Below are 52,962 nucleotides of genomic sequence, written 5' to 3' on the forward strand. Positions count from 1 at the left end.
TCCGGCAGCGGCGCGGTCAGCGCGCGGGCGAGGGCGCCTTGGCACTCCTCAAGCGCAGCCCGGTGCCGGGCACGCGTCAGGGCGGGGGCGCCGCTGCCCGCCAGGCGGTCGGCGCTAAACGCCGCCAAACGCTCTTCCAACTGGTGCAGGCCCGCCCCAGTGCGGGCGGACACCGGCAGGGCTGCCTTGCCATCCACATCCGTGACAGCCGGGGCAAGGTCTGTCTTGTTCAGCACCACCACCGTGTCGGCGTCGATCAGCGCACGGGTCGCGGCGTCGAGGGGGGCCGTCGCGTCGAACACCGCGATCTTGACGTCGGCCTTGGCGGCGCGATCGAGGGCGCGGCGAATGCCTTCCTCTTCGATCTCGTCACCGGCCTCGCGCAGGCCGGCGGTGTCGGCGAGCACCACCGGGAAGCCGCCGACGTCGAGATGCACTTCGATCACGTCGCGGGTGGTGCCGGCGCGGGCCGAGACGATGGCGGCGTCGCGACGGGCGAGCGCGTTCAGCAGGCTCGACTTGCCGGCGTTCGGCGCGCCGACGATGGCGATGTGCAGCCCCTCGCGCAGGCGCTCGCCGCGGCGGCCATCGGCGAGGTGGGCGTCGATCTCGGTGACCAGGGTCTCCAGCACCGGGCGCACGGCGTCGGCCACGCCGCTCGGCAGGTCCTCGTCGGGGAAATCGATGTCGGCCTCGATGTGGGCCAGCGACCGGGTGAGGCGGTCCCGCCAGCCCTCGTAGAGCCGGCCGAGCGCGCCTTCCATCTGGCGGAGCGCTTGGCGGCGCTGCGCGCTGGTCTCGGCGTCCACCAGATCGGCAAGGCCCTCGGCCGCGGTGAGGTCGAGCTTGCCGTTCTCGAAGGCGCGGCGGGTGAACTCGCCGGGTTCGGCGACGCGCAGGCCGGGCAGGGCACCCAGCGCCTCGATTACCCCGGCCACAACGGCGCGGCCGCCGTGCAGGTGCAGCTCCCCGACGTCCTCGCCGGTGAAGCTGCGCGGGGCGGGGAACCACAGCACCAGGGCGTCGTCCAGCGCCTCCCCGGTGCACGGGTCGCGCAGGGTGCGCAGGCCCGCAAAGCGCGGCCGGGGGAGATCGTTTCCGGCCAGCGCCTTGAGCGCCGACGCCGTTTCCGGCCCCGAAACGCGAACCACCGCCACACCGGCGCGGCCGGGGGCGGTGGCGAGAGCGAAGATCGTCGTGGACACCTCAGCCCCGCTGCTCGGGCCGCAGCTCCTTCTGGTCCGGCTGGAGCATCAGGCGCTCGACCCGGCGGCCTTCCACGAGGTGGGTCTGCAGGATCTCGTCGATGTCGGCCGGGGAGTGGATCGTGTACCACACGCCCTCGGGGTAGATGACCAGGGTCGGTCCCAACTCGCAGCGGTCCAGGCAGCCGGCGGAGTTGATGCGGATGCGCGGCTCCAGCCCCAGCTCCTTGGAGCGGGCCTTCATGTACTCGCGGAGTTTTTCGGATCCCCGCTCGGCGCAGCTGCCGCGCTTGTGACCGTCGGGGCGGCGGTTGGTGCAGGCGAAAACGTGGGCTTCGAAATAGGGCCCAGGATCCTTTACGACTTGATCGGTCACTTCTTTCCGTCTCCTCCGGCGCCCATGGCCGAAGCCATCTGCGTCCAGAAAATCTTCTGCATCTGCTCGAAGCCCTGGATGCCCGCGGGCAGCCACGTCTTCAGCGCGGTTTCCGGGTCCATGGCGTTCAGCCCGGCGAGCGTGCGGTCCTGCACCTCGCGCATCAGCACTTCCTGCATGGGCTTCACGTCCGGCAGGCCCAGGAAGGTCCGCGCCTCCTCGGGCGTGCAGTCCACATCGATGGTGATCTTCATCGACTCCGTCCTCTTTCCTGGGTCATGTCCCACTATACAGATAGGAAGCCCTGGCGCAACGCCACGCCCGTGCCATCCTTAGTGCTGGAACAAGACCGGAAGACGCACGATGTCCGCCAATCTGCTGGGCCGCGAGACCAGCCCGTACCTGCTGCAGCACAAGGACAACCCCGTCCACTGGATGGCGTGGGGGCCGGACGCCTTCGCCCGCGCGCACGCGGAGGACAAGCCGATCCTGCTGTCGGTCGGCTACGCCGCCTGCCACTGGTGCCACGTGATGGCGCACGAGAGCTTCGAGAACCCGGCCATCGCCGCGGTGATGAACGAGCTGTTCGTCAACGTGAAGGTCGACCGGGAGGAGCGGCCGGACGTCGACCACATCTACCAGAACGCGCTGGCGCTGCTGGGCCAGCAGGGCGGCTGGCCGCTGACCATGTTCCTGACGCCCGGCGGCGAGCCGTTCTGGGGCGGCACCTACTTCCCGCCCACCGCGCGCTACGGCCGGCCGGGGTTCGAGGAGGTGCTGCGCGGGGTGGAAAACGTCTACCGCCGCGACCCGGCGAAGGTGCAGGGCAACGTCGCGGCGCTGAAGGACGCGCTCGCCCAGCTCGGCCAGAACCGGCCGGGGGAGGGGATCGAGCCGGCGCTCCTCGACCAGATCGCCGAGCGGCTGGTGCGCGAGATCGACCCGGCGCATGGCGGCTTCGGCGGCGCGCCGAAGTTCCCGCAGGTGTCGATCTTCGAGCTGCTGTGGCGCGCCTGGAAGCGCACCGGCCGCCCGCCCTACCGCGAGGCGGTGATGACCACGCTGGCGCACATGAGCCAGGGCGGCATCTACGACCATCTGGGCGGCGGCTTCGCCCGCTACTCGGTGGACGAAGCGTGGCTGGTGCCGCACTTCGAAAAGATGCTCTACGACAACGCCCAGCTGATCGACCTGCTGACGCTGGCCTGGCAGGAGACGCGCGAGCCGCTGTTCGCCGCCCGGGTGCGCGAGACCGTTGCCTGGGTGCTGCGGGAGATGGTGGCGGAGGGCGGCGGCTTCGCCAGCACGCTCGACGCCGACAGCGAGGGCGAGGAGGGCAAGTTCTACGTCTGGCACGCGGCGGAGATCGACGACCTGCTGGGCGCCGACGCCGCGCTGTTCAAGAACTGGTACGGCGTGACGGCGCGCGGCAACTTCGAGGGCGCAACGATCCTCAACCGCCTGCACGCGATCGAGGCCGCCGACCTGGAGACCGAGACCGAGCTGGCGCGGCTGCGCCATGTGCTGTTCGAGGCCCGCAAGGGCCGGGTGCGGCCGGGCTGGGACGACAAGGTCCTGGCGGACTGGAATGGCTTGATGATCGCGGCGCTGGCCAACGCCGGCAGCGTGTTCGAGGAGCCGGCCTGGATCGCCGCCGCGCAGCGCGCCTTTGCCTTCGTGCGCGAGCGCATGAGCGTGGATGGGAGGCTGGGGCACAGCTTCCGCGCCGGCCGGCTGAAGCACGCCGCCACGCTGGACGACTACGCCAACATGGCGCGGGCCGCCCTGGCGCTGCACGAGGCGACCGGCGATGCCGAGGCCCTGGCGCAGGCGCGGGCCTGGGTGGAGGTGGTGGACAAGCACCATTGGGACCGCGCGGCCGACGGCTATTTCTTCACTGCGGACGACGCCGACGACCTGATCCTGCGCAGCAAGACCGCCTACGATTCCGCCACGCCCAGCGGCAACGGCACGCTGGTCGGCGTGCTGGCGCGGCTGCACCTGGCGACGGGGGAGGAGGCGTACCGGGAGCGCGCCCAGACGCTGGTCACCGCCTTCTCCGGCGAGGTGGCGCGCAACTTCTTCCCGCTCGCCACCTTGCTCAACAACACCGAGCTGTTGCACGATCCCCTGCAGGTGGTGCTGGTCGGCGACCCGGCGGAGACCCACGCGCTGCGGCGCGTGGTGTTGGAGCGCTCGCTGCCGAACCGGGTGCTGACGGTGGTGCCGCCGGGGGCGGAACTGCCGGCCGGGCACCCGGCGCACGGCAAGGGCGCGGTCGGGGATCGCGGCACCGCCTATGTCTGCGCCGGCATGACCTGCTCGCCGCCGGTCACCGAGCCGCAGGCGCTGGCCCAGCTTCTGGAGCGCTGATCCCATGCCCAGCCTGACCGTTCCCAGCCCGCTCGGGCCGTTGACCATCACCAGCGCCGACGGCGCGCTGACCGCGCTGGACTGGCGCGACGGGCCGAGGGAGGGCGGCGATGCGGTGCTGGAAGAGGCCGCCCGGCAGCTTGCCGACTACTTCGCTGGAAAGCGCGCCGACTTCGACCTGCCGATGCGGCCGGCCGGCACCGCGTTCCAGCAGCGGGTGTGGGAGCTGATGTGCCGCATCCCGTACGGCCAGACCATGACCTACGGCGCCATGGCGCGCGAGCTGGGCTCGGCGGCGCGGGCGGTCGGCGGGGCGTGCGGGCGCAACCCGCTGCCGATCCTGATCCCCTGCCACCGCGTGGTCGGCGGGGGCGGAGCGTCGGGCGGCTACTCCGGCTTTGGCGGGGTGGAGACCAAGGCGTGGCTGCTCGGCCACGAGCGCCGCATGAGCCTGGTGCATCCGTAACACCAAACAACGACCGAGAGAGAAGGGGGAATCCGCATGGTCCATGCCATCCGCATCCACGAGTACGGCGGGCCGGAGGCGCTGCGTTGGGACGAGGTGGAGGTCGGCGACCCGGGTCCGGGCGAAGTCCGGCTGCGCCAGACCGCGGTCGGGCTGAACTACATCGACACCTACCACCGCACCGGCGCCTACAAGATGCCGCAGCTGCCGGCCATCATCGGCGCCGCGGCGGCCGGCGTGGTCGAGGCGGTGGGGCCGAACGTCACCGCGCTGAAGGCGGGCGACCGCGTCGCCTACGCTCCGACGGCCGGCGGCGCCTACACCCAGGCGCGCGTCATATCGGCCGAGCGGCTGGTGCCGCTGCCCAGCTGGATCGGCGAGGAGCAGGCCGCCGGCATGATGCTGCAGGGGATGACGGCGCAGTACCTGCTGCGCTCCACCTACCGGGTGCAGCCGGGCGACACCATCCTGGTGCAGGCCGCGGCCGGCGCGGTCGGGCTGATCCTGTGCCAGTGGGCGAAGCATCTGGGCGCCACGGTGATCGGCACCGTCAGCACCGACGAGAAGGCTGAGCTGGCCCGCGCGCACGGCTGCGACCACCCCATCGTCTACAGCCGCGAGGACTTCCCGGTGCGGGTCAAGGAGATCACCGGCGGGCAGGGGGTTCCGGTGGTCTACGACGGCGTCGGCAAGACGACGTTCATGGGCAGTCTGGACTGCCTGCGGCCGCGTGGGCTGATGGTTCTGTTCGGGGCCGCCTCGGGACCGCCGGCGCCACTGGACCTGGGGGTGCTGGCGGCCAAGGGCTCGCTGTACGTGACGCGGCCGACGCTGTTCACCTACGTTAACAAGCGCGACGACCTGATGTCGAGCGCCGCCGACCTGTTCGAGGTGGTGCACGCCGGTGGGGTGAAGATCGAGGTACGGCAGACCTACCCGCTGCGGGATGCCGAGCAGGCCCACCGCGCGCTGGAAGGACGGCAGACGACGGGATCGACGGTGCTGATCCCGTAAACCCTTTGATCCCTCCCCCAGCGGAGCTGGGGGAGGGCTATGAACCCCTACTCCTCCGCCCAGATCGCGTTCTTGATCTTGCCGACCATCTCGGCATGCGCCGCCAGTTCCGCCTCGCTGGGCTGGAACACGCGGGGCTCGCGGTAGGGTCGCTCGATGCGGATCACCGGGGCGCCGCTCTTCGACGCCGGGCCGGCGGCCAGCGCCAAGCCGGCCTGACGGCCGCCCATCAGCTCCAGATAGACCTCGCCCAACAGCTGGGCGTCGAGCAGCGCGCCGTGGAAGGTGCGGCTGGAGTTGTCGATGTTGAAGCGCTTGCAGAGCGCGTCCAGCGTCGCCGGCGAACCGGGAAAGCGCTGGCGCACCATCATCAGCGTGTCGATCGCCGTGTTCTTCAGCCCCGGGAAGCCAGCCCATTTCAGCTCGGCGTTCAGGAAGGCCATGTCGAACGCCGCATTGTGGATGACCAGCGGCGCCTCGCCGATGAACTCCAGGAACTCGCCGACCACCTCGGTGAACAGCGGCTTGTCGGCCAGGAACTCGTCGGTCAGGCCGTGCACGGCGCTGGCCTCGGGCGGGACCGGGCGCATCGGGTTGATGTAGACGTGGAACTTGCCGCCGGTGGCCACGTGGTTGATCAACTCGACGCAGCCGATTTCCACGAGGCGGTGACCCTCCTCGGGCTTGAAGCCGGTGGTCTCGGTGTCGAGGACGATCTCGCGCACGCTCTCAGCCATGAATGCTGTCTCCGGGATAGAAGCCGCGGGGCGGCCAGTGCCGCCCGGGAATCCGTTTCGCTTTGGTAATTATTTCTCGCAGGGCCCTTCGCGTCGCTAGGCGGCCGTCGCCGGTGTTCACGACGAAATCGGCGCGCCGGCGCTTCTCCGCGTCGGGCGTCTGGCGGGCGAGGATACCCGCGAACTTCTCCGGCGTCATGCCCGGCCGCGCCAGCACGCGCGCTTTCTGCACGGCAAAAGGCGCGGTGACGACGATGGTGCGGTCGACCCGCCGCTCGCCGTGCGTCTCGAAGAGGAGAGGAATGTCCAGGCAGGCGACGCGGACGCCGCGCATGGCCGCTTGACGGAGAAAGGCGCGCTGTGCGGCCTGGACGCGCGGGTGGAGGATGGACTCCAGCGTCTTGAGGGCAGGGGGGTTGCCGAACACCGCGGCGCCGAGGGCGCGACGGTCGACCGCACCGTCCTTGATCACACCGGGGAAGGCGGCGTCGATGGCGGGCACCGCCGCACCACCCCGACCGGTCAGACGATGGACGAGGGCGTCGGAGTCGCAGACCGGGACGCCCATGGACTTGAGCATCTTCGCGGCGGTGCTCTTGCCCATGCCGATAGAGCCGGTGAGGCCGAGGATCAGCATACCCTTATCCCAACACGAACCGCCGCAGCTCCTCGGTCACCTCCGGCTCCGTACCGAACCACGCGGCGAAGCCCGGCCGCGCCTGGTGCAGCAGCATGCCGAGGCCGTCCACCACCCGGTTGCCGCGGGCATGCGCCGCCGCCAGCAGCGGGGTGATCAGCGGCGTGTAGACGATGTCGGTGACCACCGCGGCCGGCGCAAGGGCCTCCAGCGAGAGGTCCAGCGGCGGCTGGCCGTGCATGCCCTGCGTGGTGGTGTTCACCACGAGGGCGGCGTCGGCCAGCAATGTTTCACGTGAAACCCAGTCGAAGACGCGCACGCCGTCGCCGATATCGGCGGCGAGCGCCTCCGCGCGGGCTCTGGTGCGGTTGAGCAGCCGGACCTCCGGCGCGCCGTCGTCGATCAGCGACGCCACCACGGCGCGCGCCGCACCACCGGCGCCGAGCACCACCGCCGGCCCGGCGGTCGCCGTCCAGCCGGGGGCGCCGGCCTTTAGGTTCTCCAGGAAGCCGAAGCCGTCGGTGTTGCGGCCCTCCAGGCTGCCATCCTCACGCACCACGATGGTGTTCACCGCGCCGGCCCGTCGGGCGGTCTCGTCCAGGTGGTCGACGGCGGCGGCGGCGATCTCCTTGTGTGGGACGGTGACGTTGCAGCCGCGGAAACCAAGAGCGGGGAGGACGCGGATCGCCTCGGCCGCGCGCTCCGGCGGGACGGCCAGGGGAACGTAGGCGCCGTCGATGCCGTACGCCTCCAGCCAAAAGCCGTGCAGGCGCGGCGAGCGCGAGTGCCCGACCGGCCAGCCCATGACGCCGGCCAGCTTGGCCTTGCCGCTGATGATCATGCCCTGAGAATTCCTTGTTGGCGCAGAAAGCCGAGCACCGGCAGCAGCGGCAGGCCGAGCACGGTGAAGAAGTCGCCCTCCACCCGCTCGAACAGCTGCGCGCCCAATCCTTCCAGATGGTAGACGCCGACCGAGTGCAGCACGTCGTCGCCGGCGGTGTCGAGGTAATGGGCGAGGAAGTCGTCGCCGAACGGGCGCATGGCCAGGGTGGCGGTGTCGACCGTCTCCCACAGGCGCACGCCGTCGCGCACCACCACCGCGGCGCTGACCAGCCGGTGCGTGCGGCCGCGCAGGATGGCGAGGTGGGCGGCGGCCCGCGCGCGGTCCTCGGGCTTGTCGAAGCAGACGCCCTCGCACTCCAGCATCTGGTCGGCGCCGAGCACCAGCGCGCCGGGGTGGCGCAGCGACACGGCGTGCGCCTTGCGCTCGGCCAGGATGTCGGCCGTCGCCTCGACGGTGGCGCCGGCGGCGCGGCACTGGTGCTTGACGGCGTCCTCGTCGATGCCGGCCGGGTCGCACGTCACCGGCACGCCGGCACGCTCCAGCATCGCGGCGCGGGCGCGGGAGGCGGAGGCGAGGATCAGCGCGCTCATGTGACCGGACCGCCGCCCTGCCGCCGCGCCAGCAGCATCATGATCTCCGCCGCGGTCTCCTCGATGGAGCGGCGGGAGACGTCGATCACCGGCCAGCCGTTGCGACTGAACATACGCCGTGCGTCGGTCACCTCGGCGCGCACCACCTCGGGGTCGACGTAGGTGGAGGTCTCGCCCTGGTTCAGCAGCTTCAGCCGGTTGCGGCGGATCTGGATCAGCCGGTCGGGATCCTTGGTCAGGCCGACGATCAGCGGGCGAGTCAGCTTGGCCAGCTCCGGCGGCAGGGGGCAGCCGGGGACGATCGGGATGTTCGCCGCCTTGACGCCGCGGTTCGCCAGATAGATGCAGGTCGGCGTCTTCGAGGTGCGCGACACGCCGAGCAGCACCACGTCGGCCTCGTGCAGGTCCCAGCCGGACTGGCCGTCGTCGTGCGACAGCGCGAAGTCCATGGCGTCCATGCGGCCGAAATACTCGGCGTCCAGCGCGTGCTGGCGGCCGGGCTGGCGCTGCGACTCCAGGCCGAGATAGGCGGCCAGCGCGTTGATCAGCGGGTCGAGCACCGGGATGCAGGGCACCTGCACCTCGCGGCAGAAGTCCTGCAGCTTGCGGCGCAGCCCCTCGTCCACCAGCGTGAACATCACGAGGCCGGGGTGCGCGCGGATGGCGTCGAGCACAAGCTCCAGCTGGCGCTCGGTGCGCACGAGGTTCCAGAAGTGCTCGATCGGGCGGACCTGGTCGAACTGGATCACGCAGGCGCGCGCCACGCTGTTGATCGTCTCGCCGGTCGCGTCGGAGACCAGGTGTAGGTGAAACTCTCTCATCATCCCCAACATTCTGTGGAGAACTGGTCATCGGTCTGTGGATGGACGGCTTCGAGCCGATTCCATCCCCGCTGCGGGACTCTCCGCCCCCGCGTCGGCACCCACCGGGACAACCCGGCCGACCGCTTCGGAAGGCGTGGAAAGCGGTCCTCTGGCGCACAGTTTATCCCCAGGACTCCCACGGTTCCAGTGCCAGAGATTCCGCGGTGCAGCGCGGAGTCGTTCCCGAGTCTTCCACACCAAAACCCCCAGGCCCGAATCCCGTGCACCGGACCTGTGGATGAATCCGGGGCGAGCCGGGATCACCGTTATCCACAGGCATCCACTATCCCCCTCCATTTCTTCCAATAAGAGTCATAATGAGATAGAGGAGAGGTGTGACGAACCCTCTCGCGTGAAGGGACAGATACCGGTGCCGGACGTTCGTAAGCCCATGCTCGCCACCCTCAAGGGTGAGGCCTGCCAATCGCCGCCGTTCTGGCTGATGCGCCAGGCCGGCCGGTACCTGCCCGAGTACCGGGAACTGCGGGCCAAGGCCGGGTCGTTCCTCGACCTCTGCTACAATCCGGAATTCGCCACCGAGGTCACGCTGCAGCCGATCCGCCGCTACGGCATGGACGCGGCGATCCTGTTCTCCGACATCCTGGTGGTGCCGCACGCGCTCGGCCAGCCGCTCGACTACCTGGAGGGCGAGGGGCCGAAGCTCGATCCGGTGCGCAACGCCGGGGAGCTGAAACGGCTGTCGACCGGCAACTTCCACGACCGGCTGGGGCCGGTGTACGAGACGGTGCGCCGCCTGTCCAAGGCGCTGCCGCCGGAGGTGACGCTTATCGGCTTTGCCGGTTCGCCGTGGACGGTCGCGACCTACATGGTGGAGGGCGGCGGCTCCAAGGAGTTCGCGCACATCAAGAAGTGGGCCTACTCCGATCCCGTGGGCTTCGCGGCGCTGATCGATCTGCTGGTCGATGTGACGGCCGACTACCTCATCGCCCAGATCGACGCGGGCGCGGAGACGGTGCAGCTGTTCGACAGCTGGGCCGGCGTGCTGCCGGTGGGCGCCTTCCGCCGCTACGTCATCGAGCCGACGCGGCGCATCGTCGCCAAGATCAAGGCGAAGCACCCGAACACCCCGGTGATCGGCTTCCCGCGCGGCGCCGGGCTGATGTACGAGGACTACGCGGCCGAGACCGGGGTCGACGCCATCGGCCTCGACACCACGGTGCCGCCGGCGTGGGCGGCGCGCAATCTCCAGACGCGGCTGCCGGTGCAGGGCAACCTCGACCCGATCCTGCTGGTGGCGGGCGGTGAGGCGCAGCGCAAGGCGGTGGACGAGATCCTCGAGGCGCTGGCTGGCCGGCCGTTCGTCTTCAACCTCGGCCACGGCATCACCCAGCAGACGCCGCCGGAGCATGTCGCCGCGCTTTCCAAGCAGATCAAGGCGTGGCCGGAGAGGGCGTAATAGCCCCTCTCCCGGGACGGGAGAGGGTCTGTTAAGCTGCCGCGATGCCGACCATGCCGCACCCTAAGAAAACCGCCGTCGTCCTGTTCAACCTCGGCGGGCCCGACGCGCCGGACGCCATCCGGCCGTTCCTGTTCAACCTGTTCTACGACCCGTCGATCATCGGCGCGCCGACGCCGATCCGCTTCCTGCTGGCGAATTTCATCGCCCGCCGGCGTGAGAAGCCGGCGCGCGAGATCTACGGGCTGATCGGCGGCAAGTCGCCGCTGCTGGAGAACACCCAGGCGCAGGCGGCGGCACTCGACGCGGTGCTGAACGCGGACGGGCAGGGGGAGGTGCGCAGCTTCATCGCCATGCGCTACTGGCACCCGATGAGCACCGAGACCGCCGCGGCGGTGAAGGAGTTCGCTCCGGACCTCGTGGTGCTGCTGCCGCTCTACCCGCAATGGTCGACCACCACCTCGGCGTCCAGCATCCGCGTCTGGCGCGAGGCGGCGGAGACGGTGGGGCTGACCGCCGAGACGCGGGTGGTCTGCTGCTATCCGACCGAGCCGGGGTTCATCGCCGCGTCGGCCGACCTGATCCGGCCGGCCTACGAGGAGGCGTCGAAGCACGGCACGCCGCGCGTGCTGTTCTCGGCGCACGGGCTGCCGAAGCGCGTGGTGGCGGCCGGCGACCCGTACCAGTGGCAGTGCGAGCGCACCGCCCAGGCCATAGCCGACGCGCTCGACATTCCGGGGTTGGACTGGTTGAACTGCTACCAGAGCCGGGTTGGCCCGCTGGAATGGATCGGCCCGTCGACCGACGCCGAGATCCGCCGCGCCGGGCAGGACAAGGTGCCGATCCTGATCGTCCCCATCGCCTTCGTGTCGGAGCATTCCGAGACGCTGGTCGAGATCGAGATCGAATACCGCCATCTGGCGCAGCACGAGGGCGTGCCGCACTTCGCCCGGGTGCCGACGGTGGGCACCGAGCCGGCCTTCATCGGCGGGCTGGCCCGGCTGGTGCGGCAGAGCATGGAGTGCGATCGCTTCATGTGCTCGCAGACCAAGGGGCGGCTGTGCCCGACGGGCTTTTCCGGATGCCCGCAACGCGCTAACTAAAGCGTGAACTCGGCAGGGAAGGGGAGAGGCCCGTGACGTATCTCTGGGTCAAGGCGCTGCACGTCATCAGCATCATCGCCTGGATGGCGGGGCTGCTGTACCTGCCGCGGCTGTTCGTCTACCACACCCAGGCGGCGCCGGGGTCGGAGGCGTCGGAGACCTTCAAGGTGATGGAGCGCCGGCTGCTGCGCGCCATCATGAACCCGGCGATGATCGCGGCCTGGGTGTTCGGCATCAGCATGATCGCCATCGACCCGACGCTGTTCAAACAGGGCGGCTGGCTGCACGCCAAGCTGTTGTTCGTCGTCGGCCTGACCGCGACGCACATGATGATGGCGCGCTGGCGCAAGGACTTCGAGGCCGACCGCAACACCCGGCCGCAGCGCTTCTTCCGAATCTGGAACGAGGTGCCGACGCTGCTGATGATCGGCATCGTGATCTTCGTGATCGTGAAGCCGTTTTAAGTCCCTCTCCCGCCCCGGGAGAGGGTGGCCGCCGTAGGCGGCCGGGTGAGGGCCATCGCAAGGATCCTTGCAGGTACCCTCACCCTCCCGCGCTGCGCGCGGGCCCCTCCCTCTCCCGGGACGGGAGAGGGTTTTTGCGCCGCGTCCACGCCTTCTCGGCCTCGACCACCAGGAAGATCGCCAAGCCGGCGGCGGCCATCATCGCCCAGTCGGTCCAGCCGACGGCCGCCGTGCCGAACAGCGCCTGCATCGGTGGCGCATAGGTGAAGGCCAACTGCAGCAGCACCATCAGGGCGATGGAGATCCACACCGGTCGGCTGCCGAACAGCGCGTGCACGCTCAGCACCGGGGCCAGGATGGCGCGGGCGTTCAGCAGGAAGAAGATCTCGCCGACCACCAGCGCGTTGACCGCCATGGTGCGCGCGACCTCGACGGCGTCGCCGTGCGCGAGGTGCAGGTGGAAGAAGCCGAAGCTCGCCGCGACCAGCAGCGCCATCACGATCAGCATGCGCCGCACCAGGAACCCGGCCAGGATCGGCTCGTCCTGCGGGCGGGGCGGGCGGGCCATGACGCCCGGCTCCGGCGGCTCGAAGGCCAGGGCGAGGCCGAGGGTGACGGCCGTCACCATGTTGACCCACAGGATCTGCACCGCGGTGATCGGCAGCGTCGTGCCGGTCAGCACCGCCAGCAGGATGACCAGCGCCTGCCCGCCGTTGGTCGGCAGCAGGAACAGGATGGTCTTGCGCAGATTGTCGTAGACGGTGCGCCCCTCCTCGACCGCGTGGACGATGGAGGCGAAGTTGTCGTCGGCCAGCACCATGCTGGCCGCCTCCTTGGCGGCCTCGGTGCCGTTGCGCCCCATCGCCACGCCGACGTCGGCGCGCTTGAGGGCGGGCGCGTCGTTGACGCCGTCGCCGGTCATCGCCACCGAGCGGCCGGCCGCCTGCAGCGCCGTGACGAGGCGCAGCTTGTGCTCCGGCGTGGTGCGGGCGAAGACGCCGTTGGCGTGGGCGGCGTCCGCGAAGGCTGCGTCGTCCATGCGGTCCAGCTCGGGACCGGTGGTTACGCCGCCGGCCAGCCCGAAGCGCCGGCCGATGGCACCGGCGGTGGCGGCGTGGTCGCCGGTGATCATCTTCACCGTGATGCCGGCGGCTTGGCAGGCCTGCACGGCGCGCAGCGCCTCCTCGCGCGGCGGGTCGATCAGGCCGCACAGGCCGAGCAGGGTCAAACCCTCCTCCAGGTCGCCGAGATTCAGCTCGCCCAGGCAGAGCGGCGCGCGGCGGATCGCCAGCGCGATGACCCGCTGGCCCTGGGAGCCCAACTCGGCGGCGCGGGCGGTCCAGCGGGCGCGGTCCAGCGGGGCGGGGGCGCCGTCGTGCAGCTCCGCCTCGCAGCGGGCGATCACCCGCTCCGGCGCGCCCTTGAGGACGATCAGGCCGTGGCCGGCGTGGTCGTGGTGCAGGGTGGCCATGAACTGCTGCTCGGACTCGAAGGGCACGGCGTCGCGGCGCGGGCAGCGACCGGCTTCCTCCGTCGGGTCGACGCCGGCCTTCATGGCGAAGGCGAGCAGCGCGCCGTCAGTGGGGTCGCCGGTCAGCGTCCAGTCGCCGCCCCCATGGTCGCTGTCCTCGCGGTGCAGGGCAGCGTCGTTGCACAGCAGCGCGGCGCGGGCGAGGACGGTCAGGTCGACCTCGGCGGCGGGGTCGACCAGGGTGCCGTCACGGCGGATCTCCCCCTCCGGGCGGTAGCCGCTGCCGCCGACGGCGTAGGTGGCCGCCGCGGTCACGACGGTCTGCACGGTCAGCTCGTTGCGGGTCAGCGTGCCGGTCTTGTCGGAGCAGATGACGCCGACCGAGCCCAGCGTCTCCACCGCCGGCAGGTGGCGGATGATGGCGTTGCGCCGGGCCATGCGGGTGACGCCGATGGCCAGCGTGATGGTCATCACCGCCGGCAGCCCCTCGGGGATGGCGGCGACGGCGAGGCCGACGGCGGCCAGCACCATGTCCTGCCAGGGCTCGTGCATGACGAGGCTGCCGTAGGCGAAGGTGACGACGGCCAGCACCAGGATCAGCACCGTCAGCCAGCGCCCGAACGCCGCCATCTTCGCCAGCAGCGGCGTGGTCAGCGGCTGCACCGAGGCGAGCAGGTGGCCGATGCGGCCGATCTCCGTGGCGTCGCCGGTGGCCACCACGATGCCGGTGCCCTGGCCCTGCGCCACCAGCGTGCCGGCGTAGGCCATGCCGGCGCGGTCGCCGAGGGCGGCGTCCTGCGCCACCGCGGCCGGGTCCTTGGCGACGGGCATGGACTCGCCGGTCAGCGCCGCCTCCTGCACGCGCAGCCCCTTGGCGCGCTCGATGCGCAGGTCGGCGGGCACCCGGTCGCCGGAGGCGAGCAGCACCCGGTCGCCGGGCACCAGGTCCTCGGCCGCCACGGTGACCGCCTCGCCGCCGCGCAGTGCGATGGCCTGCGGCGACAGCATGCCGCGGATGGCGGCCAGCGCCTGCTCCGCCTTGCCCTCCTGGAGGAAGCCGATCAGCGCGTTGACCACCACCACGCCGAAGATGACGCCGGCGTCGGTCCAGTGCCGCAGCAGCAGCGCCAGAGCGCCCGACGCCAGCAGCACGTGGATCAGGATGTTGTCGAACTGCCGGAGGAAGCGCAGCCACGCCGGGCGCGGCTTCGGCGGGGTCAGGCGGTTCGGCCCGACGCGGGCGAGGCGGGCGGCAGCCTCGGCCGGGCTGAGGCCCTCGGGCGGGGAGGCGAGGGCGGTGGCGGCGTCGGCGGCGGGGACGGCGTGCCAGGGGGTCTCGGTCACGGCGGGCACCTGCGGTGGCGGATCCTGCCCGCCTTACGTCGTGCCGCGGCGTGGCCTATGCCAGATGGTGCGACAAAACTCACCGGTCGGGAACATCACCGCCTCGCTTTCGTTTGACTTGGCAAGCGGGATTCTGTACCCATGTGTCGACCGCGGGGTTCCGCTCCGCGGGAAGCTTCTCCGTACCTGATCCGTACCATACCTGATCTGCCAAGATCCGACGCCCCGGCCCCCGCCTTATCGCCGGGCGCGGCGAGCGAAGGGAAAACCTCCGCACCCGCCGTGTCTCCACTCCCGACGCTGTCGCCGTCGGCACGGGACTCACAGCCACACTCCCCCACGCCCGACCTGCCCATAGGCCCCCGATGAATCTCCAAGAGTTGAAGTGCAAGAGCCCCGCCGAGTTGCTGGCGTTCGCGGAGGAGCTCCAGATCGAGAACGCGTCGACCCTGCGCAAGCAGGACATGATGTTCGCCATCCTCAAGCAGCTGGCGGAAAACGATATCCCGATCTACGGCGACGGCGTGCTGGAGGTGCTGCAGGACGGCTTCGGCTTCCTGCGCTCGCCGGAGGCGAACTACCTGCCCGGCCCCGACGACATCTACGTCAGCCCCAGCCAGGTGCGCCGCTTCGGCCTGCGCACCGGCGACACGGTGGAGGGGCAGATCCGCGCGCCGAAGGACGGCGAGCGGTACTTCGCGCTCCTCAAGGTCAACACCATCAACTTCGACGCGCCGGAAAAGGTGCGCCACCGCATCAACTTCGACAACCTGACGCCGCTCTACCCCGACGAGCGCCTGCGCATGGAGGTCGAGGACCCGACCAAGAAGAACTACACCGGCCGCATCATCGACCTCGTCGCCCCCCTCGGTAAGGGCCAGCGCGGGCTGATCGTCGCCCCGCCGCGCACCGGCAAGACGGTGATGCTGCAGAACATCGCCCACTCCATCGCCACCAACCATCCCGAGGCCTACCTGATCGTGCTGCTCATCGACGAGCGGCCGGAAGAGGTGACGGACATGGCGCGCAGCGTGCGCGGCGAGGTCATCAGCTCCACCTTCGACGAGCCGGCGACCCGCCACGTGCAGGTGGCCGAGATGGTGATCGAGAAGGCTAAGCGCCTGGTCGAGCACAAGCGCGACGTGGTGATCCTGCTGGACTCCATCACCCGCCTGGCGCGCGCCTACAACACGGTGGTGCCCAGCTCCGGCAAGGTGCTGACCGGCGGTGTCGACGCCAGCGCGCTGCAGCGGCCGAAGCGCTTCTTCGGCGCGGCGCGCAACATCGAGGAGGGCGGCTCGCTGACCATCATCGCGACCGCGCTGATCGACACCGGCAGCCGCATGGACGAGGTGATCTTCGAAGAGTTCAAGGGCACCGGCAACTCGGAGATCGTGCTGGACCGCAAGCTCTCCGACAAGCGCACCTTCCCGGCCATCGATGTGTCCAAGTCCGGCACCCGCAAGGAGGAGCTGCTGGTCGACAAGGGCACCATGTCGAAGATGTGGATCCTGCGCCGCATCCTGATGCCGATGGGCGTGACGGACGCGGTCGACTTCCTGGTCGACAAGCTGAAGTACACCAAGAGCAACAACGACTTCTTCGAGTCGATGAACCAGTAGTCTCTGCTGGGGTAGAACGAAAAAACGCGAGGGTGGAAGCCCTCGCGTTTTTTGTTTGTGACAGCGTTTCCGTGCTGGGCCTCCACCCAACCCTCCCCCCGCGCAGTGGGGGGAGGTTAGGAGGGGGGCCCGACGCGAAGACCTCCGATCAGAACGCCGTCTCTTGTCCGCCTTCGCCCTCGCCCTGCTCGGCGGCGGCCATCTGGCGGCGGTAGAGGTCGGCGAAGTCGATGGGATTCAGCATCAGCGGCGGGTAGCCGCCCTCGCGCGTCGCATCGGCGACGATGGCGCGGGCGAACGGGAACAGCAGGCGCGGGCCCTCGATCATCAGGATCGGGCGCAGGTGCTCCTGCGGGATGCCGGCGAGCTGGAACAGGCCGCCGTAGGACAGCTCGACCAGGAAGGCGACCGTCTCACCCTGCTTGGCTTCGGCGCGCAGCTGCAGCGACACCTCGTAGATGTCGTCGGCGGCCGGCCGCACCTGCACGTCGACGCCGATGTTCACCTGCGGCTGCGGCTGGCCGGGCAGCAGGGTCTGCGGCGCGTTCGGGTTCTCGAACGAGAAATCCTTGACGTACTGGGCAAGGACATTCATCGGCAGCGTGCCGGGGCCCTGGTCCTGGCCGTTGCTTTGATCCGACATGAACGAACTCCTGGCCGGAAACCGGCCGCTGGCGGTTGTGAAACTGTGCTCCCGCTGGCTAGCACGGATCTCGGGTACGGACAACGGGTCAGGGACGCCGCTCCGGGCCCTTGCCCCCATCCGCGCCCCAGCGGGATTCCTCGAGGCGCGGGGCGTCCGCCGCCACCTCGGTGTACTCGACGTCGATCACCTGCCCGGCGTGCGGGCCGTTGCGGGTGGGGCCCGCCGGGCCGCCGGGCGCCCCGCTCGTCCACACCTTCAGCGAACCGGCGGCGCGCAGACGGTTCAACAGCCAGCGGCCCAACGCGTCGCGCGGGAACGGCAGCAGAAGCAGCAGGGCGACGATGTCGGTGAGGAAACCCGGGATCATCAGCAGGATGGCGCCGGCCACCGTGCAGAAGCCCTGGAACACCGCGCCGACCGGCAGCTCGCCGCGGTCCAGCGTTTCCTGCGCGCGCCGCAGCGTGGCGAGGCCCTGGTGGCGCAGCAGCAGCGACCCCGCGACGAAGCCCGCGACGATCAGCAGCACCGTCGGCCCGGCGCCGATCCAGGTTCCCACCTGGATCATCACGGCGATCTCCAGCACCGGCAGGAGGAGAAGCAGCAGCACCAGCGGATTCATGCCCGTCCTTGCTCTTTCAGGGCCAAGGGCCTATCTAGTCGAGGGAAGCGTCGCAGGTCTTCACGATCGGGCGACCCCGTTCGGCGCATCGACCTGCAAGACTTAATGTGTGCGGGCCGGACGGTCCAGGCCAATCCCTGAAGGACAGGCGCAATGGGTGAAGGGTTCGTGTTCATCGAGATCATCATCTTCGCGATGATCGCCGCGTTTCTGGTGTACCGGCTGCGCAGCGTGCTCGGCCGCCGTACCGGCGAGGAGCGCCCGCGGCCCAATCCCTTCACCGCGCCCACGGCCCGCCCCGACAACGTGGTCGCCATGCCGCAGCGCGCGCCGACCGACGCGCCCTACGCGCCGGACGAGCCGGTGTCGCTGGCCGAGGCGCTGAAGCAGATCCACGCCGCCGACCCGACCTTCGACGAGAAGACGTTCCTCCAGGGCGCGCGCGGCGCCTTCCAGATGGTGGTCGAGGCGTTCGCCGCCGGCGACACCGCGACGCTGCGGCCGCTGCTGTCGGACGATGTCTACGACAACTTCGTCCAGGCGATCCGCCACCGCCAGTCGGCCGGCGAGACGCTGGAGACCCGCATCGACCGCATCCGCGACGCCGACGTGATCGAGGCCCGCCTGGACGGCCGCGACGCGCTGGTCACCGTCAAGTTCGTCTCCGACCAGATCAACCTGGTGCGCAACGCCGCCGGCGAGACCGTCGATGGCGACCCGAAGCAGCCGGTCGAGGTGGTCGACATCTGGACCTTCCGCCGCAACATCCGCGCCCGCGACCCGAACTGGGCGCTGGTCGAGACGCGCACCCCCAATTGATCCCTGTTGGCCGGAAGAACTGGGCCGCCGGGCTGGCGTTGCTGGCCCTGGCGGCCTGCGCGCGTCAGGAGGCGCCGCCGGACACGCTGACCCTCGCGCCGGCGTCGTTTTCCGACCTGCCGGGCTGGACCGCCGACCGCGTGGCCGAGGCGGTGCCGGCCCTGGCCCGCTCCTGCGCCCGCATCCGCACGCTGCCGCGCGACCGCGCGCTCGGCCTCGGCGGCACGGCGGGCGACTGGCTGCCGCCCTGCGACGCGCTGGCCGGCGTGCCGGCCGGCGACGACGCGGCGGCGCGAGCCTACTTCGAGCGCTGGTTCACCCCCTTCGCCGCCGGCAACAACGGCGCGCGGCGCGGGCTGTTCACCGGCTACTACGAGCCGGAGCTGAAGGGCGCGCGCGCGCCGTCGGCGGCGTTCCCGGCGCCGCTCTACAAGCGCCCGCCGGATCTGGTGATGGTCGAGCTGGCCGATTTCGGCGAGCAGTGGAAGGGCCAGCGCATCGCCGGCCGTGTGCTCGACGGCCGGCTCAAGCCCTACGAGGACCGCGCCGCCATCGAGGCCGGCGCGCTGCGCGGCAAGGGGCTGGAGCTGCTGTGGGTCGACGACCCGGTCGGGGCGTTCTTCCTGCAGATCCAGGGCTCGGGCCGGGTGACGCTGCCGGACGGCCGGGAAGTCCGGGTCGGTTACGCCGGGCAGAACGGCCACAAATACGTCGCCATCGGCAAGGAGCTGATCGACCGCGGCGAACTGAGGCGCGAGGAGGTCTCGCTGCAGAGCATCCGCGCGTGGCTCAAGGCGCACCCGGAGCAGGCGGCGGACCTGATGAACCGGAACCCGTCCTACGTCTTCTTCCAGGAGCTGACCGGCGACCAGCCGAACGGTGCCCAGGGCGTGCCGCTGACGCCGCGGCGCAGCCTGGCCGTCGACCCGAAGTTCGTGCCGTACGGGATGCCGGTCTGGCTCGACGCCGAGGATCCGGTGGACACCGGCGCGCGGCTGCGCCGGCTGCTGGTGGCCCAGGACACCGGCGGCGCCATCCGCGGGCCGGTGCGCGGCGACGTGTTCTGGGGGCATGGCCCCGACGCCGAGCGGCGCGCCGGGGTGATGAAGAGCGCCGGGGAATACTGGCTGCTGCTGCCCCGGGGCGTGACGCCGGCCGGCTGAGGCGGTTGACACCGGGAAACCCAACCGGAGGCCACCATGAAGCAGCCGCACACCGAAACGTCCGTCAAGCACACCGACGACCAGCAGAACACCGGCAACCACAAGAAGCCCGACGCCCCGGACGCCAAGGGCGCCGACCGCTTCGGCGGCACCCGCGCGGGGGCGGAGAACGTGGAACCGAAGAAGCAGGGCAGGGGTCCTTAAGCCCTTCGGAACCTAAGCAACGCGCTCCCGTTCCTCTTCCCACATCCATCGTGGGGAGATCGGCGATGTCGGCGCCGCACGTGCAGAACCAGATCGAGGGCTTGGCGCGCCTGGGCTACGCGGCGCGTGGCGTGGTGTACCTGATCGTCGGCTGGTTCGCCGTCGCCGCGGCGCGGGGGCACGACCGCCCGACCGACAGCAAGGGGGCGCTGGCCGAGCTGTTCGACCGGCCGTTCGGCGCCGTGCTGCTGGCCGTCGTGGCGCTCGGGCTGGCGGGGTACGCGCTGTGGCGGGTGGTCGGCGCGGTCGCCGACGTCGACCGGCGCGGGCGCGGCGCCAAGGGGCTGGCGGTGCGCGCCGGGCACCTGATCGCCGGCGGCATCCATGCGGCGCTCGCCTTCTACTGCCTGAAGCTGCTGGCCGGGCGGGGCGGGCGCGAGAGCAGCGAGACCACCGCGCACGACTGGACGGCGCGGCTGCTGGAGCTGCCGCTCGGCGGCTTGCTGGTGGCGGCGGTGGGCATCGTCATCGCCGGCTTCGGCGTCAGCCAGATCCTGCGCGCCTGGAAGGCCGACTTCCTGCCGGCGCTGGCCTGCGACCACCAGACCGCGCGCGTCGTCAAGCCGCTGGGGCAGGCGGGGTTCGCAGCGCGCGGCGTGGTCTTCGTGCTGGTGGGGATGTTCTTCGTGCTGGCCGCGTGGCACGCCAACGCCATGGAATCCGGCGGCATGATCAAGGCGTTCCGCTGGCTGCAGGGGCAGCCCTTCGGGCCGTGGCTGCTCGGGGTCGTGGCGCTGGGGCTGCTGGCGTTCGGGCTGTTCAGCCTGGTGCAGGCGATCTACCGCCGCATCGACAGCGAAGGCGCGATGCGGCGGATCGACGCGATGGCCGCGTGAGTCAGGCCTTCGGCCTGCCGATCATGCCGCCGAGGTCGCGGCCGGCGAAGATGTGGATGTGCAGGTGCGGCACTTCCTGGTGCGCGTCGCGGCCGCAGTTGGATAGGGTGCGGTAGCCGTCCGCCACCACGCCGGCCTGCCGCGCCACCTCGCCCACCGCCTTGAACAGGCCGGCCACCTCGGCGTCGGACGCCTTGGCGGTGAAGTCGTCCATGTCGACGTACGGGCCCTTGGGGATCACCAGGATGTGCGTCGGCGCCTGCGGGTTGATGTCGTTGAAGGCCAGCGCGTGCTCGTTCTCGAACACCTTCTTGCACGGGATCTCGCCGCGCAGGATTCGGGCGAAGATGTTGTTCGGATCGTACGTCGCGGCCATCGGTCCTCTCCTTGTGCGTTTCTTCGTTGTGCCCCCTCCCTAACCCTCCCCCGCTACGCGGGAGAGGGAACTCCGCCGTTTTGCCCCCTCCACCGCGAAGCGGGGGAGGGATGGGGAGGGGGCCTGGAGCGTCAGCCCGCCTTGCGGGCCTTCTTCTCGGCGATGCCGCTGGTGCCTTCGCGGGCCGCCAGCAGGGCGTAGACGTCGGCCGGCGCCACGCCCTCGTTCGCCCACAGGACCAGCAGGTGGTACAGCAGGTCGGCGGACTCCGAGGCGATCTTCGCCTTGTCGCCGCGCACCGCCTCGATGACCGTCTCCACCGCCTCCTCGCCGACCTTCTGGGCGATCTTCGGCGTGCCGCGGGAGAACAGCTTGGCGGTGTAGGACGTCTCCGGATCCGCGCCCTTGCGCGACGCCACGGTGGCGTAGAGCCGGTCGAGGACTTCGGCGGTGGCCTTCTCGTCAGCCATGGACGGGGACCTTTCCGCGGGCCGGGCGCACCGGGATGTTCGCATCGGCCAGCGCCGCCTTGGCCTGCCCGACGGTGTAGGTGCCGAAGTGGAAGATCGACGCCGCCAGCACCGCCGTGGCGTGGCCCTCGCGGATGCCCTCCACCAGATGGTCCAGAGTGCCGACGCCGCCGGACGCGATCACCGGCACGCGCACGGCGTCGGCGACGGCGCGGGTGAGCGCCAGGTCGAAGCCGCTCTTGGTGCCGTCGCGGTCCATGGAGGTCAGCAGGATCTCGCCGGCGCCGTATTCGGCCATGCGCTTCGCCCACTCGACGGCGTCCAGGCCGGTCTCGCGGCGGCCGCCGTGGGTGAAGACCTCCCACTTGTTGTCGCCGGTGCGCTTGGCGTCGATGGCGACGACGATGCACTGGCTGCCGAACTTCTCCGCGCCCTCGCGCACGAACTCCGGCCGGTGGACGGCGGCGGTGTTGATGGAGACCTTGTCGGCGCCGGCCAGCAGCAGCTTGCGGATGTCCTCCACCGTGCGCACGCCGCCGCCGACGGTCAGGGGCATGAACACCTGCTCGGCGGTGCGGCGCACCACGTCGAAGATGGTCTCGCGGTTCTCGTGGCTGGCGGTGATGTCGAGGAAGGTCAGCTCGTCGGCGCCTTCGCGGTCGTAGACGCGCGCCTGCTCCACCGGATCGCCGGCATCCACCAGATCGACGAAGTTGACCCCCTTGACCACCCGGCCGTCCTTGACGTCCAGGCAGGGGATGACGCGCATCTTCAGCATCGGTCGGCGTCCTCTTCCACCGCCGACAGCAGCTTCAGCGCGGCCTGCGGGTCGATGCGACCATCGTACAAGGCCCGGCCGCAGATGACGCCGGCGATGCCCGTGCCCTCCTCCTTCTTCAGCGCCTCCAGGTCCTCGATGGAGGAGACGCCGCCCGACGCGATCACCGGGGTGGTCAGGTGGAAGGCGAGGTCGGCCGTCGCCTCGACGTTGACGCCGCCCATGGCGCCGTCGCGGTTGATGTCGGTGTAGATGATGGCCGACACGCCGCTGTCCTCGAACTTCAGCGCGAGGTCGAGCGCCTTGACGCTGGAGGTCTCGGCCCAGCCGGCGACCGCGACGTAGCCCTCGCGGGCGTCGATGCCCACGGCGACCTTGCCGGGGAACTCGCGGCAGGCTTCCTTGACCAGCTCCGGCTCGCGCAGCGCGACGGTGCCGAGGATGACGCGGGAGATGCCCTTCTCCAGCCACAGGCCGATGGTCTTCAGGTCGCGGATGCCGCCGCCGAGCTGCGCCGGCATGCCGCCGATGGCGCCCAGGATGCGCTCCACCGCGTCGCCGTTCACCGGCTTGCCCTCGAAGGCGCCGTTGAGGTCGACGAGGTGCAGCCACTCGAACCCCTGCGCCTTGAAGGCGCGGGCCTGCTCGGCCGGGTCGGTGTTGAAGACGGTGGCGTGGCTCATCTCGCCGCGCACCAAGCGAACGCAGGCGCCGTCCTTGAGGTCGATGGCGGGGTAGAGGATCATCGCGGCGTCTCGTCCTGCTGTTCGTCGGGGGCGGTGAGGTCTTTGAAATAGTAATGGCCGGCGACGAATTGGCCGCCCACCCGCGCATAGTAGGGGTGCGTGCCCCAGCGGCGGAAACCCAGACTTTCGTACATGGCGAGGGCCGCCTGCTGGGTCTCGCGCACGTCGAGGTTCAGGATGCCGAAGCCCATGGCGCGGGCTTCCTTCTCCACCGCCAGCGTCAGGCTGCGCGCCAGCTTGTGGCCGCGCGCCCAGGGGGCGACGAAGGCGGTGGTCAGCTGGGCGGCGTGCGCCTGCGCCTCGTTGTTGCGCGGCGGGCGGACCAGCTGCGCCGAGCCGGCGATGACGCCGTCCAGCCGCGCCACGAACAGGAAGCGGTCGGGCACGATCAGCACGCCGCGCCAGTAGCGCTCCATCACGTCGCGCGGCGGCGGCTCGACCCAGCCGAAGCCGCCGCCGTCGCGGATGGCGGCGTCGGCTGCGTCGCACAGGTCGTCGAGGTCGGCGGGGCGCAGCTTCTCGTCGATGCGGTCGACGCTGACGGTGGCGCTCATGGCCGCCACTGCAGGAAATTGGCGATCAGCGTCAGGCCGGCGTCCTGGCTCTTCTCCGGGTGGAACTGGGTGCCGACCATGTTGTCGCGGCCGACCACCGCGGTCACCGGGCCGCCGTACTGCACGCGCGCCAGCTCGTTGGCCGGGTCGGCGCAGCGGATGTGGTAGGAGTGCACGAAATAGGCGTGCGCCCCCGCCGGCAGGCCGGCCAGCACCGGGTGCGGCCGGATGATCTCCAGCTCGTTCCAGCCCATGTGCGGGATCTTCAGCGTCGGGTCGCTGGGCTCCAGCGCCACCACCTCGCCCTTGATCCAGCCGAGGCCCTGGTGCACGCCGTGCTCCACGCCGCGTTCGGCCATCAGCTGCATGCCGACGCAGATGCCGAGGAACGGACGACCGCCGCGGATGACGGCCTCCTCCAGCGCATCGAGCATGCCGGGGACGGCCGACAGGCCGCGCTTGCAGTCACCGTAGGCGCCGACGCCGGGCAGCACGATGCGGTCGGCGCGGCGCACCGCGTCGGCGTCGGCGGTGACCAGGATGTCGGTGGCGAGGCCGGCGTCCGATGCGGCGCGCTCCAGCGCCTTGGCGGCGGAGCGCAGGTTGCCGGAGCCGTAGTCGATCAGGGCGACGGTGGACAAGACTTTTGGTCCTTAGAAAAGCGGGCCTTAGAGCGAACCGCCGAGCGTGCCCTTGGTGGAGGGCACGGCGTCGGCCTTGCGCGGGTCGATCTCGACCGCCGAGCGCAGGGCGCGGGCGAGGGCCTTGTAGCAGCTCTCGACGATGTGGTGGTTGTTCTCGCCGTAGAGGTTTTCGACGTGCAGCGTCAGCCCGGCCGAGCCGGCGAAGGCCTGGAACCACTCGCGGAACAGCTCGGTGTCCATGTCGCCAATCTTGTCGCGGCTGAAATGGACCTTCCACACCAGATAGGGGCGGTTGGAGAAGTCGAGCGCGACGCGGGTCAGCGTCTCGTCCATCGGCACGTAGGCGTGGCCGTACCGGCCGATGCCCTTGCGGTCGCCCAGTGCCCTGGCCACGGCCTGGCCGATGGCGATGCCGGTGTCCTCGGTGGTGTGGTGGAAGTCGATGTGCAGGTCGCCCTCGGCCAGGACCGTCAGGTCCATCAGGCTGTGGCGGGAGAGCTGCTCCAGCATGTGGTCGAGGAAGCCGATGCCGGTCTTCACGTCGTACACACCGGTGCCGTCCAGGTTCACCGCGACCCGGATGCGGGTCTCGTTGGTGTTCCGCTCGATGCTGGCGCGTCGCGCGCCGCTGGCCTGCGCTTTGTCCATGCCACGGGTTTTAGCAGGAAGGGACGGCGTATGCCAGAAGATGGGGCGTAAATTTCCCTCCCTCGCCTCCGGCGGGGGAGGGAGGGACCCGCTCGAAGAGCGGGAGGGTGGGGGGCAGCGGCTTCCCGGGAACAACTGGCCCCCACCTGACCTCCCCCGCCGAAGGCGGGGGAGGGACTGGGTTGCGCCGAAAGCGAGCAACTTGTACGATTAAATACATCCACAGCGTGCATATCCGCTTATGCGCCTCGCCATCCTCGCCCTGCTCCTGCTCGCCGCCTGCGCCGGGGGTGACCCGCCGCTCGGGCCGGCGGTGCAGCCGGTGCCGCAGGGCACGATGGAGACCATCCGCTTCAACGCGCTGAACCTCGGCCAGATGCGGCGTGGCATGGAGATCGGCCGCTACGTCTGGGACATCGACTGCACCTGGCCGTACGGGCGGGTGTTCTGGACGTCGGGCCTCGGCTTCCGGCGCGAGAACACTTTTCACGAGCGCTTCGCCGAGATCTTCGAGGGCGCCGGCTTCGACGTGGCCGGCGCGGTGTACGCCGAGGGCACCGACCGCCGGCGCGCCCGTTACGTCATCACCGGCGAGCTGCGCGAGGTGCGCCTGGAGCTGTGCCGGCGGCGCAGCTGGTGGACCGGCAGCGACCGCGGCGTCAGCGGCGTCGGCACCGTCAAGATCGACTGGACGGTGTTCGAGCCGGAGACGCAACGCGTCGCCCTGCGCACCACCACCACCGGGCACGCGCGGCAGGACGACGGGGTGCCGGAGGGCGACCGCCTGCTGCTGGAGGACGCCTTCAGCGGCGCCGCCGAAGCGCTGGCCGCCGAACCCGCCTTCCGCAAAGCGGTGGGGCGCGGCAGCGGGGCGCAGACGCCCGACGGCCAACGTTGGCGCATGGTGCCGCCGGAGCGGCGCGACCCGACTCCAATTTCAGGGGAGGGCATCGCGGCGGAGCCGATCCGCGCCACCGTGTCCCCGCGCGGCGGGACGGGGGACGGGTTGGTGCGCGTCGGCGCCGACGTGGGGGTCGTGGTCGGCGCGGTGGACGGCGCGGCGTTGGTGCTGGCGCCGCTGGCGGCCGGCGATGCGGTGGCGGTGCGCGTCGGCGGCACCACGGCCGAGGGCGTGGTGGCGGCGCGCGACCCCCGGCGCGGGCTGATGCTGGTGCGGGTGCCGGCGCGGCTGGCGGCGATGCGGCTGCGCGGCGCCCCGGCGGAGGTCAGCGAGCCGGTCATGGCGACCGGCGCCGGGAACGACTTCGCCACGGGCATGGTGGCGGGGCTGGGCGACGGCATCCTCGCCGACCTGGAGGGGGCGGCGCCGCGGCCGGGCGATCCGCTGCTGGACGCCACCGGCGCCCTGCTGGGGGTCGCGCTGCCCGGACGGGGCGACGGCGGGCTGAGCCGCTTCGTGCCGGCGGCCGAGGCGCTGGCGGCGCTGGGTGTGACACCAAAGGCGCTTGATGGAAGCCATCAAGCGCCTTTGGTGCAACCCGGCAGCTCAATGCAACGCATTGAGCGGGAGGGTGATACGGCCAGCCGTATCACACCGGAGCGCGGCAATCTTGACGGCGGGGGGCGTCCCCCCACATAGACCGTCAACCATTCTCCCGGTCGGGTTTCCCATGTCCTCTTCTCACGATCCCATCCAGTGGCACGGCACGACCATCCTCTCGGTCCGCAAGGGCGGGCAGGTGGTGGTGGCCGGCGACGGCCAGGTCTCCTTCGGGCAGACGGTGATGAAGGCCAACGCGCGCAAGGTGCGCCGGCTGGCCAACGGCGCGGTGATGGCCGGCTTCGCCGGCGCCACCGCCGACGCCTTCACCCTGTTCGAGCGGCTGGAGGCCAAGCTGGAGCAGCACCCCGGCCAGCTCACCCGCGCCTGCGTGGAACTCGCCAAGGACTGGCGCACCGATCGCTACCTGCGCCGGCTGGAGGCGATGATGGCGGTGGCCGACGCCTCGGCCTCGCTCGTGCTCACCGGCAACGGCGACGTGCTGGAGCCGGAGGACGGGCTGATCGGCATCGGCTCCGGCGGGTCCTACGCGCTGGCCGCGGCGCGCGCGCTCATCGACGTGGACGGGCTGGACGCCGAGGCGATCGCCCGCAAGGCGATGAAGATCGCCGGCGACATCTGCGTCTACACCAACCAGAACGTCACCCTGGAAAAGATCATCCTATGACCTCGTTCAGCCCCCGCGAGATCGTCTCCGAACTCGACCGCTACATCGTCGGCCAGCACGAGGCCAAGCGCGCGGTCGCCATCGCGCTGCGCAACCGCTGGCGCCGCCAGCAGCTGCCGGAGGGCCTGCGCGAGGAGGTTCTGCCCAAGAACATCCTGATGATCGGCCCGACCGGCGTCGGCAAGACCGAGATCGCGCGCCGGCTGGCCAAGCTCGCCCAGGCGCCGTTCCTCAAGGTCGAGGCGACCAAGTTCACCGAGGTCGGCTACGTCGGCCGCGACGTCGAGCAGATCGTGCGTGATCTGGTGGAGATCGCCATCACGCTGACCAAGGAGCGCCTGCGCAAGGAGGTCGCCGCCAAGGCCGAGCTGCGCGCCGAGGAACGGGTGGTCGACGCGTTGTGCGGCGAGAACGCCAGCGCCGAGACGCGGCAGAAGTTCCGCAAGATGCTGCGCGAGGGCTCGCTGAACGACAAGGAGATCGAGGTGCAGGTCGCCGACAGCGGGGCGGGCGCGCTGCCGACCTTCGACATCCCCGGCATGCCGGGGGCGCAGATGGGCATGCTCAACCTCAACGACATGTTCGGCAAGGCCTTCGGCGGCCGCACCAAGACCCGCCGCATGACCGTGGCCGAGAGCCACGGCGTGCTGATGGCCGAGGAATCCGACAAGCTGCTGGACCAGGAGAAGGTCGTTTCGGAAGCGATCCAATCCGTGGAGCAGAACGGCATCGTCTTCCTGGACGAGATCGACAAGATCTCGGCGCGCTCGGAGAACCGCGGCGGCGCCGACGTCAGCCGCGAGGGCGTGCAGCGTGACCTGTTGCCGCTGATCGAGGGCACCAGCGTCAACACCAAGCACGGCACGGTGAAGACCGACCACATCCTGTTCATCGCGTCGGGCGCCTTCCACGTCGCCAAGCCGTCCGACCTGCTGCCCGAGCTGCAGGGCCGCCTGCCGATCCGCGTCGAGCTGAAGCCGCTGAGCCAGGACGACTTCCGCCGCATCCTGACCGAGCCGGAGGCCAGCCTGATCAAGCAGTACAAGGCGCTCCTGAAGACCGAGGAGGTGACGCTCGACGTCACCGACGACGCCATCGACGAACTGGCGCGGCTGGCGGCGGAGATCAACGGCTCGGTCGAGAACATCGGCGCGCGCCGCCTGCACACGGTGATGGAGCGCCTGCTGGAGGAAATCAGCTTCACCGCCTCCGACACCCCGGGCGTGACGGTGACCGTCGACGCCGCGATGGTGCGCGAGCGGGTGGGCAGCCTGGCGAAGAACGCGGATCTGTCGAAGTTCATCCTGTAGGGGCACGCATGAAGCCCTCCCCTGCCTCCGGCGGGGGAGGGTTGGGTGGGGGCAGCGGCGCGCACGAGAATCAACGCCTGCCATTTGCGCCGTTGCCCCCACCTTCCCGCGCCTGCGGCGCGGGCCCCTTCCTCCCCCGCCGGAGGCAGGGGAGGCGATGGCAGGAAGCGCCGCGCAACGCACGCCTGATGAGTCCGCATGACTGGGGCGGCGGGTTCCGCCCATATTGCAGGGCATGCGCTCGCCATCCTCCCTTGAGACCGTCGATCCGCTTTCCGTTCCCGACAGCACCACGCCCGCCGCGCCGCCGGTGAGCGACGGGCTGCCGGTGCCGCAGCGCTATTGGGCGATGCTGACCATGGCGGTGGCGCTGACCATGGCGGTGCTCGACGGGGTGATCGCCAACATCGCGCTGCCGACCATCGAGAAGGACTTAGGGATCACCGCCAGCGGCGCCATCTGGGTGGTCAACGCCTACCAGCTCGCCGTCACCGTCTCGCTGTTCCCGCTGTCGTCGCTGGGCGACATTGTCGGCTACCGGCGGGTCTACTGGGCCGGGCTGGCGGTGTTCACCGCGGCGTCGGCGGCGTGCGCGCTGTCGGACTCGCTGCTCACGCTGACGCTGGCGCGGGTGCTGCAGGGCTTCGGCGCCGCCGGCATCATGAGCGTCAACATCGCGCTGGTCCGCTACATCTACCCGCAGAGCCAGCTCGGCCGCGGGGTGGGGTACAACGCGCTGATCGTCGCGGTCTCCTCGGCGGCCGGGCCGACCATCGCGGCGGCCATGCTGTCGCTGGGCTCCTGGCAGTGGCTGTTCGCGGTGAACGTGCCGCTCGGGCTGCTGGCGCTGGTCATCGCGGCGCGCTCGCTGCCGCACTCGCCGCGCTCGGGGCAGCGCTTCGACTGGGTGAGCGCTCTGCTCAACGCCGCGACCTTCGGGCTGCTGATCACCGGGTTCAAGGGGCTGGACCACAGCCAGCCGACCTGGCTGGTGGCGGCGGAGCTGGCCGGCGCGCTGGTGTTCGGCGTCGCGCTGGTGCGCCGCCAGCGGTCGCAGACGGCGCCGCTGCTGCCGGTCGACCTGCTGAAGCTGCCGATCTTCGCCTTCTCGGTGGTGACCTCGGTGTGCTCGTTCGCGGCGCAGATGATGGCGTACGTGGCGCTGCCCTTCTTCTTCGAGGACGTGATCGGCCGCTCGCAGGTGGAATCCGGGCTGCTGATGACGCCGTGGCCGCTGGCCGTGGCGGTGGTGGCGCCCATCGCCGGGCGGCTGGCCGACCGCTACGAGCCGGGCCTGCTGAGCGCCGCCGGGCTGGCGGTGCTGGCGAGCGGGCTGGCCGGGCTGGCGCTGCTGCCGGCGCATCCGGCGTCGTGGCAGGTGGTGCTGCCGATGCTGGTGTGCGGCCTGGGCTTCGGGCTGTTCCAGACGCCGAACAACAAGGTGCTGGTGTCCTCCGCCCCGCGCGAGCGCAGCGGCGGCGCCAGCGGCATCCAGTCCACCGCCCGGCTGCTCGGCCAGACGCTGGGTGCCGCGGCGGTGGCGCTGATCTTCGGCATGCTGTCGAAGGAGCAGGGGACGCCGGTCGCCGTGGGCATCGCCGCCGCGCTGTCGGCCGTCGCCGGGGTGGCGAGCAGCCGACGGCGGGTGCGGTCCGCCGGTTAGGCGTCCGGGAAGTCGGCGCCCAGCGTCGTCTGCTCCCAGGCGTCGATCTCCTTGCCCATGGAGTCCAGCTTGGCCCGCACGTTGTCCAGGGCCTGCCGGCCGAGCAGCAGGCGCAGCGGCGGGGTGGGTGCCGTCACGGCGGTGATGATCGCCTCGGCGGCGCGCACCGGGTCACCGGGCTGCTTGCCGCTGTAGCCGGAGACGGAGCGGCGGCGGCCTCCCGCCGTCTCCTCGTAGTCGGGGATGAAGGTCGGCGACTGCTTCAGCGAGCGGCCGGCCCAGTCCGTGCGGAACGGGCCGGGCTCGACCAGCAGGACGCGGATGCCCAGGGGTGCCACCTCCTTGGACAGCGCCTCCGACAGCCCCTCCACCGCGAACTTGGTGGCGGCGTAGTAGCCGGAGCCGGGGAAGCCCACCAGCCCGCCCTGCGAGGAGATGTTGACGATGTGACCGGCCCGCCGCGCCCGCATCCCCGGCAGCACCGCCCGCGTCAACGCGGCGAGGCCGAAGACGTTGGTGTCGAACATGGCGCGGATCTCCGCCTCCTCGCCCTCCTCGATGGCCGAGAGGTAGCCGTAGCCGGCGTTGTTCACCAGCACGTCGATGCGACCGAAGGCGCGCTCCGCTTCCGCCACCGCCGCGGCGGTCTGCGCCGGGTCGGTGACGTCGAGGGGAAGCGCCAGCGCGCGGTCGGGGTGGCCGGCGGCCAGGTCCTCGACCTTCGCCTTGTCGCGGGCGGTGGCGACGAGCCGCCAGCCGCGCTGCAGCACGAGGCGGGCGAGTTCGCGGCCGAAGCCGGTGGAGCAGCCGGTGATGAACCAGACGGGGGCGTCGTTCGGCATGCGGACCTCACATGTTCAGGTCGTTGCGATCGGCGAAGACGGTGCGGCCCCAGTGCCAGACGTTGAAGGCGTACTCGCCGTACAGGATGTGCTCGGCGCGCCCGGCCTCGCCGCAGGGCAGCAGGACGCGGACGATCTCCCCGAAATGCATGATCCGGTCGTTGGGGTGCAGCGTCTCGTACACCGGACGCAGCTCGCGCAGGCAGGTGTGGTAGCCGTCGAGCAGGAAGGACAGCCGCTCCGACCCGTACACCACGTCGAGCCGCTTGCCCGTCAGGTCGAGGCCGGCGGTGTTGACGATCTCCGTCCCGTCCAGCGTCACCTCCAGCTGCGGCGGGCCGTCCGGGTCGTGCACCACCCGGATGATGCGGATGTGGCCGAACCACGGGAAGAAGTCCTCGAACGCGAAGTCCTGCCGCCGCGGCAGCGGCCGGTCGCCCCGCCGCTCGTGCCAGAGCCGTTCCAGCGCTTCGAGGGACCGCAGTCCCGCCTCCCGATCCATGCCGCCTCGTCACATTCCAGGGCCGATCAGTGAACTGTTCCGCCGGGCGCCGGCGGAAAGGGCCTACCAGTCCGCCAGGAAACGTTCCCGGGGCAGGTGGATCAGCACGGTGGTGCCGATACCCTCCTGCGAACGGATCTCCAGCCGGCCGCCGTGCTTCTCGACCAGCGACTTGGCGATGGAGAGGCCGAGGCCGATGCCCTCGTAGCGGCGCGCCAGCGCGGTCTCGCCCTGCACGAAGGGCTGGAAGATGGTCTCCAGCCGGTCGGCGGGGATGCCGATGCCGCTGTCGAACACCTCCGCCACCAGGGCGCCCCGCGCGTCGACGCGCGCCGACAGGCCGATGCGCCCGCCCTCCGGCGTGAACTTGATGGCGTTGGACAGCAGGTGCAGAAGCACCTGCTTGAGCGCCTGCGGGTCGGCGAGCAGCGGCGGCAGCTCGGTTTCGATGTCGGCGTCGACGCTCAGCTTGGCGCGCTCCACGCGCTTGGCCACCATGCGCAGGCAGGACACCGCAACGTCGCGGAAGTCCAGCACCGACTCGTTGAGGTCCAGCGTGCCGGCCTCGATGGTCGCCATCTCCAGCAGGTCGTTGATGTTGGCCAGCAGCAGCTCGCCCGAGCGCCTGATCTCCGCCACGTAGTGCAGGTAGCCGGGGTTCTCCAGGGCGCCCAGCATCTGCTGCTGGATCACCTCTGCGAAGCCGAGGATGCCGTTCAGCGGCGTGCGCAGCTCGTGGCTCATGTTGGCGAGGAAGGCGGTCTTGGCGCGGTTTGCCAGCTCCGCCGCCTCCTTGGCCTCGACCAGCGCCAGCTCGGCGTTCTTCATCGGGGTGATGTCGCGGAGCATCGCCACGAAGACGTGGAAGCCCGGACGGTCGATCTCGTTCAGCGACAGCCAGGCCGGGAACAGGCTGCCGTCGGCGCGCCGGGCGGTCACCTCGCGCCCACGGCCGATGACGTGCCGCTCGCGCGTCGCCAGGTAGCGGTACATGTAGGAGGCGTGGCGGTCCGCCTCGTCCCGCGGCATCAGCACGTGGATGTGCTTGCCGATCAGCTCCTCGGCGGAAGAGCCGAACATGCGTTCGGCCGCGGGGTTGGCGCCGATGATGGTGCCGCGGGTGTCGACGGTGAGGATCGCCTCCACCGCTGTCTCGACGATGGCGCGGTTGCGCGCCTCGGACAGGGCGAGCGCCTCCTCGCTGCGCCGCAGGTCGTCGGCGGCGTTGCGGCGGGCGGTGACGTCCTCGACCAGCACCATCACCGCGCTGACCGCGCCGGCCGCATCGCGGATCGGCGAGGGCCGCAGCAGCGCCCACACCACGGTGCCGTCCGCGTGGCGCAGCGCGCGCTCGAACGGCTGGGGCGGGGCGTCGGCCTGCAGGCGCTCCAGCGTCCCGTCGCCGCCGTCGGCCAGCAGCTCGGCCAGCGGCACGCCGGCGAGGCCCCGCGGCGCCTGCCCCAGCATGGCGGCGAACACCGGGTTGACCGAGCGCAGCACGCCGGCCGGGTCGACCACCGCCATGCCCATGGCCGACTGCTCGAACAGGGCGCGGTACAGCGTGCACGGCATCCCGTCCTGCAGGCACGCGGCCATCGCATCCGCGGAGGCGTCGGGGGGAAGGGTGGGGATGGCCACGTCAGGGTCGGCGGTGGTTTTTGAACAATTGCTTATATTATAGCCAAAAGGAGTCAAATAGACCCTATACATTCGTGCAATAGGACTGCGGCAACCCGGCGCAGGCGCGGTCAGCGTCGGCGGGCCGCGCGGTTGCGCCGCGCCAGCGCGGCGGGGGAGCACGGCGTGGCCTCGAGGATCGCCAGCAGACCGTCGATGGTGGCGTCGTTCAGGTCGTGGATGCGCTCGGCCAGGCGGTTGGCGAGTTCCGTGGCCTTGGGGCTGAGGCCGGCGGTGTCGACGGTGACGCGCGGGTGGGACAGGGAGGCGAGGCGCTCCAGCTCCTCCGCCTCGTCCCAGATGATGCCGAAATAGGCGCAGATCTGGCGGACGAGCTGGGGCGAGGGCTGGCCGCGCTTGCCGTGCTCCAGCGCCGAAAGGTAGGCCGAGGATATGTGCAGGTCCGTCGCCATCTGCTTCAGCGTCACGCCCTTGGCGTCGCGCAGCGCGCGGACCCGTTCGCCGAACGGTGTCATCGCGCCGGGTCTTTACGATCCCGGCGGCGTTTGATCAAGACGTACAGCGCGCCCTCGCCGCCGTCGCGCGGCTGGGCGGGCTGCACCGCCAGCACCATCGGGCGCAGCGGCGTGTCGGCCAGCCAGCGCGGCACCGCGCGCTTCAGCACGCCGCCCTCGGCGCTGAAGCTGCCCTTGCCGGTGATCACCAGGATGCAGCGCCGGCCCTCGTTCCAGGCGCGGTGGACGTAGGAGACCAGCGCGGTGTGGGCGCGCGCCTGGGTCATGCCGTGCAGGTCGATGCGGCCGTCGATCTCCAGCTTGCCGCGGCGCAGCCGGTCGGCGGTGCGGCCGTCGACGTTGGGGTGTTGGCCGAGTTCCAGCGGCGGCTGCGAGACGTGCACATAGGTGCGTCGCGACGAGGGCGTGCTCCGGCTGGGCAAGGGGGTCTCGGAGAGGTCGGCCGGGGGCGTCGTGGGCTCGGGAGGGGCGGAGGTCATCGCCTCGGCCAGCGAGCGGCCGGGCAGGGGCGTGGCGTCGCGCATGACGGTGGCCCACAGCGCGCGCTCCTCCGGCGTGACGATGCGGCGGCGGCGGGTCATGGCGGGGTGGGGAGGTATCGCGGCGCACCCCCCTCCCAGCCTCCCCCCACTGCGCGGGGGGAGGAGTAAAAGGCCCTCCCCCGCGCAGTGGGGGAGGGTTGGGTGGGAGCCCGGTGCGGCAACGTCCTCATCCCCCCACCAGCACGATGTGCAGCCGGCGCGGCCCGTGGGCGCCCAGCTGGATGGTCTGCTCGATGTCGCCGGTGCGCGACGGGCCGGTGACCATGTTGACGGTGCGCGGCATGCCGCCCTCGAACGCCGACGCCTGGGCGCGCAGCCGGTCCCAGGCGTCCTCGTAGCCGCCGACGATCTGTTCCGCCTTCAAAACGACGATGTGGGTGTCGGGCAGGAAATTCAGCGTCGTCGGACGTTCCGCCCCCGAAACGAGCATCAGCGTGCCGGTCTCGGCGATGCCGGCGAAGGCGCCGGTCAGCGACACCGCGTCGGCGTCGCGGGCGCGGCCCGTGCTGACGGTCAGCGTCGGGCGGCGGTCCCAGGGGATGGTGTCGAGCGTCGGGTCGGGCGCGGCGCGCAGCTCGGCGGGCAGGTTGTGGCCGGCGAGGTACTCGGCGACGGCGTCGGGCACGGCGTCCAGATCGGGCACGCGGGCGACGGTGGCGGAGACCTCCAGCGCCATCTGCTCGAACAGACGGACCTGACCGGCATGGTCGACCTGCGCGCGCGCCGGGATCAGGTTGCGGGCGTGCGCCGCGATGCGCTCGCGGGCGGCGGCGCGCTGGGCGTCGCCGGTGGGGCGGCCGAGCGACGCGGCGATGCCGGCGAGGATCTGGCTGCGGGAGTTGCTCATTTCTTCCCCCGGCGTTCGGCCCAGAGTTCCTGGAAGGTGCGGCCCTCGGGGGCGGGGAGGTCGCGGTGCTCGGTCCAGCCGCGCAGCATCGGCAGGGGCAGGGGACCGAGCTTGCCGTCGGAGCCGGACGCCCGGCGCAGCATCCGCGCGGTCATCTTTGCCGCGGCGTGGTAGAAGCCGGGGCGCCGCGCGAACCAGCCCCAGACGCCGAGGCCCTGGCGCATGGCGGCCGGCTGCAGCTTCTCCTCGAACTCCTTCTCCCGCCAGTGCCGCATCATCTTCGGCAGCGGGATGCGCATCGGGCACACCGCCTCGCAGCGGCCGCAGAAGGTGGAGGCGTTGGGCAGGTGGCCCGCCTCCTTGATGCCGATCAGCGCCGGGTCGATCACCGCGCCGATCGGGCCGGGGTAGACCCAGCCGTAGGCGTGCCCGCCGACCGAGCCGTAGACCGGGCAGTGGTTCATGCAGGCGCCGCAGCGGATGCAGCGCAGCACCTCCTGGAACTCGGTGCCGAGCAGCGCCGAGCGCCCGTTGTCGAGCAGCACGACGTGGAATTCCTCCGGCCCGTCCAGGTCGCCCGGCCGGCGCGGGCCGGTCGAGAAGGTGGTGTAGGCGGAGAACTCCTGCCCGGTCGCCGAGCGCGCCAGCAGGCGCAGCAGGGTCGACACGTCCTCCAGCGTCGGCACCACCTTGTCGATGGACGCGATGACCACGTGCACCTTGGGCAGCGTCTGCGTCAGGTCGCCGTTGCCCTCGTTGGTGACGATAAGGGTGGAGCCGGTCTCGGCCACCAGGAAGTTGGCGCCGGTGATGCCGACATCGGCCTCCTGAAAGCGGCGGCGCAGCATCAGCCGCGCCTCGGTGATCAGTTCGCGCGGCTCCTCCAGCGGGCGGTCCGGCGGCAGGTCGGTGTGAGCGGCGCGGAAGGCGTCGGCGACCTGCTCCTTCGAGACGTGGAAGGCCGGGGCGATGATGTGGCTGGGCGGCTCCTTGCGCAGCTGGATGATGTATTCGCCCAGGTCGGTCTCGATGGGGATCAGGCCGTGCGCCTCAAGGTGGTCGTTGACCGCGATCTCCTCGGCGATCATCGACTTGCCCTTGGTGACGGTCTTCGCGCCGGCCTTCTGGCAGATCTTGAGGATGGCGTCGCGGGCCTCCTCCGCCGTGCGGCACCAGTGGACGTGGCCGCCGCGCTCCACGACCTTGGACTCGAACATCTCCAGGTAGACGTCGAGGTGTTCCAGGACGTGGTTCTTCAGGTCGCGGCCCTGGTCGCGCAGCGCCTCGAACTCCGGCAGGCGCTCGGCGGCGGCGGCGCGCCTGAGCTGGAAGCCGGTGCGCGACTTCGCCAGCATGTACTGCAGCGTGTCGTCCTGGAGGGCACGCCTGGCGTTCTCGGGGAAGCTGTGGGCGGTGGATTCCATGGCGGTCTCCCTTAGCGCGCGGTGTCGCCGATGGGCGGCGTCTCGTCGGCCAGCCCGGACAGCACCTCGGCGACATGGCGGACCTTCACGGGCGAGCCCTGGCGCTTCAGCTTGCCGGCGATGTTCAGCAGGCAGCCGACGTCGCCGGCCAGCAGCGTCCCGGCGCCGGTCGAGGCGACGTTCGCCGCCTTGTCCTCGACCATGCGGTTGGAGATGTCCGGGTACTTGACGCAGAAGGTGCCGCCGAAGCCGCAGCACACCTCGGCCTCGGGCAGCTCCGTCATCTCCACGCCCTGGACGGAGGCGAGCAGTTGCCGGGGCTGCGCCTTGACGCCCAGCTCGCGCAGGCCGGAGCAGCTGTCGTGGTAGGTGACGGTGTCGTCGTAGCGCGCGTCCACCGCCGTGACGCCCAGCACGTCCACCAGGAAGGACACGAGCTCATGGGTGCGCGCCGCCACGTGCCGCGCCCGCGGCGCCCAGGCTGGGTCGTCGGCGAGCAGCGCCGGGTAGTGCTTGCGGATCATGCCGCCGCAGGAGCCGGAGGGGACGACGACGTGGTCGAACCCCTCGAACGCGGCGATGGTGCGGCGTGCCAAGTCCTGCGCGGTCGCGCGGTCGCCGGCGTTGTAGGCGGGCTGGCCACAGCAGGTCTGGTCGCGCGGCACCTCGACGGTGCAGCCGGCGTCCTCCAGCAGCTTCACCGCGGCGAAGCCGACGGTCGGCCGGAACAGATCGACCAGACAGGTGACGAAGAGCCCGACGCGGGGCCCGCGGCGCGGTTCGGCCATTTCGGATTTGTCCCTTCCCTGATCCTGCCAACATACGGTGCGGTTCGGGCGCGGGCAAGGCGGGGGCCGGATATGTGGTGGCGTCGTGGCGCTGGGCCCCCTCCTGACCTCCCCCCATCTTCGACGGGGGGAGGGACCCCGCCGCTCTACCCCTTCCCCCGCGAAGTGGGGGAAGGACGGGATGGGGGCCCGACGAACGCACTACCCCGAAACTACCCCCGCCGCACCGGCACCAGATTGCTCGCCAGGAACAGCACGAACGCCGCGACCACCACGCTGGGCCCGCCCGGCAGGTCCCAGTGCAGCGAGGACAGCACGCCCGCCGCCACCGCGGCCATGCCGAAGACGGCGGCCAGCGCCGCCATCTGCTCCGGCGTCCGGGAGAAGCGGCGCGCCGCCGCCGCGGGGATGATCAGCAGCGAGGTGATCAGCAGGATGCCGACGATCTTCATCGCCACCGCGATCACCAGCGCGATCAGCAGCATGAAGGCGAGGCGCAGCGCCGTCACCGGCAGGCCCTCGACGCGGGCCAGATCCTCGTCCACCGTCACCGCCAGCAGCTTCCGCCACAGCAGCGCCAGCAGCGCCAGAGCCACCGCTCCGCCGGCGTAGATGCGCAGCAGGTCGTCGGTCGTCACCGACAGGATGTCGCCGAACAGGTAGCCGATCAGGTCGACCCGCAGCGTCTCCAGGAACGCCACCGCCACGAGGCCCAGCGACAGCGCCGAGTGCGACAGGATGCCGAGCACCGTGTCCGACGCCAGCGCGCGGCGCTGCTGCAGCGCCACCAGCACCAAGGCCAGCACCACGCACACGCCCATCACCCCCAGCGTCGGGTCGACCCCCAGCAGGAAGCCCAGCGTCACGCCGAGCAGCGCCGAGTGCGCCAGCGTGTCGCCGAAATAGGCCATGCGCCGCCACACCACGAAGGATCCCATCGGCCCGGCCAGCGCCGCGATGCCGCAGCCGGCCGCCAGCGCGCGGAGGATGAACTCATCCATGGCGGTGCTCCTCCTCGGGCGCGTGCTCGTGGTGGTGGTCATGGTCGCAGCAGTCGCCGCCGGTCCCCGGCTGGACATGGCCGTCGGTGGCGTGCGTGTGGTCGTGGCGGTGCAGGTAGACGGCGAGCTGGTCGGCGTGCCGGCCGAACAGCGCGTGGTATTCCGGGTGGCGGCTGACGTCCTCGGGACGGCCGGAGCAGCAGACGTGCCCGTTCAGGCACAGCACCTTGTCGGTGCGCGCCATCACCGTGTGCAGGTCGTGGCTGACCAGCAGCACGCCGCAGCCGTGCGAGCGGCGAAGGTCGGCGATGCGGTCGAACAGCTCGGCCTGGCCGTGCACGTCGACGCCTTGGTCGGGCTCGTCGAGCACCAGCAGGTGCGGCTCGCTCAGCAGGGCGCGGGCCAGCAGCACGCGCTGTAGCTCGCCGCCGGAGATCGACTGCACCGGGGATTGGGCGAGGTGCGCCACGCCGGCCTCGGCCAGCGCGCGGTCCAAGCGCGTGCGCTCCACCGGCCGCCAGAGGCCGAGGAAGCGGCGCACCGTCAGCGGCAGCGTGGCGTCGATGTTCAGGCGCTGCGGCATGTAGCCGATGCGCAACCCCGGCATGCGTGTGACCGCGCCGGCGGTGGGCTTCACGAGGCCCAGCACGGCGCGCACCAGCGTCGTCTTGCCGGCGCCGTTCGGGCCGATCAGGGTGACGATTTCGCCCGGGTTGACCGTGAGATCGATGCGGTTCAGCACCGTCCGTCCGCCCAACACGAGCGTCAGGCCATGCGCTTCGATCAGTGGTCCCGGCTTCGGGTGGGTTGACATGTTATGTTATAACGTCACATCGTGTGGCCCGAAGTACATGCTCCCAAACCGTCCGTCTGTCCACAGGGAAAGGTCAGCCATGCGCCGCGCGCTCGCATCCTTCGCGCTTTTTTCCGCCCTTTGGGCCGCTCCGGCTGCCGCGGAAGCGCCGAAGGTCGTCGTCTCGATCAAGCCGATCCACGCGCTGGTGGCGGCGGTGATGCAGGGGGTGGGGGAGCCCACCGTGCTGGTGCGCGGCGGCGCCTCGCCGCACGACTACGCATTGAAACCCTCCGACGCCAAGGCGTTGAAGGACGCGGACATCGTCTTCTGGGTCGGCGGGTCGCTCGAGTCGTTCCTGGAACGTCCCATCGCCAGCCTGCCGAAGAAGACGCAGGAGATCGAGCTGATGTACGGCGCCGGCATCCAGGTGCTGGAGCCACGCGAGGGCGGCGCCTGGGAGGCGCACGCCCACGGCAGGACGCACGACCACGGCAAGCACCAGGGCCATCACGGCGAGATGAACCCGCACCTGTGGCTCGACCCGATGAACGCCAAGGAGATCGGCGAGATCGCCGCGGTGGCGCTGGCGGCGCGCGACAAGGCCAACGCCGAGACGTACAAGGCCAACGCCGCGGCGTTGGGCCGGCGTTTGGACGCGTTGGACGCCGAGCTGAAGGCGGCGCTGGCGCCGGTGGCGGACAAGCGCTTCGTGGTGTTCCACGACGCCTACCAGTACTTCGAGAACCGCTACAACCTGAACGCCGCCGGCTCGATCACCGTGAGCCCGGACCGGCCGCCCTCGGCCAAGCGGCTGTCGGTGATCCGCGACCGGGTGAAGGCGCTGGGCGCCACCTGCGTCTTCGCCGAGCCGGAGTTCGAGCCGAAACTGGTCAGGACCGTCACCGAGGGCACCCAGGCCCGCACCGGCGTGCTCGACCCCGAGGGCGCCGCCCTGCCCGAGGGGCCGGAGCTGTACTTCACGCTGATGCGCAATCTGGCCAAGGGTTTGACGGAGTGCCTTGGCGGCTGAGCTGTGCTAGGGATGCGGGCTGCGAGACGACGGAGGCTGTCATGAAGATCGGTGTGGTGGGGTGCGCGGGGCGGATGGGGCAGATGCTGGTGCGCGAGATCGCCGCGACGCCGGGCTGCACGGTGGCCGGCGGCACCGAGCGTCCGGGCGGTCCCGCCGTCGGCCGCGACATCGGCGAGGTCGCCGGGCTGGAGGCGCTGGGCGTGGCCGTGGTGGACGACCCGGCCGTGCTGTTCGCCGAGGCCGACGCCGTCATCGACTTCACCTCGCCCGAGGCCGCCGAGCGGCACGCCGCGCTCGCCGCGCAGGGGGAGACCGCGTACATCCTCGGCACCACGGGGCTGACCGCCGAACACCAGGCGGCGGTGGCGGCGGCGGCGACGCACACGCCGATCGTCCAGGCGCCCAACATGTCGGTCGGCGTCAACCTGCTGTTCGTGCTGGTCGAACAGGTGGCCCGCACGCTGGGCGACGACTTCGACATCGACATCCTGGAGATGCACCACCGCCGCAAGGTGGACGCGCCGAGCGGCACCGCGCTGGGCCTGGGGCGCGCCGCGGCGGCCGGCCGGGAGGTGGCGCTGGAGAACGTCTGGCAGAAGGTCCGCGACGGCATCACCGGCGCCCGCCCGCGCGGCGAGATCGGCTTCGCCACGCTGCGCGGCGGCGACGTGATCGGCGACCACACGGTGGTCTTCGCCGGCGACGGCGAGCGCATCGAGCTGACCCACAAGGCTTCGGGCCGGCAGATCTACGCCAAGGGCGCCGTCCGCGCCGCGCTGTGGGCGGCGGACAAGCAGCCGGGGCTCTATTCGATGCGCGACGTGCTGGGGCTGTGACGCGCTCCGCGCGTCACGCCGCCTCGCCGCTCACCCGCGCCTGTTCCCAGGCCAGCAGGGCGCGCTTCCTCGGCACGCCGTAGCGGTAGTTGTGGATGACGCCGGACTTCTGGATCACCCGGTGACAGGGGATCAGGAGACACACCGGGTTGCGCCCCACCGCGGCGCCGACCGCGCGCATCGCCGTCGGCTGGCCGATGGCGCGCGCCACGTCCTCGTAGCTCACCACCGCGCCTTCGGGGATGCGCAGCAGCGCCTCCCACACCTTGATCTGGAAGTTGGTGCCGCGCAGCAGCAGCTTGAGCGGTTCCGAACCCCCACCTTCCCAGCCGAAGGCGCGGGCGGCGGTGGGGCGGGTGGCGTCGGGGTCCTCGACCAGCCTTGCCGCCGGCCATTCGGCGGTGAACTCGGCCATGGCGTCGCCGCCGTCCGGCTCGTCGGCGAAGCTCAGCCAGCAGACGCCGCGCTCGGTGGTGGCGACCAGCGCCGTGCCGAACGGGCAGTCGTGCAGGCCCCAGCGGATGGTCAGCCCGCCGCCCAAGGCCTTGTACTCGCCGGGTGTCATCGCCTCGCAGGCCACGAACAGGTCGTGCAGCCGCGACGGGCCGGACAGGCCGACGTCCAGTGCGGTGTCGAGCACGCTGTGGTTCTCCGTCAGCAGCCGCTTGGCGTGGCCGAGCGTCAGGAACTGCACGAAGCGCTTCGGGCTGATGCCGACCCAGCGGGTGAACAGGCGCTGGAAGTGGAACGGGCTGATCCCCGCCACGCCGGCCAACTCCTCCAGCGAGGGCTGGTCCTGCCAGTGCTCCACCAGATGACGGATGGCCAGGGTGAGCGCGCGGTGGTGCAGGGCGTCGAGGTCGGTGGCAACGGTGTCGGTCATGGCAAGCTCCGGGTTCCGTTCCCGAGAGTGGCGTTCCGGGGCCGCCGAACCAACCCGATTCTTGCGAAGCTAGCGGACGGCTTCCGGCGCGCAGGGGGCGCAGGGGGAGCGGCGCCACGCGCGCAGCGCGTCCTGCAGCGCGGTGGCGAACTCCAGCCGCTCGTCGGGGGTGAGGAAGGACCCGACGACCAGGGTGCGGCCGTGCGAGCTGAGCGTCACCTGGCTCTCGTGCTCGGGCGGGTCGTCCATGCGCACGCGCAGCCAGTAGGGCTGGAAGCTCCAGCGGCGGTCGGGCTGCTTCCAGGCGACGCGCTGGACGGTCAGCTCCTCGTCGGTCAGGCGCACGCGCTCGTACAGGCGCGCCGAGCGGTAGCTGGCGCGGAACGCCCACCACAGCAGCAGCACGTCGATGCCGAAGAACCCCACCACCGGCCAGGCGCCGAGCAGGTAGAAGACGAGGCTGACCCCGAAGCTTACCGCCGCCACGGTGGCCATGAGGATACGGAAGCCTTGCGGCCCCAGGCTGCGGTGCGGGTGCAGGACCGCGTCGAAGAAGACGCGGGCGGCGGAGGTGGAATCTGCGATGCTCGTCATAGGCATGGGACTATGACCAATCCCTTACGAAAGGGGTGGTGGATTCACGGCGCCGGGTTTGCGCGGCACCGCCGTCCGGCGGTACAGTCGCGGCCATGAAGCCCGCCGCCATCAATGACATGTTTCGCCGGCTCCAGGCCGCCAACCCCGAGCCGAAGAGCGAACTCGAATACGTCAACCCGTACACGCTGCTGGTTGCCGTGGTGCTGTCGGCGCAGGCGACCGACGCCGGCGTCAACAAGGCCACCCGCGCCCTGTTCGAGCGCGTCACCACGCCTCAACAGATGGTGGAGCTGGGCGAGGAGGGCCTGCGCGAGCACATCAAGACGATCGGCCTGTTCAACACCAAGGCCAAGAACGTCATCAAGCTGTCGGAGATCCTGGTGCGCGAGCACGGCGGCGAGGTTCCCCGCGACCGCGAGGCGCTGGAAAAGCTGCCGGGGGTGGGGCGCAAGACCGCCAACGTGGTGCTGAACGTCGCCTTCGGCGAGGAGACGATGGCGGTCGACACGCACATCTTCCGCGTCGCCAACCGGCTGGGCCTCGCCCCCGGCAAGACGCCGGAGCAGGTGGAGGCGGGGTTGCTGAAGGCGGTTCCGAAGCCCTTCCTGCGCCACGCCCACCACTGGCTGATCCTGCACGGGCGCTACGTCTGCAAGGCGCGCAAGCCGGACTGCGACCGTTGCCCGATCGCTGACCTGTGCACGGCGGCGGAGAAGTGGGTGGCGTGAGAGCCTGCGCCGGGCCCTACTGGCCCTAAACGCGCCTAAACGCCCGGAAACAAAAAAGGCGGGAAGCGTCCGCTCCCCGCCTTCCTGTTGGACCGGCCGGTCCTTACTCGCCGCCCACCGGGGCGAAGGAGGGGAGCGGCTGCGCGGCGATCGGAGCGGGCGCGGGAGCCGCGGGCTTGGTGGTGGCGGACACGACCTGGACGTCGCCGATCAGCTGGCCGCCGGCCTCCACCATCAGCTCGCCGTACTTGATGGCGCCGGTGATCTTGCCGGTCGAGCGCACGGTCAGGCGGCCGCGCACCGTGATGTCGCCCTCGAAGCGGCCGCCGATGTCGGCCTCGTCGATCTCGACCGAGCCCTTGAACAGGCCGTTCTCGGTGATCTCGATGGAGCGGCCGTCGCGCAGCTTGGCCTCCACCGTGCCTTCCACCACCAGCACGTCGCACGAGCCGATCTCGCCCGACAGCGAGATGTCGCGGCCGACGATCAGGCGGCGCTGCTCGATCACGGGCGCGGGCGCCGGGGCGGGCGGCGGGGGCACCGCGGCGGCCGGCGGGGTCGGAATGGCGTAGCCGTCCGGCTTGCGCGCACCCGGCAGGTCCACCGTGCGGCGCGGAATGTCGCTCGGCTTGAAGGAGGAGGCGGGGCTGGTCGGGCCGGCGTTCAAAGGACCGGCGGGCGGCTTCGGCGGGGTGGTGTTCATCTCGGGTCCCTTGTCGGAAAACGGCGGGCGCAGCGGCGTGGCGACCGGAGGCGTCGCGGAGATGGGGGCGCCCAGAGGCGCGGGGGCCGGCGCCGGCTCGGCGGGCGCCGACAGGCCGGGGACCGGCTGCGCGGGCGGCGACGCGGGCACCGCGGCCTCGGGCGCCGGGGCCGGCGCGGGCTCGGCGTCGGCGGGCTTCGGGTTCGCGGTCGGCGGTGTCTTTCGTCCGAACAGCATGACGTCTGGTCCCCAGGTCAGTCAGATCAAGGTCGGTCCATCAGCGGCGTATCATGCGCGTCCCGCCGCCCGCAAGGGGCCATTCATGGACTGGAACACGTGCACCATGAAGGCGCTGGCGATCACCGGCGCGAAAAGGTTCAGCAGCGGTACGGTGGACAGGAAGGCGATCACCACGCCGGCCAAAAAAGGTTTCAGCGGCCGGCTCTTGCGCAGCAGCGTGGCGTCCGCACGGCGCAGGCGGCGGTTGGCGACCAGCTCGAAATACTCCCGCCCCAGCAGGTAGCCGTTGATCACGTAGTAGAGCACCAGGTTGACGCCCGGCACCGTCAGGTAGAGCGGCAGCGCCACCAGGTTCACCAGCACCACCACGGCCAGGAAGCGCAGCGCGGTGCCGACCTCCTCCGCCACGCTGGACTTCAGCGGCTCGCCCAGGTGCGGGTAGTGCCGGCGCTCCACCGCGCGGACCACCTCCTCCAGCAGGAAGCTGGCCAGCGTCGCCACCACCGCCGGGAACAGCAGCCACGCCAGCGCCACCACCAGCACGCCGCCCAGCACGTCGATGGTGGTGTCGACCCACGACCAGTTGGTCAGCGCGGTGCTGGTCAGCGCCCACTCGACGAGGCCGAGCAGCGCGGCGAAGGACAGCACCGCGCCCAGCACGCTGATCCACACCACGCGGCGCGAGGCGGGGTCCGTCAACTGGCCGAAACCGAGCAGGAGGGCGCGGAGCATGGCTACCTCGATGTGGCGTCGTCCGATTTCTAAAGGCGGATGCGATGCTGGGCAAGGTCGGCGGGGGTTGTGGGGCGGCGCGGCGCGGCTATACTCGCGGCGCTTTTCCACCGTTCAACACGCACAGGAGCCCCCATGGCCTCGGCCGAATTCGACGTCACCGGCATCGGCAACGCCATCGTCGACGTGATCGCCCATGCCGACGACGCCTTCCTCGCCGCCAACGCCATCGAGAAGGGCGCCATGACCCTGATCGACACCGCCCGCGCCGAGGAGCTGTACGGTCGCATGGGTCCGGGCGTCGAGGTGTCCGGCGGCTCGGCCGGCAACACCATGGCCGGCTTCGCCGCGCTGGGCGGCAAGGGGGCCTACATCGGCAAGGTCGCCGGCGACCAGCTCGGCACCGTGTTCGCGCACGACATCCGGGCAAGCGGCGTGCACTTCGCCACCCGGCCGCTCGACGGCGGGGCGCCGACCGCGCGCTGCCTGATCCTGGTGACCCCGGACGCCCAGCGGTCGATGAACACCTACCTCGGCGCCTGCGTCGAGCTGGGGCCGGAGGACATCGACGAGACGCTGATCCGCGGCTCGCAGGTGACCTACCTGGAAGGCTACCTGTGGGATCCGCCGCGCGCCAAGGAGGCCTTCCGCAAGGCCGCCGAGATCGCCCACGCCGCGGGCCGCAAGGTGTCGCTGTCGCTGTCCGACAGTTTCTGCGTCCACCGCCACCACGCGGAGTTCGTCGATCTGGTGGAGAACCACGTCGACATCCTGTTCGCCAACGAGCACGAGATCGGCGCGCTGTACGGCACCGACCGCTTCGAGGACGCGCTGGCGGCGGTGAAGAAGCTCGGCAAGGTGGCGGCGCTGACCCGCTCGGAGAAGGGCGCGGTGATCGTGTCCGGCGGCGAGACGGTCGAGGTGAAGGCCGAGCCGGTCTCCAAGGTGGTGGACACCACCGGCGCCGGCGACCTGTACGCCTCGGGCTTCCTGTTCGGCTGGACGCGCGGCCTCGCGCCCGCGGTGTGCGGCCGCCTGGGCGCCATCGCCGCCGCCGAGGTCATCAGCCACGTCGGCGCCCGGCCGGAGACGGACCTGAAGGAGCTGATCACGGGTGTAGTTTAACCCTCGCCCCTCTGGGGAGAGGGTGGCCGCGGAGCGGCCGGGTGAGGGGGGCTGCGGGGAACGATGAACGTCCGCAACGCGGGACCCCCTCACCCCAACCCTCTCCCCAGAGGGGAGAGGGAGTCCGAGTTTGCTCCACTCCACAGCATGGGTTAGGATTCCCCATGCAAGTCTATCTGCCCATCGCCGAGATGTCGGTCGACGCCCTGGTGATCCTGCTGCTGGGCGCCGTGGTCGGCTTCCTGTCCGGGCTGTTCGGCGTCGGCGGCGGCTTCCTGATGACGCCGCTGCTGATCTTCCTCGGCGTGCCGCCGGCCGTCGCGGTGGGCACCCAGGCCAACCAGCTGATCGCCGCCAGCGTGTCCGGCGTGCTCGCCCACTGGCGGCGCAACAACGTCGACGTCAAGATGGGCGTCGTCATGCTGGTCGGCGGCCTCGTCGGCACCACGCTGGGGGTGTGGATCTTCGGGCGGCTGCAGCGTCTCGGGCAGATCGACCTGACCATCTCGCTCACCTACGTCTTCCTGCTGGGCACCATCGGCTCGCTGATGCTGGTGGAGAGCGTGCGCGCGCTGATCCGGCGGCGCAGCCCGCAGCTCTCCCGCGGCAAGCTGCACCATCACATCTGGCTGCACGGCCTGCCGCTGAAGATGCGCTTCCAAAGGTCGAAGCTGTACATCTCGGCGCTGCTGCCGGCGGGCATCGGCGCGGTCGGCGGCGTGCTGGTGGCGATCATGGGCATCGGCGGCGGCTTCCTGCTGGTGCCGGCCATGATCTACCTGCTGAACATGCCGGTGGCGCTGGTGGCGGGAACCTCGCTGTTCCAGATCATCTTCGTGACCGCGGTCACCACGCTGCTGCAGGCCTCCAGCAACCAGACGGTGGACGTCATGCTGGCCTTCCTGCTGCTGGTCGGCGGCGTGGTCGGGGCGCAGTTCGGCACCCGCGCCGGTTCGCGCATCCGCGGCGAGGTGGCGCGCACGCTGCTCGGGCTGCTCGTCGTCTCGGTGGCGCTGCGGCTGGCCTGGGATCTGGTGGCGCGGCCGGAGGACCTGTTCTCCGTCATCACCGGGATCCCCGGATGACGCGACGCCACGGGCTCATCGCGCTGTCAGCGCTTGTTGGGGCGCTGGTCGGCGCGGCGCTGGCGATCCCGCTCGCCACCACAGCGCGCGCGCAGCAGCTGGTCGCCGACCTGTCCAGCCACCTGATCGCCATCACCACCGGCTTCACCGGGACGGAGGTGGTGCTGTTCGGCTCCACCGACGGGCCGGCCGACGTGGCCGTGGTGGTGAGCGGGCCGCGCACCACGGCGACGGTGCGTCGCAAGGCGCGCGTCGCCGGCATCTGGGTGAACCGCGACAAGGTGATCTTCGACCAGGTGCCGAGCTATTACGTGGTCGCCACCAACCGGCCGCTGGAGCAGTTCGTCCGCGCGCCGGTGCTGGAGCGCCACCAGATCGGGCTGGAATACCTGCGCATGGAGCCGAAGGAGCCGCCGACCGCCGGCACGTTGGCCGACTACCGCGCGGCGCTGATCCGCACCAAGCAGCGCGCCGGGCTGTACGGCGTGACGCATGGGCAGGTGAGCTTCCTGGGCGCGCGGCTGTTCCGAACGAACATCTATTTCCCGGCCAACGTGCCGACCGGGCTGTACAACGTGGAAGTCTTCCTGATCCGCGACGGCGACGTGCTCAGCGCGCAGACGACGCCGCTGGTGGTGTCCAAGGTGGGCTTCAGCGCCGAAGTGTTCGAATTCGCCCGCAGCCAGCCGTTCAGCTACGGCTTGGCGGCGGCGTTGGGTGCGCTGCTGGCCGGCTGGCTGGCCGGCACCGTCTTCCGGAGGGTGTGATGACCGAACCGACCGCAGATACCCCCACTGGCGCTCCTTCCCCCGAGCATCAGCGCATCTTCCTGGTGGTGGTGGACGACAGCCCCGAGCTGAAGGTGGCGCTGCGCTACGCCTGCCTGCGGGCGAAGAAGTCCGGCGGGCGGGTGGCGCTGCTGTACGTGATGGAGCCGACCGAGGCGCAGTCCTGGCTGGCGGTCGAGAACCTGATGCGCGAGGAGCAGCGCAGCGAGGCGGAGCAGAAGCTCCAGAAGCTGGCGCGCGAGGTCAACGCGCTGACCGGCGGCACCCTGCCGATCCTCTACATCCGCGAGGGCGACCCGCGCGACCAGCTGACCGTGCTGCTTCAGGAGGAGCCGCGCATCTCCATCCTGGTGCTGGCCGCCAGCACCGGGCCGGAGGGGCCGGGCCCGCTGATCACCCACTTCACCGGCCGCGGCGTGGTGAAGCTGCAGATCCCGGTGACCGTGGTGCCCGGCGGGCTGTCCAACGAGCAGCTGGACGCGATCACCTGATCATTCGCCGTAAAGGGCGATGATACTACGCAGGTCGATGTCGCTCCGATCGTCGGTCAGCACCGGCTGCCCGGCGGTGTCGGCGGGGACGAGCGACCATGCCAGCCGGCGGGTGGCGTCCCGGGCGGCCGGCGGGGCACGGTCGAGGCGGGCCAGCAGTTCGGCCGCCGTGCGCTCCTCCTTGGTGGCGATCAGGAAGTAGTTGCCGCCGCCGACGTCGGAGACGAACACCGAGGGAAACGCCGCCTTCAGCGTTGCCGCCAGCGGGCCGATCAGGATGTCGTGATCGGCCGGCGAGGCGACGTTCATCATCACCACGCCGCCGCGGTCCAGCTTGCGCTCCAGCAGCGCGAAGAACTCGCGGGTCGCGGTGAAGAACGGGATGGTGGCGCCGTTGTAGAGGTCGACGACGATCAGGTCGTGCGTCTCCCGGTCGGCCGCGACGAAGCGGCGGGCGTCCGACACCGCGACGCGCACGCCGCGCAGGCCGAACTTCTCCCGCGCCACCGCGACCACGTCCGGGTCCAACTCGACGCCCAGCACGTCGGACTCCGGCCAGGCGCGGCGGATGTTCATGGGACCGACCCCGCCGGCCACGCCGAGCACCAGCGTGCGTGCGCCGTCCGCCAGCGCCGGCCCGGCCGGGAACACGTCGTAGTACAGCCCGGTCGGCCCGCCGTCCTTGCGCAGCCGCGACTGGGTCGCCCACAGCAGGTTGAGGTGCAGGCGGACCTCCTCGGTGGTCTCGCGCACCCAGATGGTGTTGTGCGGCGTCTCGCGGTACAGCGCGAAACCGCGGCCCTCGTTGTGAACGGCGCCCAGGGCTCCCAAGGCCAGGACCAGCGCGCCCGCGGCGTACGCCCGCCCGCCGGGAACGAGCGCGCAGGCCGCCGCCAGGACCGCCGCCGCCACGGCGTAGCCGGCCGACACGCCGATGGTCGGGATGGCGAAGAAGGCGGCGAAGAAGGTGCCGCCGATGCTGCCCAGCGTCCCCACCGCGTAGACCCGTCCGGCCGCAGAGGCCCGCCCCGCCGCTGCGATGCGGCCGGCGCAGATCGGCGACACCATGGCCAGCGCGAAGGACGGCACCCCGAGCAGCAGCGCCGCCCCGGCCAGCGACCCCACCTGCGGGTCGGCCGGCGCCGTCCGCTCCAGCGCCGCCGGGCCGAGCCACGGCGTCAGCGCCGCCCACGCCGCTGCGGCCAGCAGCACGCCGCGCAGAACCGGGATCGCGTCCGGTCCGTCGCCGACCGAGCCGCCCTTCCAGTAGCCCGCCGCCATGAAGCCGAGCACCACGCCGATCACCGCCCCCCACTGGTAGACGGAATAGCCGTACTGCGGCGCCATCAGCCGCCCGCCGAGGATCTCCAGCATCATCAGCGCCCAGCCGCCGGCGAACGCGGCGAGGGGGAGAGCGTAGGAACGAAGGACGGGGCGGGAGGAGGGGAGGCCCTCTTGTCGCGGTGCACTCATTGCACTATTCTTGTCCAATACCGGGGTTGAAGCGCTTCGCCAATTGCACCGTGTACATTTACGGCGAGGATCACAACCCTCCGCACGTGCACATCCGTGGCCCGGACTTCCTGCTCCTGGTCGAAATCGGCGGCAAGGGCCGGATCATCGGGCGCACCGGCAAGGCCCGGGATGTCGAGGAGGCGATCGCCTGGATCAAGGCGAACACCGCCATGCTTCTGGACCTGTGGAAGGACCTGAACCCATGAGGAGCGTGCCGCACCAACAGATCGCCGCCGTGGCCGCCGAAGCGCCGGCCAGCCTTCTGGTAACTTGGAAGGACGGTACCGGCGAACGGGTGGACCTATCGACGCTGATCGCCAAAGGCCGTTATCTGGCGCCTCTCCAGGATCCTGCGGTGTTTCGCGCGGCGCAGGTCGGTGAATGGGGATGGTCGGTGGAGTGGCCGAACGGCATTGATCTCAGTTCCCACCAGCTCTGGCGCTGGGCTGGGGAGCAGAAGGGCGACTTCATGCCGGCCGACGACTTCCGCGCCTGGATGGAGCGCAACGGCATGTCGCTGAGCAAGGCGGCGGATGCGCTCGGCCTCAGCCGCCGGATGGTGGCCTATTACGCCAGCGGCGAGCGGCCGGTGCCGAAGACGGTGCGATTGGCGACGCTCGGCTTCGACGTGGAACGGCGGGCGGCCTGACGACAGCCGCAGTCATTGTTCGCCCCCTCGGAATACACCTTTCCGAATAACCACACCGACAACGTGCTTGATCTGGCGGCCGATTCTGCCCAAGTTTCGCACACGCCGCCAGTCATCGCCCGCGCGGCCCGTGCCCGAGGACCTAAGCCATGTTCATCCAGACCGAGCAGACCCCCAATCCGGCCACCCTCAAGTTCCTGCCGGGACGCGACGTGCTCGGCCGCGGCACCGCCGACTTCACCAGCCGCGAGGACGCCGCGCGCTCGCCGCTGGCGCAGAAGCTGTTCGAGATCGACGGGATCGAGGGCGTCTTCCTCGGCGCCGACTTCATCACCATCACCAAGACCGGCGCCAAGGACTGGTTCCTGCTGAAGCCGTCGATCCTCGGCGTCATCATGGAGCACTTCACCGCCAACCGGCCGGTGCTGCTGAGCGAGCACGCCGACGACAACGCCATCAACGAGGACGACGACGAGATCGTGCAGCAGATCAAGGAGCTGCTCGACACCCGCGTCCGCCCGGCGGTGGCGCAGGACGGCGGCGACATCACCTTCCACGGTTTCGAGAAGGGCGTGGTCTACCTGCACATGAAGGGCGCCTGTTCGGGCTGCCCCAGCTCGACCGCCACGCTGAAGGCCGGCATCGAGAACATGCTGCGCCACTACATCCCCGAAGTGCAGGAGGTCCGCGCGCTGCGCTGACCCCTGTCCGGCCGAATGCAAAGGAAGGGCCCGGCGGCGACGCTCCGGGCCCTTTTTCATTGCGTCCGCCGCAGGGCGGACCCGCGCCGGTGTGCGGGGATGCGGGCGTGCGGCCACACGCTCCGTTAACCGAATAAGCCTATTCTAATAGGGTCTTTCGACGTGTGCCGGCGCCATTCGGCGGTCGGCCGCGCAGGATGGATCTACACGGCGGAGCCGAACGGCCAGAACGGCCGCGGGCCCCGTCACTCGCAGGGCCCGCCGCCGGCAGAGGGTGCGCGGGCCCTTTTTTGGGTGGGGCCTACTCGTCGTCGTCGGGGATGACGAACTGCACGCCAAACCAGCGCCAGCGCCCCTCCGGGGTGGGCAGGGTGCAGTTGACGCGGGCGCGTCCGGGCGGGAAGGGGTCGGATATCCGGACCTCGACGCGGTCCTCGATGCGCTCCAGCCGGGTGCGGCCCTGGCCGGCGGCGAAGCAGGCGAGGCGCGACAGGTCGCCCACCTCGCCCGACACGGTGAAGCCCAGCGGCGGCGGGTTGACGGTCAGCAGCGGGTCGTCCGGCGTCAGGTCCGACACCGGCAGCGGCAGCGCGTTGGCGGCCAAGCGGAAGCGGTCGACGCTGCCGTAGGACTCGTTCATCACGAAGCGCGGCAGGGCGCGCAGGTCGGCGCGCGGGTACAGCACGCCCGACTGCTGGCCGAAGGCGGCGGTGAAGCCCTGCTCGGCGGCCAGTTCCTGCAGGGCGCGCGAGAACTCCCCCTCGGGGTAGGCGAACAGCGCCGGCGCGCGGCCCAGCTCCGCCTTCAGGCGGTCGGCCATGCGGCGCAGCTCGGCGCGGGCCTCCTCGGGCGTGCTCTCGACCAGCGTTTCCGTCGTGGCGCCGAGGCCGCCGATGGTCACCCCGGCGGCCTGCAGCTGGCGCAGCTCGGCCCAGGTCATGTGGGTGCCGGCGTTGCGGTCGACCGGGTCGGTGGCGACGAACAGCGTGAAGGGAAGGTTCGCCGCGCGCAGCCGCGGCCACGCCTGCGTGTAGAAGGAGCGCGTCGCGTCGTCCACGGTGATGGCGACGGCGCGGTCGGGCAGCGGCTTGCCGGTCTTCAGCGCGTCGAGGATGGTCGGCAGCGGCAGCACGGCGTAGCCGCCGGTGGTCAGCTCGTCGAGGTGCGCCTCGAACTGGTCGATGCGGATGCTGCTGCCGGGGGACTGGTCCTCGCCGAAGCGGTTGTAGGCGAACACCACGGCGCTGGGCGCGCTTGGCGCACTGGCCTCCGCCGCCACGGCACGGCCGGCCGGCGGGGCGATCAGGGCCCAGACGGCGAGGGCTGCGGTGAAGGCGGCGCGGCGGAACGTCATGGTCGCTGCAATGAACCGGGCGGCGGCCGCAAGGCCGGCCTACCGCGGTGGTGTGGCACAACCGGGTGGGGGCGAACAAGCCCGCTCCCCGTCCCGCCCGCGCAGTGTGGCGACCTGATGCGCGAATGCAACAGTGTTGCGGTCGAGCGGGCGCGTTATGGTGGAGCGGTTGGGAAACGGGGACGATGGACGTATGAGGGTTCTGGGTCTGGACACCGCCACGTCGGGCTGCTCCGCGGCGCTGTGGGACGATGGGCGCATCACCGCGCGCCGGGCCGAGCCGATGGCGCGCGGCCAGGCGGAAGCGCTGGTGCCGATGGTCGACGCCGTGCTGGCGGACGCAGGGGTGGGCTTCG

Annotated in this window: 60 protein-coding genes (2 of these 60 running past the window's edge); 26 read left to right on the forward strand and 34 right to left on the reverse strand. The window is 70.9% G+C overall.

The window, feature by feature from the left end:
* The 3 genes in view from mnmE to ACRWK7_RS13725 are tightly spaced (at most 1 nt apart) and all read right to left on the reverse strand, a layout consistent with a single transcriptional unit that may run on beyond the window.
* A protein-coding gene (gene mnmE / locus ACRWK7_RS13715) for a tRNA uridine-5-carboxymethylaminomethyl(34) synthesis GTPase MnmE (RefSeq protein WP_431856800.1) crosses the window boundary here: on the reverse strand, positions 1–1,205 show its 5' portion. The gene continues 115 nt to the left of window position 1, outside the view; 1,205 of the gene's 1,320 nt are visible here — the first part of the coding sequence; it begins with the start codon at positions 1,203–1,205; its stop codon lies off the left edge, out of view.
* A 1-nt stretch (position 1,206) separates the two neighbouring features.
* The gene (locus ACRWK7_RS13720; protein ID WP_431856801.1) at positions 1,207–1,581 is read right to left on the reverse strand and encodes a (2Fe-2S) ferredoxin domain-containing protein; all 375 of its coding nucleotides are present in this window, start codon (positions 1,579–1,581) and stop codon (positions 1,207–1,209) included.
* Entirely contained in the window at positions 1,578–1,835 is a 258-nt protein-coding gene (locus ACRWK7_RS13725; RefSeq protein ID WP_431856802.1) for a DUF6489 family protein, read from the reverse strand. Before ACRWK7_RS13725 ends, ACRWK7_RS13720 begins: the two co-directional genes overlap by 4 nt.
* A 109-nt stretch (positions 1,836–1,944) precedes the next feature.
* Here ACRWK7_RS13725 and ACRWK7_RS13730 point away from each other — a divergent pair, with 109 nt between their 5' ends.
* Genes ACRWK7_RS13730 through ACRWK7_RS13740 form a run of 3 tightly spaced genes read left to right on the forward strand, consistent with a single transcriptional unit; the run spans position 1,945 to position 5,434 of the window.
* The gene (locus ACRWK7_RS13730; RefSeq protein ID WP_431856803.1) at positions 1,945–3,954 is read left to right on the forward strand and encodes a thioredoxin domain-containing protein; all 2,010 of its coding nucleotides are present in this window, start codon (positions 1,945–1,947) and stop codon (positions 3,952–3,954) included.
* A gap of 4 nt (positions 3,955–3,958) precedes the next feature.
* Entirely contained in the window at positions 3,959–4,420 is a 462-nt protein-coding gene (locus tag ACRWK7_RS13735; RefSeq protein WP_431856804.1) for a methylated-DNA--[protein]-cysteine S-methyltransferase, read from the forward strand.
* Between the two features lie 36 nt (positions 4,421–4,456).
* The gene (locus ACRWK7_RS13740; RefSeq protein WP_431856805.1) at positions 4,457–5,434 is read left to right on the forward strand and encodes a quinone oxidoreductase family protein; all 978 of its coding nucleotides are present in this window, start codon (positions 4,457–4,459) and stop codon (positions 5,432–5,434) included.
* A gap of 47 nt (positions 5,435–5,481) precedes the next feature.
* Here ACRWK7_RS13740 and dnaQ read toward each other — a convergent pair whose 3' ends face one another.
* From dnaQ to ACRWK7_RS13765, 5 genes are read right to left on the reverse strand one after another with little or no spacing between them, the layout of a single operon-like run.
* Positions 5,482–6,159 carry a DNA polymerase III subunit epsilon gene (gene dnaQ, locus ACRWK7_RS13745; RefSeq protein ID WP_431856870.1) on the reverse strand — a complete coding sequence of 226 codons (678 nt, stop codon included), beginning with the start codon at positions 6,157–6,159 and terminating at the stop codon, positions 5,482–5,484.
* 4 nt (positions 6,160–6,163) lie between these two features.
* Positions 6,164–6,808: a dephospho-CoA kinase gene (gene coaE / locus ACRWK7_RS13750; RefSeq protein WP_431856806.1), complete on the reverse strand. Its 645-nt coding sequence runs from the start codon at positions 6,806–6,808 to the stop codon at positions 6,164–6,166.
* Between the two features lie 4 nt (positions 6,809–6,812).
* Positions 6,813–7,649 (reverse strand): shikimate dehydrogenase, encoded by an 837-nt coding sequence (locus ACRWK7_RS13755; protein ID WP_431856807.1) that lies wholly within the window; start codon positions 7,647–7,649, stop codon positions 6,813–6,815.
* A complete protein-coding gene (locus tag ACRWK7_RS13760) occupies positions 7,646–8,242 on the reverse strand; it encodes a Maf family protein (protein WP_431856808.1) in 597 nt (198 codons plus the stop codon). The genes ACRWK7_RS13755 and ACRWK7_RS13760 overlap by 4 nt, the downstream gene beginning before the upstream one ends.
* Positions 8,239–9,063, reverse strand: a complete 825-nt coding sequence (locus ACRWK7_RS13765) for a pyruvate, water dikinase regulatory protein (RefSeq protein ID WP_431856871.1) — start codon at positions 9,061–9,063, stop codon at positions 8,239–8,241. The genes ACRWK7_RS13760 and ACRWK7_RS13765 overlap by 4 nt, the downstream gene beginning before the upstream one ends.
* A 406-nt stretch (positions 9,064–9,469) precedes the next feature.
* On the opposite strand from ACRWK7_RS13765, the gene hemE reads away from it, so the two are divergent.
* From hemE to hemJ, 3 genes are read left to right on the forward strand one after another with little or no spacing between them, the layout of a single operon-like run.
* Positions 9,470–10,522: a uroporphyrinogen decarboxylase gene (gene hemE / locus ACRWK7_RS13770; RefSeq protein ID WP_431856872.1), complete on the forward strand. Its 1,053-nt coding sequence runs from the start codon at positions 9,470–9,472 to the stop codon at positions 10,520–10,522.
* Between the two features lie 53 nt (positions 10,523–10,575).
* Positions 10,576–11,625: a ferrochelatase gene (gene hemH / locus ACRWK7_RS13775; RefSeq protein ID WP_431856809.1), complete on the forward strand. Its 1,050-nt coding sequence runs from the start codon at positions 10,576–10,578 to the stop codon at positions 11,623–11,625.
* Between the two features lie 32 nt (positions 11,626–11,657).
* The gene (hemJ, locus tag ACRWK7_RS13780; RefSeq protein ID WP_431856810.1) at positions 11,658–12,089 is read left to right on the forward strand and encodes a protoporphyrinogen oxidase HemJ; all 432 of its coding nucleotides are present in this window, start codon (positions 11,658–11,660) and stop codon (positions 12,087–12,089) included.
* 79 nt (positions 12,090–12,168) lie between these two features.
* Here the strand turns inward: hemJ and ACRWK7_RS13785 are convergent, their stop codons facing one another.
* Positions 12,169–14,904 (reverse strand): HAD-IC family P-type ATPase, encoded by a 2,736-nt coding sequence (locus tag ACRWK7_RS13785; RefSeq protein WP_431856811.1) that lies wholly within the window; start codon positions 14,902–14,904, stop codon positions 12,169–12,171.
* 365 nt (positions 14,905–15,269) lie between these two features.
* Between ACRWK7_RS13785 and rho the strand changes: the two genes are divergently transcribed.
* Positions 15,270–16,526, forward strand: coding sequence for a transcription termination factor Rho (rho, locus tag ACRWK7_RS13790; RefSeq protein ID WP_431856812.1), 1,257 nt, complete (start codon positions 15,270–15,272; stop codon positions 16,524–16,526).
* A gap of 148 nt (positions 16,527–16,674) precedes the next feature.
* Here rho and secB read toward each other — a convergent pair whose 3' ends face one another.
* Both secB and ACRWK7_RS13800 read right to left on the reverse strand, forming a co-directional pair.
* Complete coding sequence (secB, locus tag ACRWK7_RS13795; protein WP_431856813.1) at positions 16,675–17,169, reverse strand: protein-export chaperone SecB; 495 nt, start codon at positions 17,167–17,169, stop codon at positions 16,675–16,677.
* An 88-nt stretch (positions 17,170–17,257) separates the two neighbouring features.
* Positions 17,258–17,791 (reverse strand): FxsA family protein, encoded by a 534-nt coding sequence (locus ACRWK7_RS13800; protein WP_431856814.1) that lies wholly within the window; start codon positions 17,789–17,791, stop codon positions 17,258–17,260.
* A 153-nt stretch (positions 17,792–17,944) separates the two neighbouring features.
* Between ACRWK7_RS13800 and ACRWK7_RS13805 the strand changes: the two genes are divergently transcribed.
* The 4 genes from ACRWK7_RS13805 (at position 17,945) to ACRWK7_RS13820 (ending at position 20,873) form a co-directional block, all read left to right on the forward strand.
* The gene (locus ACRWK7_RS13805; protein ID WP_431856815.1) at positions 17,945–18,610 is read left to right on the forward strand and encodes a Tim44/TimA family putative adaptor protein; all 666 of its coding nucleotides are present in this window, start codon (positions 17,945–17,947) and stop codon (positions 18,608–18,610) included.
* Positions 18,610–19,773: a murein transglycosylase A gene (mltA, locus tag ACRWK7_RS13810; RefSeq protein ID WP_431856874.1), complete on the forward strand. Its 1,164-nt coding sequence runs from the start codon at positions 18,610–18,612 to the stop codon at positions 19,771–19,773. Before ACRWK7_RS13805 ends, mltA begins: the two co-directional genes overlap by 1 nt.
* Before the next feature lie 36 nt (positions 19,774–19,809).
* The gene (locus tag ACRWK7_RS13815; protein ID WP_431856816.1) at positions 19,810–19,977 is read left to right on the forward strand and encodes a hypothetical protein; all 168 of its coding nucleotides are present in this window, start codon (positions 19,810–19,812) and stop codon (positions 19,975–19,977) included.
* A gap of 65 nt (positions 19,978–20,042) precedes the next feature.
* Complete coding sequence (locus tag ACRWK7_RS13820) at positions 20,043–20,873, forward strand: DUF1206 domain-containing protein (RefSeq protein WP_431856817.1); 831 nt, start codon at positions 20,043–20,045, stop codon at positions 20,871–20,873.
* A gap of 1 nt (position 20,874) precedes the next feature.
* On the opposite strand, the gene ACRWK7_RS13825 is transcribed toward ACRWK7_RS13820, so the two are convergent.
* The 7 genes from ACRWK7_RS13825 to hisB form a co-directional block, all read right to left on the reverse strand.
* Complete coding sequence (locus ACRWK7_RS13825; protein WP_431856818.1) at positions 20,875–21,249, reverse strand: histidine triad nucleotide-binding protein; 375 nt, start codon at positions 21,247–21,249, stop codon at positions 20,875–20,877.
* Between the two features lie 131 nt (positions 21,250–21,380).
* The gene (locus ACRWK7_RS13830) at positions 21,381–21,719 is read right to left on the reverse strand and encodes a phosphoribosyl-ATP diphosphatase (protein WP_431856819.1); all 339 of its coding nucleotides are present in this window, start codon (positions 21,717–21,719) and stop codon (positions 21,381–21,383) included.
* Positions 21,712–22,497, reverse strand: coding sequence for an imidazole glycerol phosphate synthase subunit HisF (hisF, locus tag ACRWK7_RS13835; RefSeq protein ID WP_431856820.1), 786 nt, complete (start codon positions 22,495–22,497; stop codon positions 21,712–21,714). The genes ACRWK7_RS13830 and hisF overlap by 8 nt, the downstream gene beginning before the upstream one ends.
* Complete coding sequence (gene hisA / locus ACRWK7_RS13840; protein ID WP_431856821.1) at positions 22,491–23,243, reverse strand: 1-(5-phosphoribosyl)-5-[(5-phosphoribosylamino)methylideneamino]imidazole-4-carboxamide isomerase; 753 nt, start codon at positions 23,241–23,243, stop codon at positions 22,491–22,493. The genes hisF and hisA overlap by 7 nt, the downstream gene beginning before the upstream one ends.
* Positions 23,240–23,797, reverse strand: coding sequence for an N-acetyltransferase family protein (locus ACRWK7_RS13845; protein ID WP_431856822.1), 558 nt, complete (start codon positions 23,795–23,797; stop codon positions 23,240–23,242). Before ACRWK7_RS13845 ends, hisA begins: the two co-directional genes overlap by 4 nt.
* The gene (hisH, locus tag ACRWK7_RS13850; RefSeq protein WP_431856823.1) at positions 23,794–24,438 is read right to left on the reverse strand and encodes an imidazole glycerol phosphate synthase subunit HisH; all 645 of its coding nucleotides are present in this window, start codon (positions 24,436–24,438) and stop codon (positions 23,794–23,796) included. Before hisH ends, ACRWK7_RS13845 begins: the two co-directional genes overlap by 4 nt.
* A 27-nt stretch (positions 24,439–24,465) precedes the next feature.
* Positions 24,466–25,089, reverse strand: a complete 624-nt coding sequence (gene hisB, locus ACRWK7_RS13855; protein ID WP_431856824.1) for an imidazoleglycerol-phosphate dehydratase HisB — start codon at positions 25,087–25,089, stop codon at positions 24,466–24,468.
* A gap of 241 nt (positions 25,090–25,330) precedes the next feature.
* Here hisB and ACRWK7_RS13860 point away from each other — a divergent pair, with 241 nt between their 5' ends.
* From ACRWK7_RS13860 to ACRWK7_RS13875, 4 genes are all read left to right on the forward strand, one after another.
* Positions 25,331–26,689 (forward strand): serine protease, encoded by a 1,359-nt coding sequence (locus ACRWK7_RS13860; RefSeq protein ID WP_431856825.1) that lies wholly within the window; start codon positions 25,331–25,333, stop codon positions 26,687–26,689.
* A gap of 31 nt (positions 26,690–26,720) precedes the next feature.
* Entirely contained in the window at positions 26,721–27,278 is a 558-nt protein-coding gene (gene hslV, locus ACRWK7_RS13865) for an ATP-dependent protease subunit HslV (RefSeq protein WP_431856826.1), read from the forward strand.
* Positions 27,275–28,588, forward strand: coding sequence for an ATP-dependent protease ATPase subunit HslU (gene hslU / locus ACRWK7_RS13870; RefSeq protein WP_431856827.1), 1,314 nt, complete (start codon positions 27,275–27,277; stop codon positions 28,586–28,588). The genes hslV and hslU overlap by 4 nt, the downstream gene beginning before the upstream one ends.
* A 235-nt stretch (positions 28,589–28,823) precedes the next feature.
* A complete protein-coding gene (locus ACRWK7_RS13875) occupies positions 28,824–30,251 on the forward strand; it encodes an MFS transporter (protein ID WP_431856828.1) in 1,428 nt (475 codons plus the stop codon).
* Here the strand turns inward: ACRWK7_RS13875 and ACRWK7_RS13880 are convergent.
* The 10 genes from ACRWK7_RS13880 to znuC all read right to left on the reverse strand — a co-directional run bounded on the left by ACRWK7_RS13880 (position 30,248) and on the right by znuC (position 39,164).
* Entirely contained in the window at positions 30,248–31,093 is an 846-nt protein-coding gene (locus ACRWK7_RS13880) for an oxidoreductase (protein ID WP_431856829.1), read from the reverse strand. The genes ACRWK7_RS13875 and ACRWK7_RS13880 overlap by 4 nt on opposite strands.
* A 7-nt stretch (positions 31,094–31,100) precedes the next feature.
* Positions 31,101–31,595: a PAS domain-containing protein gene (locus ACRWK7_RS13885; RefSeq protein ID WP_431856830.1), complete on the reverse strand. Its 495-nt coding sequence runs from the start codon at positions 31,593–31,595 to the stop codon at positions 31,101–31,103.
* Positions 31,596–31,658: 63 nt separating this feature from the next.
* A complete protein-coding gene (locus tag ACRWK7_RS13890; RefSeq protein WP_431856831.1) occupies positions 31,659–33,191 on the reverse strand; it encodes a PAS domain S-box protein in 1,533 nt (510 codons plus the stop codon).
* Positions 33,192–33,343: 152 nt separating this feature from the next.
* The gene (locus tag ACRWK7_RS13895) at positions 33,344–33,748 is read right to left on the reverse strand and encodes a helix-turn-helix domain-containing protein (protein WP_431856832.1); all 405 of its coding nucleotides are present in this window, start codon (positions 33,746–33,748) and stop codon (positions 33,344–33,346) included.
* The gene (locus tag ACRWK7_RS13900) at positions 33,745–34,329 is read right to left on the reverse strand and encodes a Smr/MutS family protein (RefSeq protein ID WP_431856833.1); all 585 of its coding nucleotides are present in this window, start codon (positions 34,327–34,329) and stop codon (positions 33,745–33,747) included. Before ACRWK7_RS13900 ends, ACRWK7_RS13895 begins: the two co-directional genes overlap by 4 nt.
* 127 nt (positions 34,330–34,456) lie before the next feature.
* On the reverse strand, positions 34,457–35,137 hold the full coding sequence (locus tag ACRWK7_RS13905) for a LutC/YkgG family protein (protein WP_431856834.1): 681 nt from the start codon (positions 35,135–35,137) through the stop codon (positions 34,457–34,459).
* On the reverse strand, positions 35,134–36,561 hold the full coding sequence (locus ACRWK7_RS13910) for a LutB/LldF family L-lactate oxidation iron-sulfur protein (protein WP_431856835.1): 1,428 nt from the start codon (positions 36,559–36,561) through the stop codon (positions 35,134–35,136). Before ACRWK7_RS13910 ends, ACRWK7_RS13905 begins: the two co-directional genes overlap by 4 nt.
* Before the next feature lie 11 nt (positions 36,562–36,572).
* Positions 36,573–37,349 (reverse strand): (Fe-S)-binding protein, encoded by a 777-nt coding sequence (locus ACRWK7_RS13915; RefSeq protein ID WP_431856836.1) that lies wholly within the window; start codon positions 37,347–37,349, stop codon positions 36,573–36,575.
* A gap of 212 nt (positions 37,350–37,561) precedes the next feature.
* Positions 37,562–38,350 (reverse strand): zinc ABC transporter permease subunit ZnuB, encoded by a 789-nt coding sequence (gene znuB / locus ACRWK7_RS13920; protein WP_431856837.1) that lies wholly within the window; start codon positions 38,348–38,350, stop codon positions 37,562–37,564.
* Positions 38,343–39,164, reverse strand: a complete 822-nt coding sequence (gene znuC / locus ACRWK7_RS13925; protein WP_431856838.1) for a zinc ABC transporter ATP-binding protein ZnuC — start codon at positions 39,162–39,164, stop codon at positions 38,343–38,345. Before znuC ends, znuB begins: the two co-directional genes overlap by 8 nt.
* 79 nt (positions 39,165–39,243) lie before the next feature.
* Here znuC and ACRWK7_RS13930 point away from each other — a divergent pair, with 79 nt between their 5' ends.
* Both ACRWK7_RS13930 and dapB read left to right on the forward strand, forming a co-directional pair.
* Positions 39,244–40,176: a zinc ABC transporter substrate-binding protein gene (locus tag ACRWK7_RS13930; protein WP_431856839.1), complete on the forward strand. Its 933-nt coding sequence runs from the start codon at positions 39,244–39,246 to the stop codon at positions 40,174–40,176.
* A 41-nt stretch (positions 40,177–40,217) separates the two neighbouring features.
* Positions 40,218–41,015 carry a 4-hydroxy-tetrahydrodipicolinate reductase gene (gene dapB, locus ACRWK7_RS13935; RefSeq protein WP_431856840.1) on the forward strand — a complete coding sequence of 266 codons (798 nt, stop codon included), beginning with the start codon at positions 40,218–40,220 and terminating at the stop codon, positions 41,013–41,015.
* A gap of 13 nt (positions 41,016–41,028) precedes the next feature.
* On the opposite strand, the gene ACRWK7_RS13940 is transcribed toward dapB, so the two are convergent.
* Both ACRWK7_RS13940 and ACRWK7_RS13945 read right to left on the reverse strand, forming a co-directional pair.
* Positions 41,029–41,898, reverse strand: a complete 870-nt coding sequence (locus ACRWK7_RS13940) for a methylated-DNA--[protein]-cysteine S-methyltransferase (protein WP_431856841.1) — start codon at positions 41,896–41,898, stop codon at positions 41,029–41,031.
* Positions 41,899–41,967: 69 nt separating this feature from the next.
* Positions 41,968–42,492, reverse strand: a complete 525-nt coding sequence (locus ACRWK7_RS13945; RefSeq protein WP_431856842.1) for a DUF2244 domain-containing protein — start codon at positions 42,490–42,492, stop codon at positions 41,968–41,970.
* 95 nt (positions 42,493–42,587) lie between these two features.
* Here ACRWK7_RS13945 and nth point away from each other — a divergent pair, with 95 nt between their 5' ends.
* On the forward strand, positions 42,588–43,223 hold the full coding sequence (nth, locus tag ACRWK7_RS13950) for an endonuclease III (RefSeq protein WP_431856843.1): 636 nt from the start codon (positions 42,588–42,590) through the stop codon (positions 43,221–43,223).
* Between the two features lie 103 nt (positions 43,224–43,326).
* Here the strand turns inward: nth and ACRWK7_RS13955 are convergent, their stop codons facing one another.
* Together ACRWK7_RS13955 and ACRWK7_RS13960 are read right to left on the reverse strand one after the other, a co-directional pair.
* Positions 43,327–44,163: a bactofilin family protein gene (locus ACRWK7_RS13955; RefSeq protein ID WP_431856844.1), complete on the reverse strand. Its 837-nt coding sequence runs from the start codon at positions 44,161–44,163 to the stop codon at positions 43,327–43,329.
* Between the two features lie 51 nt (positions 44,164–44,214).
* Entirely contained in the window at positions 44,215–44,898 is a 684-nt protein-coding gene (locus tag ACRWK7_RS13960) for an EI24 domain-containing protein (protein WP_431856845.1), read from the reverse strand.
* 135 nt (positions 44,899–45,033) lie between these two features.
* Between ACRWK7_RS13960 and ACRWK7_RS13965 the strand changes: the two genes are divergently transcribed.
* The 4 genes from ACRWK7_RS13965 (at position 45,034) to ACRWK7_RS13980 (ending at position 48,387) form a co-directional block, all read left to right on the forward strand.
* Positions 45,034–46,023 carry an adenosine kinase gene (locus tag ACRWK7_RS13965; protein WP_431856846.1) on the forward strand — a complete coding sequence of 330 codons (990 nt, stop codon included), beginning with the start codon at positions 45,034–45,036 and terminating at the stop codon, positions 46,021–46,023.
* A gap of 164 nt (positions 46,024–46,187) precedes the next feature.
* Positions 46,188–47,108 carry a sulfite exporter TauE/SafE family protein gene (locus tag ACRWK7_RS13970; RefSeq protein WP_431856847.1) on the forward strand — a complete coding sequence of 307 codons (921 nt, stop codon included), beginning with the start codon at positions 46,188–46,190 and terminating at the stop codon, positions 47,106–47,108.
* Positions 47,105–47,875 (forward strand): TIGR02186 family protein, encoded by a 771-nt coding sequence (locus ACRWK7_RS13975; protein WP_431856848.1) that lies wholly within the window; start codon positions 47,105–47,107, stop codon positions 47,873–47,875. The genes ACRWK7_RS13970 and ACRWK7_RS13975 overlap by 4 nt, the downstream gene beginning before the upstream one ends.
* Positions 47,875–48,387 (forward strand): universal stress protein, encoded by a 513-nt coding sequence (locus ACRWK7_RS13980; protein ID WP_431856849.1) that lies wholly within the window; start codon positions 47,875–47,877, stop codon positions 48,385–48,387. Before ACRWK7_RS13975 ends, ACRWK7_RS13980 begins: the two co-directional genes overlap by 1 nt.
* Here ACRWK7_RS13980 and ACRWK7_RS13985 read toward each other — a convergent pair whose 3' ends face one another.
* Complete coding sequence (locus tag ACRWK7_RS13985; RefSeq protein WP_431856850.1) at positions 48,388–49,860, reverse strand: fused MFS/spermidine synthase; 1,473 nt, start codon at positions 49,858–49,860, stop codon at positions 48,388–48,390.
* A 26-nt stretch (positions 49,861–49,886) separates the two neighbouring features.
* On the opposite strand from ACRWK7_RS13985, the gene ACRWK7_RS13990 reads away from it, so the two are divergent.
* The 3 genes from ACRWK7_RS13990 (at position 49,887) to ACRWK7_RS14000 (ending at position 51,252) form a co-directional block, all read left to right on the forward strand.
* Positions 49,887–50,108, forward strand: coding sequence for a DUF4160 domain-containing protein (locus tag ACRWK7_RS13990; protein ID WP_431856851.1), 222 nt, complete (start codon positions 49,887–49,889; stop codon positions 50,106–50,108).
* Positions 50,105–50,551: a DUF2442 domain-containing protein gene (locus ACRWK7_RS13995; RefSeq protein WP_431856852.1), complete on the forward strand. Its 447-nt coding sequence runs from the start codon at positions 50,105–50,107 to the stop codon at positions 50,549–50,551. Before ACRWK7_RS13990 ends, ACRWK7_RS13995 begins: the two co-directional genes overlap by 4 nt.
* A 149-nt stretch (positions 50,552–50,700) precedes the next feature.
* Positions 50,701–51,252, forward strand: coding sequence for a NifU family protein (locus ACRWK7_RS14000; RefSeq protein WP_431856853.1), 552 nt, complete (start codon positions 50,701–50,703; stop codon positions 51,250–51,252).
* 301 nt (positions 51,253–51,553) lie between these two features.
* Here the strand turns inward: ACRWK7_RS14000 and ACRWK7_RS14005 are convergent, their stop codons facing one another.
* Entirely contained in the window at positions 51,554–52,606 is a 1,053-nt protein-coding gene (locus ACRWK7_RS14005; RefSeq protein WP_431856854.1) for a polysaccharide deacetylase family protein, read from the reverse strand.
* Between the two features lie 193 nt (positions 52,607–52,799).
* On the opposite strand from ACRWK7_RS14005, the gene tsaB reads away from it, so the two are divergent.
* A protein-coding gene (tsaB, locus tag ACRWK7_RS14010) for a tRNA (adenosine(37)-N6)-threonylcarbamoyltransferase complex dimerization subunit type 1 TsaB (protein ID WP_431856855.1) crosses the window boundary here: on the forward strand, positions 52,800–52,962 show its 5' end (the start). The gene runs 500 nt beyond the window's last position; 163 of the gene's 663 nt are visible here — the first part of the coding sequence; the start codon lies at positions 52,800–52,802; its stop codon lies beyond the right edge, outside the window.

The organism is Azospirillum sp., assembly GCF_050789165.1.

Bases quoted from the DNA above. Each gene is read 5' to 3' on its own strand.
- ACRWK7_RS13725 (WP_431856802.1), bottom strand. From the start codon at position 1,835: ATGAAGATCACCATCGATGTGGACTGCACGCCCGAGGAGGCGCGGACC.
- ACRWK7_RS13730 (WP_431856803.1), top strand. From the start codon at position 1,945: ATGTCCGCCAATCTGCTGGGCCGCGAGACCAGCCCGTACCTGCTGCAG.
- ACRWK7_RS13735 (WP_431856804.1), top strand. From the start codon at position 3,959: ATGCCCAGCCTGACCGTTCCCAGCCCGCTCGGGCCGTTGACCATCACC.
- ACRWK7_RS13740 (WP_431856805.1), top strand. From the start codon at position 4,457: ATGGTCCATGCCATCCGCATCCACGAGTACGGCGGGCCGGAGGCGCTG.
- coaE (WP_431856806.1), bottom strand. From the start codon at position 6,808: ATGCTGATCCTCGGCCTCACCGGCTCTATCGGCATGGGCAAGAGCACC.
- ACRWK7_RS13755 (WP_431856807.1), bottom strand. From the start codon at position 7,649: ATGATCATCAGCGGCAAGGCCAAGCTGGCCGGCGTCATGGGCTGGCCG.
- ACRWK7_RS13760 (WP_431856808.1), bottom strand. From the start codon at position 8,242: ATGAGCGCGCTGATCCTCGCCTCCGCCTCCCGCGCCCGCGCCGCGATG.
- ACRWK7_RS13765 (WP_431856871.1), bottom strand. From the start codon at position 9,063: ATGAGAGAGTTTCACCTACACCTGGTCTCCGACGCGACCGGCGAGACG.
- hemH (WP_431856809.1), top strand. From the start codon at position 10,576: ATGCCGCACCCTAAGAAAACCGCCGTCGTCCTGTTCAACCTCGGCGGG.
- rho (WP_431856812.1), top strand. From the start codon at position 15,270: ATGAATCTCCAAGAGTTGAAGTGCAAGAGCCCCGCCGAGTTGCTGGCG.
- secB (WP_431856813.1), bottom strand. From the start codon at position 17,169: ATGTCGGATCAAAGCAACGGCCAGGACCAGGGCCCCGGCACGCTGCCG.
- ACRWK7_RS13800 (WP_431856814.1), bottom strand. From the start codon at position 17,791: ATGAATCCGCTGGTGCTGCTGCTTCTCCTCCTGCCGGTGCTGGAGATC.
- ACRWK7_RS13805 (WP_431856815.1), top strand. From the start codon at position 17,945: ATGGGTGAAGGGTTCGTGTTCATCGAGATCATCATCTTCGCGATGATC.
- ACRWK7_RS13815 (WP_431856816.1), top strand. From the start codon at position 19,810: ATGAAGCAGCCGCACACCGAAACGTCCGTCAAGCACACCGACGACCAG.
- ACRWK7_RS13820 (WP_431856817.1), top strand. From the start codon at position 20,043: ATGTCGGCGCCGCACGTGCAGAACCAGATCGAGGGCTTGGCGCGCCTG.
- ACRWK7_RS13825 (WP_431856818.1), bottom strand. From the start codon at position 21,249: ATGGCCGCGACGTACGATCCGAACAACATCTTCGCCCGAATCCTGCGC.
- ACRWK7_RS13830 (WP_431856819.1), bottom strand. From the start codon at position 21,719: ATGGCTGACGAGAAGGCCACCGCCGAAGTCCTCGACCGGCTCTACGCC.
- hisF (WP_431856820.1), bottom strand. From the start codon at position 22,497: ATGCTGAAGATGCGCGTCATCCCCTGCCTGGACGTCAAGGACGGCCGG.
- hisA (WP_431856821.1), bottom strand. From the start codon at position 23,243: ATGATCCTCTACCCCGCCATCGACCTCAAGGACGGCGCCTGCGTTCGC.
- ACRWK7_RS13845 (WP_431856822.1), bottom strand. From the start codon at position 23,797: ATGAGCGCCACCGTCAGCGTCGACCGCATCGACGAGAAGCTGCGCCCC.
- hisB (WP_431856824.1), bottom strand. From the start codon at position 25,089: ATGGACAAAGCGCAGGCCAGCGGCGCGCGACGCGCCAGCATCGAGCGG.
- ACRWK7_RS13860 (WP_431856825.1), top strand. From the start codon at position 25,331: ATGCGCCTCGCCATCCTCGCCCTGCTCCTGCTCGCCGCCTGCGCCGGG.
- hslV (WP_431856826.1), top strand. From the start codon at position 26,721: ATGTCCTCTTCTCACGATCCCATCCAGTGGCACGGCACGACCATCCTC.
- hslU (WP_431856827.1), top strand. From the start codon at position 27,275: ATGACCTCGTTCAGCCCCCGCGAGATCGTCTCCGAACTCGACCGCTAC.
- ACRWK7_RS13875 (WP_431856828.1), top strand. From the start codon at position 28,824: ATGCGCTCGCCATCCTCCCTTGAGACCGTCGATCCGCTTTCCGTTCCC.
- ACRWK7_RS13880 (WP_431856829.1), bottom strand. From the start codon at position 31,093: ATGCCGAACGACGCCCCCGTCTGGTTCATCACCGGCTGCTCCACCGGC.
- ACRWK7_RS13885 (WP_431856830.1), bottom strand. From the start codon at position 31,595: ATGGATCGGGAGGCGGGACTGCGGTCCCTCGAAGCGCTGGAACGGCTC.
- ACRWK7_RS13890 (WP_431856831.1), bottom strand. From the start codon at position 33,191: ATGGCCGCGTGCCTGCAGGACGGGATGCCGTGCACGCTGTACCGCGCC.
- ACRWK7_RS13895 (WP_431856832.1), bottom strand. From the start codon at position 33,748: ATGACACCGTTCGGCGAACGGGTCCGCGCGCTGCGCGACGCCAAGGGC.
- ACRWK7_RS13900 (WP_431856833.1), bottom strand. From the start codon at position 34,329: ATGACCCGCCGCCGCCGCATCGTCACGCCGGAGGAGCGCGCGCTGTGG.
- ACRWK7_RS13905 (WP_431856834.1), bottom strand. From the start codon at position 35,137: ATGAGCAACTCCCGCAGCCAGATCCTCGCCGGCATCGCCGCGTCGCTC.
- ACRWK7_RS13910 (WP_431856835.1), bottom strand. From the start codon at position 36,561: ATGGAATCCACCGCCCACAGCTTCCCCGAGAACGCCAGGCGTGCCCTC.
- ACRWK7_RS13915 (WP_431856836.1), bottom strand. From the start codon at position 37,349: ATGGCCGAACCGCGCCGCGGGCCCCGCGTCGGGCTCTTCGTCACCTGT.
- znuB (WP_431856837.1), bottom strand. From the start codon at position 38,350: ATGGATGAGTTCATCCTCCGCGCGCTGGCGGCCGGCTGCGGCATCGCG.
- znuC (WP_431856838.1), bottom strand. From the start codon at position 39,164: ATGTCAACCCACCCGAAGCCGGGACCACTGATCGAAGCGCATGGCCTG.
- ACRWK7_RS13930 (WP_431856839.1), top strand. From the start codon at position 39,244: ATGCGCCGCGCGCTCGCATCCTTCGCGCTTTTTTCCGCCCTTTGGGCC.
- dapB (WP_431856840.1), top strand. From the start codon at position 40,218: ATGAAGATCGGTGTGGTGGGGTGCGCGGGGCGGATGGGGCAGATGCTG.
- ACRWK7_RS13940 (WP_431856841.1), bottom strand. From the start codon at position 41,898: ATGACCGACACCGTTGCCACCGACCTCGACGCCCTGCACCACCGCGCG.
- ACRWK7_RS13945 (WP_431856842.1), bottom strand. From the start codon at position 42,492: ATGACGAGCATCGCAGATTCCACCTCCGCCGCCCGCGTCTTCTTCGAC.
- nth (WP_431856843.1), top strand. From the start codon at position 42,588: ATGAAGCCCGCCGCCATCAATGACATGTTTCGCCGGCTCCAGGCCGCC.
- ACRWK7_RS13955 (WP_431856844.1), bottom strand. From the start codon at position 44,163: ATGCTGTTCGGACGAAAGACACCGCCGACCGCGAACCCGAAGCCCGCC.
- ACRWK7_RS13960 (WP_431856845.1), bottom strand. From the start codon at position 44,898: ATGCTCCGCGCCCTCCTGCTCGGTTTCGGCCAGTTGACGGACCCCGCC.
- ACRWK7_RS13965 (WP_431856846.1), top strand. From the start codon at position 45,034: ATGGCCTCGGCCGAATTCGACGTCACCGGCATCGGCAACGCCATCGTC.
- ACRWK7_RS13970 (WP_431856847.1), top strand. From the start codon at position 46,188: ATGCAAGTCTATCTGCCCATCGCCGAGATGTCGGTCGACGCCCTGGTG.
- ACRWK7_RS13975 (WP_431856848.1), top strand. From the start codon at position 47,105: ATGACGCGACGCCACGGGCTCATCGCGCTGTCAGCGCTTGTTGGGGCG.
- ACRWK7_RS13980 (WP_431856849.1), top strand. From the start codon at position 47,875: ATGACCGAACCGACCGCAGATACCCCCACTGGCGCTCCTTCCCCCGAG.
- ACRWK7_RS13985 (WP_431856850.1), bottom strand. From the start codon at position 49,860: ATGAGTGCACCGCGACAAGAGGGCCTCCCCTCCTCCCGCCCCGTCCTT.
- ACRWK7_RS13995 (WP_431856852.1), top strand. From the start codon at position 50,105: ATGAGGAGCGTGCCGCACCAACAGATCGCCGCCGTGGCCGCCGAAGCG.
- ACRWK7_RS14000 (WP_431856853.1), top strand. From the start codon at position 50,701: ATGTTCATCCAGACCGAGCAGACCCCCAATCCGGCCACCCTCAAGTTC.
- ACRWK7_RS14005 (WP_431856854.1), bottom strand. From the start codon at position 52,606: ATGACGTTCCGCCGCGCCGCCTTCACCGCAGCCCTCGCCGTCTGGGCC.